Genomic DNA, 57,671 nt, shown 5'->3' on the forward strand with positions numbered 1-57,671 from the left:
TAATCTACTACAGCCCCTAAAATTTTATTCAAAATGCAGTCTTATTACCTTTATTTATCAGATAAAAAGTCTTGTTTCTTTTCTGGATCTTCGTCATTAGTTTAAAGTACTTTGAAAAATGTAGTACCTATTTCTGTTTATAAAAATAGTGAATATCGTGAAGTTAATTTATTCAATGAATTAGACGATATTTTTAATATAACCGCCTTGAATCTGTTGCACTGCACCGAGAATTTCCAGTTCCAATAGATCGGTAAGAATTTGATTGATAGGGCGATTTAATGCAGTCGAAAGTTCATCCGGTGAAATCGCAGTTGCACTGTTTAATTGTTGCATTAATGCTTGATGTTGTGGCGGAATATCAAGTTTGATCATCGCTTTTTTGTTGATGGTCGGCGGCGTGTAACCAGATTTTGCTTGTGGCGATATTGTGATCGTGTTTTGTGCAGTAGCACGATTGCCGGTTGGCGTTGGTGTTTGCGCTGCTATTGCTGGTGTAAACGGCATTAATGATGAAATTTGCGGTGTTAGAATTTCCAACACATCCTGTGCATTTTCAATTAACCACGCTCCCTGTTTAATTAAATAGTGGCAACCTTGGCTTAACGGATTGTCCAACGCACCCGGTACAGCGAACACTTCACGATTCTGTTCCAGTGCCAGCCGAGCGGTGATCAATGAACCACTTTTTTGCGAGGCTTCGATGACGATAGTGCCGAACGAGAGGCCGCTGATAATACGGTTTCGGCGTGGAAAATTTTCGGCAATGGGTGGCGTGTCGGGAAACAGTTCCGACAGCAATGCACCGTTGTTTTCCAGAATCTGTTGTGCCAATTTTTTGTGGCGAGCCGGATAGAGTTGATCCAAGCCGCTGCCCAAAACAGCAACGGTTTTGCCGTGATTATCCAAAGCGGCACGATGACAAATGCCATCAATGCCTAAGGCTAAACCGCTGTTAATGGTGATGCCGCTATGTGCCAGTTCGCCGGCGATGGTTTGGGCGTAATGTTCGCCATAAGGTGAACAATAGCGACTGCCTACCATAGCGATTTGTGGCGAAGAGAGCACATCAATGTTACCTTTTACAAACAGCAATGGTGGTGCGGAGCGAGTTTGTTTCAACAAGAATGGGTAACTGTGATCAAAATAGTGCAGAATATGATTTCCTGCCTGTTGCTGCCAATTTAGAATGGAGTCAATAATTGCTTGTTGCGGCGAGTACCAAGCTTGAATTTGCGCAGTGTTCCAACCGATTTGGCTGAGTGTTTGTCGATCGTAGCTGAGCAGCGTATCTAGTGAGATTTGTTCAAGCAGTTGTTGAATTTTGATAGCACCGAATTGCGGCAGCAGTGCTAAACGTAAAAGTGTGGTTACTGTTTGCATAGCGGAAAACGATTGAAAAAGTCGAAAACAGATTGAAAAAAAGGCACTTTACCCCATTAATAGCCGTTGTCAGTGTTGAGTTTGAAAAAGTGCGAAGCGGATCGCAGATTAAAAATAAATCCGCTTTTTGCGGTAGAATTGGGTGTGTTAATTATTGAAAAAATCAGTAAAATGCAAGGTTTTGAAAAAAGGAAGAGCGTATGGCGATATTAGATGTGTTATGTTTTCCCGATGAGCGTTTAAGAACGGTGGCAGCACCGGTGGAAAAGGTGGACGATGAAATTCGGGAATTTATCGATAATATGTTTGAAACAATGTATGAACAAGAAGGGATTGGTTTAGCGGCAACGCAGGTTAACCGTCATCAACGTATTATCACGATTGATGTTGAGGGCGATAAAAGCAATCAACTTGTTCTGATTAATCCGGAAATTGTCGAGAGTGACGGCGAAACCGGGATTGAAGAGGGCTGTTTATCAGTACCCGGCTTTAGAGGTTTGGTGCCACGTAAAGAGAAAGTTACGGTTAAAGCGTTGGATCGCAACGGTGAGCCGTTTACATTGGAAGCAAGCGATCTGTTGGCAATCTGTATTCAGCACGAAATCGATCATTTAAACGGTGTGATGTTTGTTGATTATCTTTCTCCACTGAAACGCAACCGCATTAAAGATAAGCTGGTGAAATATAAAAAACAGCTGGAACGTGCGCATAAATAACGATAAAAAATCTCGCCTAAGTGCGAGATTTTTTATGCTTCTGTTTTTAAATTTTCTCTAGCTTTTCAAAGACTCATATTCTTTTGTTCAAGTAATATTTATCTATAGAATGCTTTATTAATGGATGATAGATTTATCATCCATTAATTACTGCTGAAAGTGCCAAGTTATTAAGTAAATAGGTTCTGCTAAGTCTATGATATTTTATCGTAGGTTTATTTGTTTAATAATTCTAATGACGCTTTACCTATTGTATTACCTTGATCGGCACTTAGCTTATAATAATATCTAGCTTTTTGGTAATCTTGAGGCACTCCCTTTCCCAATTCGTAAAGTGTTCCTAACGACCATTGAGCGTCACTATTACCTTGATTAGCACTAAGTTCATAATAGTATTTAGCTTTTTGGTAATCTTGAGTCACGCCTAATCCCAAGGCGTAAAGATTACCTAACCGCCATTGAGCCTTACTATTACCTTGATTAGCACTAAGTTCATAATAGTATTTAGCTTTTTGGTAATCTTGAGGCACTCCCAATCCAGAGTGGTAAAGCATTCCTAAGCCCACTTGAGCCATACTATTACCTTGATTAGCACTAAGTTCATAATAGTATTTGGCTTTTTGATAATCTTGAGGCACTCCCTTTCCCAACTCGTAAAGTATTCCTAACCGCCATTGAGCGTCACTATTACCTTGGTTAGCACTAAGTTCATAATAGTATTTAGCTTTTTGGTAATCTTCAGGCACTCCCATTCCCAAGTAGTAAAGTATTCCTAACCGCCATTGAGCGTCACTATTACCTTGATTGGCGCTAAGTTCGTAATAGTATTTGGCTTTTTGATAATCTTGAGGCACTCCCAATCCAAACTGGTAAAGTGTTCCTAACGCCCATTGAGCGTCACTATTACCCTGATTAGCACTAAGTTCATAATAGTATTTAGCTTTTTGGTAATCTTGAGGCACTCCCTTTCCCAAGTTGTAAAGTATTCCTAACCGCCATTGAGCGTCACTATTACCTTGGTTAGCACTAAGTTCATAATAGTATTTAGCTTTTTGATAATCTTGAGGCACTCCCATTCCCAACTCGTAAAGATTACCTAACATCCATTGAGCATCACTATTACCTTGATTAGCACTAAGTTCATAATAGTATTTAGCTTTTTGATAATCTTGAGGCACTCCCTTTCCAAAGTTGTAAAGCATTCCTAACCGCCACTGTACTTCACTGTTATTTGAATTTTCAGCGGCTAAACAAGGTTTTGCTGCTAGTTCTAGTGTATTAAGTGGTTTATTACTATCATAGGAATCTATACAGGTCTTAATATTGTTGTTAAATATATTAGTAGTTAATAGGCCACTTTCATTTAAGTTAATCAACGTGAATAAGGTAAGGTTTATAATGATAAAAGCGTGAGTTGCTATGCGACCATATTTGGGGGGAGTTGTTTTTTCAACAAAAGTATTTAGCCATTTATCATAAAATAGATGAGGTATAGTTTCTTTTTGAATAAAAAAACTAAGAACATAAATTAGAAATGGTAATCCACCATAACCTATAAAGGGGAGTAAAGACAACGTTAAAATAGGCCTGTCACTTTTTTTTTCAATAGCAAGGATAGCAAGTGTGAGTGCCAAGAAAATTCCGGCAAATATAAACAATAATATGGATTTAATTAAAATTCTAAATAGATATTTTTTGAGAGATATTGGTTGGTTATATTTGTTTTTTAGAGTAATACCTAGTAAGAAACCAAAAATACCTTGCTTTTTATAATGATAAAATAATGGTCTAATAAGAAGAATAGGAATACAAGGAAAAAATACTATATATATTAGTGTTTCAGTGTCCTTAATAGCTCCATTATTAATAATAGAGATAAGTGCAGGAATTATTCCTATAAAGTATAACCAAGGATTCAAAAACAGTTCTGCACTGAGAGCAAGAAAACGGTCACGTAAAGTAACGTTATTTATAGCAAATGCTGGATTATAATGAGATGATTCGTTTTTTTGTGAAGATTGTGAAGATGACGTGGCGTTAGCTGGACTATTTTGCATTTTACCGCAGTAGCCACAATAAGTTTGGTCTTCATTGATTTGATGTCCACAATAACGACAATACATAAATAAGCTCCTGTTAGTTAATAAGCATAAAAGAAAAAGAGTATAATATTTTATCGATATTTCTTTTTCAATAATATTACTTAAAGCAATATTGATTACTCCGCCAAGGTATCCGCCAATAAAATTTTGACTTCCGTACCGCCGGTCGGGCGGCGTTGAATGGTTAAAGTCGCATTCAGTTGTGCGGTGCGTTCTTGCATAATATTTAAGCCGTAATGTCCCTCCGGTTCATCCAAAGAAGGAATGCCGATACCATTATCGGCAACGATAATTTCATTTTCGCCGTCTTGATTGGTATGTGCGATCACCTCAATTAAGGTCGCTTGAGAATGTTTAATCGCATTCAGTAACGCTTCGCGCACAACTTGCAACGCGTGTACCAACTGTTGTGCCGTGAAAATTTGTGACGGCAATGAGCATTCCAGTGTAATTTGCGCATCGCTTTGATTGCGTAATGATTCAATCACCTGTTCCAACGCCAATTTGAGGTTGGCTTCCTGAATGGTTAAGCGGAAAGTGGAAAGCAGTTCGCGCAGCTGCACATAACCATCGTTAAGTGCTTGTTCAAAATCGGCGATAATTTTAAAACTCTTCTCTTTGGCTTGCGGATCGCTGCTTTTTAAGGCGTGTTTCAACAATGTGAGCTGAATTTGTAAAAATGCCAACACCTGCGCCAACGAATCGTGCAATTCTCTGGCGATAATTGAGCGTTCTTCCATTAATACCAACTGTTGTTGTTGACGTTGCGTTTGGATAAAGTAAATTGCGCGTCCCAGCATTTGTGCAACACTTTGCATTAGGCGTAAATCGGGACAAGGTAAACCTGCCTGCCAGCGTAAACAGGAAAGGAGTTTGCCGTTGACGCTGATTTTTTGCTCTTGCCACGGATAATTGTCTTCCGCTTTGCCCGATGAGAGATCAAGATGTTCCGCACCGTAAACAATCAGTTCGATATAACGCAAATGTTCGCTGGCACGAATTTCGGCGATCACTTCGGTTAATTGATTGTAATCCAGATCGATGTGGGTAATTTTTTGCGAAGTATGAAACAACATTGAGAGTGTGCGATTTAATTGGCTTAGTTTTTTTGTTTTTTCGCTCACTTTTTCTTCTAAGAACCAGTAAAGTTTCTGTAACTCACTTGCCATTTTGGTGAAAGTTTCAGAAAGCGTGCCGAGTTCGTTCGGTTTGTCCACATCCAACGGAATATGTTTAAAATGTCCGGTTTGCACTTGTGTGCTTGCCTGCACCAATTTTTCGATTGGGTTCAGCACTTCACGCTTCATATACCACAGCATATAAGAACCGATCACCAAAATCGTGATAATGGAGAAGATACTAATCAGTATCGCCATAATAATTTTGCGTTCGGAGAAATGTTGCAATTCGGCGACAAAATCATCCACTTTGGCAACATATTGATCGACTTGGGCTTGATATTGATTAATTTGTTGTTGGCGCACAAAACTGCTCATCTGCTGCCAATTATTGACCACATTTTGATAAGCAGCTTTGACGTTAGCCGGCACAAAGTAGCTGTTTTGTAGATCATTTAAGGTTTTTTCCTGTAAAGTTTGCGTATATTGCTGCAAATTGTGCGCAACTGTATCTTGCTCGTGTTCCATTTGGTAAATCAGGCGATAAGCCTGCATACGCAGTGAACCGGCTAAATTGATCGCTTCCGCATCACTTTGGCTACTGATCAACAGTGCAAATACTAAGGAAATACAAAAACTTGCCAATAAAATAATGCCGATTAAATATTTCGCTACACGGGTTAAAACCGAATATTTCGCCACGTTTTTCTCCAAATTCTTAACAGTAAGGCAGGCATTTTACTCCAGCCGCAATATTGTGGCGATAACCTACCACGGTTTTTGTGAAAAAAGAGATGATCATTGTTTTGATTTATCTCAAGAAAAAAGCAAAAAAACATAATATACCTCATAGCGGTTACTGACTTGCGGTAGTTTATTTCGATAATAATCATTGGTTAATTAATCGTTAGAAAGCTTGCGTCCATTATGCAAAATATAGATTTATCTCGGCGAAAATTCCTTAGCGGCAAGATTCGTGAAGCCACAACGGTAGTCAATAAAAAAACGATTTTACCGCCGTGGGCGGACAGCGAGATATTTTTTCAACAGTGCACTCAATGCGGAGATTGCATTGCGCAGTGTGAAACGCAAGTGTTAATCAAGGATGAACGCGGTTTTCCGCAGGTTTCTTTTCAACAAGCGGAATGCACATTTTGTCAGAAATGTGTTGAAGCCTGTCAACAGCCGATATTTCGACCGACCACAACCGAAGCGTGGCAACATAAAATTTCAATAGCGGATAATTGTTTAACCAATAAACAGGTTGAGTGCCGTAGTTGTCAGGATAGTTGTGAGTGGCGAGCGATTTTTTTTAAACCGATGTTAGGAAAAGTTGCCCAGCCACAATTGGATTTGCAAAGTTGTAATGGTTGTGGTGCTTGTGTAGCGGCTTGTCCGGTGCAGGCAATTTCAATGTTAGTACAGAATCAGATATAGAAAATGACTGAAAATATTTCTATGGAAAATGCCCAAGAGTGGCACGTATGCGGTGTGGTGGTGCAAGGTCGTCCGGAAAAACTGGATCAGATTTCTGCCGCGTTGTTAGCAGTTCCGCATACTGAAATACACGGTTCCGATCCGAAGTTGGGAAAATTAGTGGTAGTAATGCAGTCACATAACCAACGGATTTTATTGGAAAATATGGAGAACGCGCGCAATATTGACGGCGTAATCAATGTTTCTTTGGTCTATCATCAACAGGACTTAGGCGAGTGATTTTTTAGTGGGGAGATGATGATGAATTTAAGTCGACGCGATTTTATGAAAGCCAATGCGGCAACAGCAGCCGCAGCGGCGATCGGTATGACAATTCCTATCAAAAATGTTGAAGCGGCAGATACTTCAATCAGATGGGAAAAAGGGGTATGTCGTTTCTGTGGTACCGGATGCGGCGTATTAGTGGGAACACAAAACGGGCGTGTTGTGGCATCACAAGGCGATCCGGATGCGGAAGTAAACCGTGGTTTAAACTGTATTAAAGGTTACTTCTTGCCGAAAATTATGTACGGAAAAGACCGTTTAACTCAACCAATGTTGAGAATGAAAGACGGTAAATATGCCAAAGATGGTGAATTCCAACCGGTCAGTTGGGATGTTGCTTTTAAAACAATGGCAGAGAAATTTAAAGTAGCGATGGCGAAAAATGGTAAAAACGCTGTCGGTTGTTTCACTTCCGGACAATCTACCATTTGGGAAGGTTACGCTTTAAATAAATTATTTAAAGCCGGTTTGCGCTCCAACAATGTTGACCCGAACGCACGTCACTGTATGGCTTCTGCAGCGGTTGCCTTTATGCGTACTTTCGGTATTGATGAACCTATGGGTTGTTATAACGATATCGAACAGGCGGATGTCATGGTGCTTTGGGGCTCAAATATGGCGGAAATGCACCCTATTTTGTGGTCACGTATTTCCGACCGTCGTTTATCCAATCCGGATTGCAAGATTGCCGTACTTTCTACTTTTGAACATCGCAGTTTTGAATTAGCGGATTATGGTTTGGTATTTACTCCGCAATCTGACTTGGCAATTTTGAACTATATCGCTAACTACATCATTCAAAATAATGCAGTCAATGAAGATTTTGTCAGCAAACACGCCGTTTTCAAAAAAGCAGCGACCGATATCGGTTATGGTTTGCGCCCAACTGATCCGCGTGAAAAAGCAGCGAAAAATCCGGGCAGCGACAAAATGGAAAACTTCACTTTTGAAGAATTCAAAGCATTTGTTTCCGAATATACATTAGAGAAAGCGCACGAACTTAGTGGTGTGGATAAAGGCTTATTGGAAGAATTGGCGAAAATTTATGCCGATCCGAATAAGAAAGTGGTCTCTTTCTGGACAATGGGCTTTAACCAACATACACGTGGCGTGTGGGTAAACCAAATGATGTACAACGTGCATCTGTTAACCGGCAAGATCTCTAAACCGGGTTGTGGGCCGTTCTCGTTAACCGGTCAGCCTTCCGCTTGTGGTACAGCGCGTGAAGTGGGAACTTTCGCTCACCGTTTGCCGGCGGATTTAGTGGTCACCAATCCTAAACATCGTGAACACACAGAACAACTTTGGAAGATTCCGGCTGGTGTTATTTCCGATAAAGTCGGTTATCACGCGGTGCTACAGGATCGTATGCTCAAAGATCGTAAGATGAATGTGCTTTGGGTAATGTGTAATAACAATATGCAGGCTGGGCCGAACATCAATCAGGAGCGTTTGCCTGGTTGGCGTGATCCGGAAAACTTTATTATTGTTTCCGACCCATATCCGACATTAAGTGCGATTTCTGCCGATTTGATGTTGCCAACCTCAATGTGGGTAGAAAAAGAGGGGGCTTACGGTAATGCGGAGCGCCGTACTCAATTCTGGCATCAGATGGTGAAAGGGCCGGGTGAATCTAAATCCGACTTGTGGCAATTAGTAGAATTTTCTAAATATTTCACCACTGATGAAATGTGGCCGGCAGAAATTTTAGAGAAAAATCCTGAGTTTAAAGGTAAAACACTTTATGAAGTGTTGTTTACCAACGGTCAAGTTAATAAATATCCGAACAGCGAAATCGGTGATCATCCGAATGATGAAGCGGAACATTTCGGTTATTACATCCAAAAAGGATTATTTGAAGAGTATGCCTCTTTCGGTCGTGGTCACGGTCACGATTTAGCACCGTTTGATATGTATCATAAAGCGCGCGGTTTACGTTGGCCGGTGGTTGACGGTAAAGAAACATTATGGCGTTACCGTGAAGGCTATGATCCATATGTTAAAGCCGGTGAAGAAGTCAGCTTCTATGGTAAACCGGACAAACGTGCCGTCATTCTTGCTGCACCTTATGAGCCACCTGCAGAAGTGCCGGATCAAGAATACGATCTATGGTTATCAACCGGTCGTGTGCTTGAACATTGGCATACCGGTACGATGACTCGCCGCGTGCCGGAATTGCATCGTGCCTTCCCGACCAACGTGCTTTATATGCACCCGTTGGATGCTAAAGATCGCGGCTTACGTCACGGTGATAAGGCAGTGATTGCATCCCGTCGTGGACAGATGGAAACTATTATTGATACTCGTGGACGCAATAAACCGCCAAGAGGCTTAGTGTTTACTACGTTCTTCGATCAAGGACAATTAACAAACTTGTTGACATTAGATGCGACTGACCCACTTTCTAAAGAAACTGACTTCAAGAAATGTGCGGTTAAAGTCACTAAAATCTAAACAACATTAAGTTTAGTTGGAACGGTAATGAAAAAAGAGCGTGTAATTACTCCGGAACGGCGACGTTTCTTAAAAGATGCCACCAAAACAGTTGGCGGATTGGCAAGTTTAGGCATTTTGCTTGGCTTGCCGCAAAAACAGAGCTTAGCGAAAGACGGCGTAGCGTTGCGTCCGCCGTTTGCGTTGAGTGATGAGAAACAGTTTACCGAAGCCTGTATCCGCTGCGGACAGTGTGTGCAGGCTTGCCCATACGATATGCTTTATTTAGCGTCGTGGGTTTCTGATTTACAGGCAGGAACTCCCTATTTTATTGCGCGTAAAAAACCGTGCGAAATGTGCGAGGATATTCCTTGTGCGAAAGCTTGCCCGAGTGGTGCATTGGATGCGAATGCCGATGATATTAATCAGGCAAGAATGGGGTTGGCGGTGCTGCTTGATCACGAAACCTGCCTTAACTGGCAAGGTTTACGCTGTGATGTTTGTTATCGTGTCTGCCCGTTAATCGATAAAGCGATTACGCTGGAAATGCAACATAACGAACGCACCGGCAAACACGCCTATCTCATTCCGACAGTGCATTCCGATGCCTGTACCGGCTGTGGTAAATGTGAAGAGGCTTGTGTGTTGGAAGAAGCGGCGATCAAAGTGTTGCCGATGCAGTTGGCAAAAGGGGTTCTCGGGCATCATTACCGTTTCGGTTGGCAAGAAAAAGATAAGGCAGGTCATTCGTTGTTTGAAGGCGAAACCATCAGTTTGCCGGTACGACAGCCGGAGGTGAAATAATGGCGAACTCACCAAAAGAGGCAGGAAAAGAGGCTCGACAAAAATTGGGTTGGTGGCACGCCAATCGCTTTTTGTTATTACGTCGTTTAAGCCAATTCAGTATCTTGGCGATGTTTTTGAGCGGACCGTTATTTAATGTTTGGATTTTAAAAGGCAATTACAGCGGCAGTCTGTTGCTGGATACCGTTCCTTTAACCGATCCGTTAATTACGTTGGAGAGTTTAGCCAGTGGTTTTCTACCGAGTTTGACGAGCTTAATCGGCGTTGTCATTGTGATTGCCTTTTATGCGATTGTCGGTAGTAAAGTGTTCTGCGGCTGGTGTTGCCCTTTGAATGTGGTCACCGACAGTGCGGCTTGGTTACGGCGCAAATTGGGCTGGCGACAAACATTAAAGCTTTCACGCAATTTACGTTATTGGCTGTTAGCCTTAATTTTAATTGGCAGTGCAATCAGCGGCACATTATTGTGGGAGTGGCTGAATCCGGTGGCAGCGTTAGGACGCGGCTTAATCTTTGGTTTCGGTGCCGGTATCTGGTTGATTGTGGCTGTATTTGTGTTTGATTTATTAGTGGTGGAACACGGTTGGTGCGGGCATTTATGTCCGATTGGCGCAACTTATGGCGTGATTGGTGCCAAAGGCATTATCCGCGTAAAAGTGATCGATCGGCAGCGTTGTGATAACTGTATGGATTGTTATAACGTCTGTCCTGAACCACAAGTTTTACGTTCACCATTACACGGTAAAAAAGACGAAAGCCAACTTGTGCTTTCCAAAGATTGTATCAGTTGCGGACGTTGTCTTGACGTATGTGCTGAAAATGTTTTTAAGTTTTCGACAAGATTTAATCCTTCTCAGGAGTGAAAAATGGTAAAAAAAATCAAAGTATTCTCTGCCGCCGGTTTGTTGTTGGCGAGCTTATTCTCTGTATCGGTACTTGCTGCAGAAGAAAATCCCAATAATGTTCCTTTAGAAAAAGAGGGTATTCCTATGGCAAATGCGGCAGAAAATGTTGCACCAGCAGTGCATAATGTGCCGAAAGAACAGAATGCACCGGCATTAAATTATGTGAATCAGCCGCCGCTTATTCCACATAGTGTTACCGGTATGCAAGTGACTAAAAATGTGAACCAATGTTTAAATTGCCACAGTGCGGAAAATTCTCGTATTACCGGGGCAACTCGTATCAGCCCGACGCACTTTATGTCGCGTGACGGTGCGATTTCACCGAACGCATCTCCAAGACGTTATTTCTGTTTGCAGTGCCACGTGCCACAAACAGATGCTAAAGCGATTGTGCCTAATGAATTTAAACCGTTGCCGGGTTACGGACAATAAGAGGTAAACTATGACAACAGAAAAAAAACCGAATATTATCAAGCGTTTTTGGAAATGGTTTAGAAGCCCGAGCAAAATTGCAGTCGGTACGTTGTTAGTGGTGGCGTTTATTGCCGGTATCGTTTCTTGGGTCGGATTTAACTATTCACTTGAGCAGACCAACACTGAGGAGTTCTGTGCAAGCTGCCATACCAACGATGTCTATCCGGAATATTTGCATACCGCGCACTATCAAAACCGTAGCGGTGTCAGTGCAAGTTGTCCTGATTGCCACGTTCCGCACGAATTTATTCCGAAAATTGTGCGTAAAATTAAAGCGGCACGTGAGGTTTATGCCTATTATATGGGTTACACCGACACGTTGGAAAAATTTAATCAGCGTCGTGCGCATATGGCAGAACGTGAATGGGAGCGTATGAAAGCCAACAATTCACAGGAATGCCGTAACTGTCATAAATTTGACCGTATGGACTTCTCTCAACAAAAATCAGTGGCTGCCAGAATGCACGAATTGGCGATTAAAGAAAATCGTACTTGTATCGATTGTCACAAAGGTATTGCGCACCAACTTCCTGATATGAAAGGCTTGCCGCCGACATTCAGTAATGTGAAAGAAGAGAATAAATAAGCATTAGGTGCTTGGTGGAAAAAAGGAATGGTGTCGAAATTTCGACACCATTTTTTCGTTTAACACAGAGGAAATGAGTAATCGTATTAAGCAAAAAAGTTTTTAAGTATGTGCAAATCGATGTGTGAAGTTTGCCACTTTTATCAGCCTAGTGCCGTAAAACTCCGTCCTTCATGATAGGGAGGATGCCAATGATAAAAAGGTAAACAAATTTGTCTATTAAAATGATAGATTTTGTTGGAAAGTGCTAAACGACAAAAGCCAAGTCAGTAATGACTTGGCTTAAGTTTAAGATAAATAAGCGCATTATTTAATTAACTGTTTTGCCTCTTCAATTGCTTCTGCAACCCGTTGCGGTGACACGCCGCCTTGGGCGCAACGTTTATTTAAACAGGATTCCAAAGAGAGAATCGCATACACATCTTCGCTGATGACATCGCTGAAACGTCTAAATTCATCGACACGTAACTCTTCCAACGCTTTGGATTTGCTAATCGCATAAACCACTGCTTCACCGACAATATGGTGAGAATCACGGAAAGGAACACCCTTCGCAACTAAATAATCGGCAAGCTCGGTGGCATTTGAGTAGCCTTTCAAGGCGGCGTTACGTGTTTTTTCTTGATGCACTTTGATGTCTTCAAGCACTAATGCCGCCATATCAAGGCAAGCGTGCCAAGTGTCAAGCGCATCAAAAATGCCCTCTTTATCTTCCTGCATATCTTTGTTGTAGGCGAGCGGTAAACCTTTGACCGTTACCAACATTCCATTTAATGCGCCGATAACACGTCCGGCTTTACCACGAATTAATTCGCAAGCATCCGGATTTTTCTTTTGCGGCATTAATGAAGAACCGGAAGTGACGCGATCGGATAATTCAAGGAAATTGGCTTCACCGCTGTTAAAGATAATTAAATCTTCGGCATAACGAGAAAGATGCACCATACTTAACGAGGCGGTTGCCAACAGTTCAATAATATGATCACGATCGGAAACGCTGTCTAAGCTGTTGCGAGTGGCACGTTGAAAACCGAGATCTTTCGCCAGCTGCTCACGATTGACTGCATAAGCGGTTCCTGCCAAAGCGCCTGAACCTAACGGGCAGGTGTCCAAACGGCGATAAGCATCGGCAAGGCGAGAAAAATCACGTTCCAACATTTCAAAATATGCCATACACCAGTGGGCAAAAGTGATTGGTTGAGCGCGTTGTAAATGCGTGTAGCCCGGCATTACCGTATTTTGGTTATTTTCCGCGGTAACAATAAGTTGGCTTTGTAAATGGCGAATAGATTGTTGCAAAGAGGTGATCTCCTGTTTGCACCATAATTTAATATCCAACGCCACCTGATCGTTACGGCTACGACCGGTGTGCAATTTTTTACCGAGATCGCCCACTTTTTCAATCAGCTTACTTTCCACCCAACTATGAATATCTTCCGCATCATCCTGCAGAATCATTTCCGGGTTATTTGCCACCGCCTCTTTCAGTTCAATCAGTGCTGCTTCAACCTGTTTCTGTTCCGCTGCGCTGAAAACATTAACGCTGACCAGTGCTTTCGACCAGCCGATAGAACCTTCGATATCCTGTTGTGCCAACCGATAATCGAAACGTAATGAATCATTAAAATTTTTAAAACGTTGATCCGCCGCTTGTGTAAAACGACCGCCCCAAAGTGCCATAATTTATTCCTCAAAAAAACGAAACCGCCAAAGCCGGCGGCATGCTTTATCATTAAGATCATTAAGTTTTTGTTGCACCGAATTAAGGTGCAATTCTTGTGCCAATACGTTGCCCGGAAAATAAATCTGCTAATTTTTCCGGTTTTTTCCAGTTTGCAATTTCAACGGCTTGATTTAATGCTTGTGCTGCGGTCAGAGCCGCTTTCACTTTGACAATCATACCATCTGTAATCACTTGTTCTGCAATTAATTTTTCGATTTGAGCCGTATTCAGTTCGTCAATCAGATTTTTTTGCTGATCAAGCACACCGTCAACATCCGATAACATCACTAATTCCGCTTGTAACAAAGTTGCAATCGCAGTGGCTGCCTGATCCGCATTGACATTCATTAGCCGACCGTCATCATCAATTGCAATGGAGCTGATAATCGGCAGAAAATCTGCATTCAAAAGCGCATTCAATAATGCAACCTGTTTTGGCTGAACGGTGGCAACGTGCCCCAATTCCGCATCAAGCTGTGTTGCGGTGGTTAAATTGCCATCACCCAAACTTAACCCGACCACATTTAAACCGGCAGTTTTTGCCATTGCGACCAATTTTTTATTGGCAGTTCCCGCCAATGCGCCGGTAATAATATCAATTTGATCCGCCGGTGTAACGCGTAAACCCTGTTTTTTCTGTACCGGCAGATTTAAACGTTGCATCAGTTCGTCAACAATACAACCGCCACCGTGGACGATCACAATTTGTCGCTGTTGTGTGCGTTTAAATTGTGCCAAAGTTGAGATCAGATTTTGCATAGCTTGCGGTGTATCCAGCAATGCACCGCCAACTTTAATAACTAATGGTTTCATTGTGTTAAATTAATCCTAAAGTTAGTTCAAAACCGAAACGAATATTGGCACATTGAACCGCTTGTGCCGCTGCTCCTTTCAATAGATTATCTTCCGCGCCGATAATAATAATATGCTGATCTTTAATCGCAAAAGCGATATCGCAATAAGGGGTGAATTCCACAGCTTTAATGCTTGGAAAACCTTGGTCATAAAGACGCACTAACGGTTTATCGTGATAAGCCTGTTCAAATGCAGATTTAACTCGTTGTGTATCGACATTCGCTTTTAATTTTGCCGTAATTGTCGCCAAAATACCACGTTTAAAGTTGCCCAAATGTGGGGTGAAAATCACTTCTCTGCCTAAATGAGTGGCGATTTCCGGTTGATGGCGATGGGTAAATACGCCGTAAGGATTGAGGCTGACTTCGCAAAAACTGGAGGTGAGGCTGGCTTTGCGACCGGCACCGCTGACACCGCTGACCGCATTGATGATCGGTAATTGTTGTTCATCTAACAAGTCATTTTCAATTAACGGTTTAAGGCAAAGTTGTGAAACGGTCGGATAACAACCGGCAACGGCAACCAAATCGGTTTGTTTAATCTGCTGTTCATTCCATTCCGCCAAACCGTAAACCGCCTTTTCCAATAATTGTGGATATTGGTGTTCAAAGCCGTAAAATTTTTGGTAGAACTCGGCATTATTCACGCGGTAAGCACCGGATAAATCGAACACTTTGCAATCACCGGCTAAAAAGATGGGTGCGAGGCGGTGGCTTACTTCGTGAGCAGTGGCAAGAAAAACACAATCTGCATATTTAGCCAATTCGGTTAAATCTTGCGGTAATGGTTGTAAAGGTAAATCAACAACGCTTTTTAGTTGTGGATAAATCTCGGAAATAGGTTTATCTTTATCCAGACTGTTTTCAGAAACATAGAGTCCACAAAGTTCAAATTGTGGATGTTTGGTAATAATGTTGGCGAGTTCGGCACCTGTATAACCGCTCGCTCCGATGATGAGTGTTTTAAGCATAATAAATAAAATAGTGATTAATTATGCTAATATTTTGCATAATTATTTTATTTGAATCAATGTTTATTTGAGGTAAATATGGCAAATCTTCCCAATTTTCTTTCGTTATATTCACAACTTATTGAAATTCCGACAATTAGCAGCACAGATAATCCTAAACTCGATCATAGTAACCAACCGTTAATTGAGAAATTAGCAAGTTGGTTGCACGATCTTGGTTTTAAAGTCGATATTTTACCAATTGCCGGCTCAAATCATAAATTCAATTTATTGGCAACCTACGGCGAAGGTGCCGGCGGATTGTTGCTGGCAGGGCATAGCGATACGGTGCCGTTTGATGCCGGTCGTTGGCAGTTTGATCCCTTTAAATTAACTGAAAAAGAGGGTCGTTTTTATGGGTTAGGTTCAGCCGATATGAAAGGCTTTTTTGCCTTTATTGTCGACACGTTGCGAGATATGGATTTAAGCAAATTACAGAAGCCGTTGCGGATTTTGGCAACCGCTGATGAAGAAACCACGATGTTGGGGGCAAGAACGTTTGCGCAGCACGCGGAGATTCGTCCGGATTGTGCTATTATCGGTGAGCCAACTTCGTTGCAGCCGGTGCGCGCTCATAAAGGACATTTCGGTGATAGCGTGACAGTAATCGGACGTTCCGGACATTCTAGTGATCCTGAAAAGGGAGTGAATGCGATTGAAATTATGCATCAAGCGACAGCACATTTAATTGAGTTGCGCAATGAGCTGAAAGCGAAGTTTCATAATGATTTTTTTGCGGTGCCGTATCCAACAATGAATTTCGGTTCTATTCACGGAGGTGATGCCGTTAATCGTATTTGTGGTTGTTGTGAACTACAGTTTGATATTCGACCGTTGCCGAATATGGGATTGGAATCATTGGATGAAATGGTGCAGGAAAAATTACAACCGTTGATCGAACAATACGGTGATATGATTCAGATTAAGCACCTTCATGATGGTATTCCGGGTTATGAATGCTCACACAAAGCAGAAATTGTGGCTGTGGTAGAAAAATTATTAGGCAAGCCTTGTGTGTCTGCTAACTATTGTACTGAAGCGCCGTTTATTCAACAGCTTTGTCCAACTTTGGTGTTAGGGCCGGGATCAATCGAACAGGCGCATCAACCAGACGAATTTTTATCGGCGGAATATATTCAACCGACCAAAGCATTATTAGAAAAATTGATTAGGCATTTCTGTGCCTAAGCAATTTGTGATAATAGTTAAGAAAAATAAATTATTGAACTGTTTTGAATTTTTAAGAAGTTTTATTATGTTAGATATTGTCCTTTATGAACCTGAAATCCCACAAAATACGGGAAATATTATTCGTCTTTGTGCTAACTGTGGCTTTCGCTTGCATTTGATTCATCCGCTTGGCTTTCAGTGGGATGACAAGCGTTTACGCCGTTCCGGTTTGGATTATCACGAATACACCACAATTAAACATCATCAAAGTTATGCTGAATTTCTAGAGAGTGAACAACCTAAACGGCTGTTCGCTTTAACCACTAAAGGCGGACCGGCGCACAGCCAAGTGAAGTTCCAGTTGGGAGATTATTTGATGTTCGGGCCGGAAACCAGAGGCATTCCGATGGCTATTTTAAATACAATGCCGATTGAACAGAAAATTCGTATTCCGATGTGTGCCAACAGTCGTAGTATGAATCTTTCCAATTCAGTGGCGGTTACTGTTTATGAGGCTTGGCGACAGCTGGGTTATCAAGGTGCGGTTAATCTTTATCAAGGAGAACTATGAACGCTTTTATTCACGGCGTGTTAGTGACAGGCAGTTTAATTGTCGCTATCGGTGCACAAAATGCGTTTGTGCTGAAACAAGGCTTGCTGAAACAGCATATTTTTGCGGTTGCCTTAATCTGCTTTTTGTGTGATGTGGTGCTGTTTACCCTCGGCGTTTTGGGGTTGGGAACTTTTATCAGTCACAATAATGTTGCTTCCGTGACATTAGCGTTCATTGGAGCCGGTTTTTTGTTGATTTATGGTTTGCGAGCGTGGCGCAGCGCTTATCGTGGCAATGCCGGTTTGCAACTGCAAGCCGGGGAAAATAGTGCGTCTTTAGCCAAAACCATCTTATTAACGTTGAGCGTCACTTTGCTGAATCCGCACGTTTATATTGATACGGTGGTGATTATCGGCGGTATCGGTGGCACATTGGCGTGGCAGGAAAAGATCGCCTTCTTAATTGGCGGACTTTGTGTTTCTGCCACGTGGTTTTTCGGTTTGGCGTACGGCTCAACATTGTTAGCACCGCTCTTTCGAAAAGCGATCACTTGGCGAATTCTTGATTTTGTGATTGGCGTGATTATGCTAATGATTGCTTGGAGCTTATTTCAATATGGAATAACGCTGTTGAGCTAATCCTCGACAATTTGTTGCGATTAGGGCTATAATCGCAACGTTTTTATAGGGCAATGCCTTATAAAATGCCCTATATACTGAATGATTAACTTTTCTTAGAAGGAATAAAACAATGGGTTTAAAAAATGTACCTGCCGGCAAAGAATTACCGGATGATATTTATGTTGTGATTGAAATTCCGGCGAATTCAGATCCGATTAAATACGAAGTTGACAAAGAAACCGGCACATTATTTGTTGACCGTTTTATGGCAACTGCAATGTTCTATCCGGCAAACTATGGTTATATCAACAACACCCTCTCTTTAGATGGTGACCCTGTTGATGTTTTAGTACCAACGCCATATCCGTTACAACCGGGTTCAGTCATTCGTTGCCGTCCGGTCGGCGTGTTAAAAATGACTGACGAATCAGGTCAAGATGCAAAAGTGATTGCCGTGCCACACAGCAAATTAACGAAAGAATATGATCACATCAAAGATGTGAACGATATTCCGGCATTATTGAAAGCACAAATCCAACACTTCTTTGAAAGCTACAAAGCCTTAGAAGCCGGAAAATGGGTGAAAGTAGACGGCTGGGCAGATGCCGCCGCAGCGCGTGAAGAAATCTTAGCTTCGTTTGAGCGTGCTAAAAAATAATCTTGTCATTTAATGCAATTAAGCCGTTATTCTTTTCAGAAATAACGGCTTTTGTTTTTTTATCTGCATTGCGCTTAATTATTATTTTTCCACGCTTCGTGTGCATCAAGAACACGTGCGGAATAAACCATTGCTGCGCCGGTATTCATTGCGATCGCCACGCTTAATGCCGCTGCAATCTCTTCTTGTGTGCAACCGGCTTTAATCGCGGCATCGGTGTGCACATCAATACAACCATCGCAACGAGTGGTTACCGCACAAGCAAGCGAAATCAACTCTTTGGTTTTCAAATCCAACACGTCATCGCCGGCTTTACTGAGCAGTTGATAAGCCTGCATCGTATTCGGTTGTAATTTGCCTAATAAGCCTAAACGATTCATTAATTGAGTGCGTAATTTTTTCCAATCTAACATAAGATGCTCCTTAAAATTCTTCATATTGTTGTCCGATGGGCGCTATTTTGCACGATGTTGATTAGACGATAAAGCTGCTAAAATAGCAAAAAACTATGTTTTCGTCTTATTTTGTGAATATGGACAGTATTGATAAATTTTTGGAACTTTTAGATTTAAAAACAGAAATTGATGTTTTTTGTAGCTTTCGTTCGCCCTATTTAATGCAAGCACCGCAAGCGGAAAAAGGGAAAGCCTGTTTTCATTTGTTGCTGAGCGGTCATTGTCAAATGCGATCGGATAAAAGCGTGCACCGTTTGCAAGCCGGTGATTTCTGTTTATGGACGCAAGGCAGTATGCACCAAATTGGCGATGCGGCGGAATATTCTTCCGTGCAGGTAGAGCAACAAAACGGCATTTTGTATCGGCATAATTGCCAACAAGATCCTTCGTTGCAGATGATTTGTGGGCATTACCGAGCAGGGAATCAAGCTGCTGCTGGTTTGTTATCACTGTTGCCGGAACCGTTGATTGTTTCGTTGAAACAGATTCCGCAGTTGAGTGCGTTGTCCAGCTTAATTTATCAGGAGGCGTTAGCGCGTCATTTGGGCAGTGCCACCGTAATCAAATCAATGTGTGAAATTTTATTGCTGTTTGCGTTGCGTCATCTCTCTTCATTGTCGGAACAGCAGAGTTTAATTCGGCTGTTTTCAGACCCGGCCTTGAGCAAGGCAATTACGCCGATTTTTCACAATTTGGCGGATAATTACACCATTGAGCAGTTAGCACAAAAGGCTTATATGTCGCGCGCCACTTTTGCGCGTCGTTTTCAACAGTTAAGCGGAATGGGTGTGCAAGCCTTTGTTCGTTTGCTGAGAATGTCGATGGCGGCGAAGTTGTTACGGCAGACAAATTTGTCATCAAGCCAAATTATGGCGCAGATCGGTTATCAATCGGAGGCGGCATTTTTTGATGCTTTTAAAGCACAGTTCGGTACAACACCGGCACGTTATCGCAAAAATTTACTGGCAAATGGGTGAAATGTTAAAAAATTGCTATTGATCTTTAATAGAAAAAAAGAAATGATAGTGAGCATTTTACCGAGAGAACAGGGGAAAAAGATGATGTTATCAACCATTTCTAAACGTATTTTAAGCAGCTGTTTTATCTTATTTTTAGTGGCAAGTTGTGCCGATACCCGCACAATGAATCAGAGTGCGGCGAACCAATATCGTCAAGCGATTGCTGCGGAAAAGCAGAAAGGCAATGTTGATACCACCTCAACAACGGCAAAACGTGTGCATCGAGTGTTTAATCGAATGGTGCCTTATGCTCGTCAATACAATAAAACTGGCGTGCCTTTTTCTTGGGAAGTGTCGGTGATTAAATCAAATGAAGTGAATGCGTGGGCAATGCCGGGCGGTAAAATGGTGGTTTATACCGGTTTAGTCAATAAATTAGGTTTAAGCGATGAAGAGATCGCGGTGGTGATAGGACACGAAATGGCGCACGCATTGTTGGAGCACGGTAAAAGCCAAGCAAATCGCCAAACCGCAGTCGGTGTGGTGGCAGCTATTGTTTCTGTTTCATTAGCATATCAGGGAATGGATAGCAGCTTGTCTCAGGATATGGTTGGTACAGTAGCTGATCTTGGGGTAATGAAACCTTTCTCTCGTAGTGCGGAAAGCGAAGCAGATGAGATTGGTTTAATGTTGAGTGCGCAAGCCGGTTATAATCCGCAAGTTGCTCCCGGTTTATGGGATAAAATGCAGCGATTGGGCGGTGGCGGTAATGTGCCAACCATTTTTTCTACTCACCCGAGCGATCAGTCGCGTAAAGCACATTTAGAAAAATTAATGCCGAAAGCAATGGAGTTATATCAGGCATCAAAAAAATAATCTCATATTGAGGAAATTTCTATGCAAAAACAAAAGCTTGCAATTCCCGGCATCTTGATTGGATGTATTGTTTTCGGTTTGGGCAGTTTGATTGTTGCTCACGTTCCGGTGGGCGCTTATGCCATTGCGTTTTGGCGGTTATTGATTGCGGCAATCATCTTTTTTATTTTAGCAAAACTTTTCAAACAACCGTTCCCGAAGTCAAAACAGACAATTCGTTATGGTTTACTGGCAGGTGTATTTTTAGCTTTTGATTTGGGATTGTGGCACGAAAGTGTGTATGCGGTCGGGCCGGGAATTTCCACCTTATTGAACAGTTTGCAGATTTTCTTTCTTGCCGCTATTGGCTTTTTCTATTTCAAAGAGAAACAGTCCGCAGTGCAGTTGTTCAGTTTAGTGTTGGCAGTTATCGGTGTTTATTTGATTACCGGCAGTGAATTTCAGCACAATGATAATGCTTTGTGGGGCTTTGTCAGTGGCGTTGCCTCCAGTTTGTTGTTGGCGTTATCGATGGTTTATATTCGTAAAACGCACGAAGCCGAACCTTGTGCCATTTTCCCTTTAATGTTGTTGGTCAGTGTCGGCGGTATTTTGGCTTTAATTATCCCTTCGTTACTGTTTAATTTTGACAATCTTTATCCGACAACCGCCTTGGATTGGTTTTGGGTTTTTGTGTACGGTGCGGTGATGCAATGTTTTGCGTGGGGAATGATCGCCTATTCAGTGCCGTTGTTATCATTGGCGGTAACCGGTTTGTTGCTGCTTTCTGAACCGATTGCCGCACTGGTGATTGATTATTCCGTGCTGGATAAACCAATCAATCTGATTCAATGGGGTGGCGCAGCAATTACGATGTTCGCCATTTATCTCGGTTCGGTTTCCTCACAACCGAAAAAATCGAAAATTCGTTCGTTGAAAGGACAAAATAAGGGTTGAAATTGTTTTAAATTCAACCCTTTAATGATCGGAAGGCGATTTGTTAGTTGCCTACATATTCAAACACAATAATTGAACCTGGGTTTGCCATTTTGGAAGTTGGTGTGTCATCTAATTGACGACCGTTCCCCATATTGTCAGTTACCACATAAATTTTACGGGTGTCTGGGCTAATCAATGCGTTACGGTAGCGGTTGGCACTGGTGAAATATTTCGCTGTGTCGCCTTGTACGTTGCTCGCATCTTCGTTCATTTTTACTTGATAAATCGCACCGCTCTTATAGGTTGCCAATAGTAATGAGTTGCGGAACTCTGGTATTACGCCATCTTTGGGATAATAAACCGCATTACCTGGGGCGATGGTTGGCCAACAAATATATGATAACTTGCCACAAGTCGCATTGGTGTAGTTGTAGTCGTTATTAACCGTGAAGAAGGTTTTTACAGGATCAACCACAGGCTCTTTATAATCTGTTTCTTTTTGCGTTGGCACGCCTTCAGGAATAATGTTCGGATCGAATTTCACATTTTGGCAGTTTTTTGCCGCCGAATAGTTAGCATAAACATAGGCTAAATCATCTTTAAAGCCTGCAACGTGTGGCCAACCGTAGTTTCCGCCTGCTTCCAATTTGTTTAATTCATCATCACTGGAAGGTCCTTGCTCTGTGCTGTAAAGGTTATTACCTACCCAAACTAAGCCTTGTGGATTACGGTGTCCATAAGTATAAACGTGGCTTTTTACACCTTTAATCACTGGGTTATCATCAGGAATTGAGCCGTCTTTGTTGATACGCAAACTTTTTCCGTTGTAAGCGCTGTAATCGTGGTTTTTCACTTGCTCAGCAGTCGGCAATTTTTGTGAGGTAATTTCATCACAAACGTGCTTGCCTTGGTTATGCCCTAAATCCCCTGTGGTGTAGTAAATTTTGCCATCGGGGCCAAATTTAATGCGTCCGGCATTATGATCCACGCCCGCAATAATGCCATCAAGAACGATTTTTTCCTCGCCCAACTTATTCGCTTTGGCATCATAAGTTAAACGAACAATACGAGCGAATTTTTTATCGCCATCGTTGTAAGTATAAGCGGCATAGGCATAAGGTTCGCCTGCATCAAAGTTAGGATCTAATGCTAATCCTAGCACGCCTTGATGAGGGAATTGCTCATAGGCATTGGCAAAATGATATAACACAGTTTTTTCTCCTGTTTTTGGATCAATGCTCACGATATTTCTGCCTGCACGTTCCGTTAGCCAAAGTTGCTCTTTCGGCCCCCAGATCATCTCCCAACCGCCATCAACATTGTTAGTTAAAACCGTTGCTTCAAAACGTGAACCAAAATCCACTTTGCCATCTTTACTTACCACATCAATTGCACTTACGTTTGTTGCTGTAAGGGCAAATAAGACTCCTGCAAACATTAGTTTTTTCTATTCTTTAAGAAATCCTGGATTATATACAGAAAATATTCTCTTTCAATGTGAGATAATGAAACTAATTGTTTCTTAATTGGAAATAATTGATATGTTTTAAGTGTTATAATTTACAATTTATTGCGTTATTAGTATTGAATAGACAAAAATCATTGAAGAATGAAAACAATACTTTCTTAGTACATATATAAAATATGAAAGTAGAAAAAGGATACAGTGAAGTCCATTTATAGATTTTATCTAATTGAGTAAATCCACTTTTCTGATGAGTTCGGCAACATTTTTTGGATGGGCTTGGGTTAACGCTTTACTTTTACGATGAACCTGATAACTAATCCATAAGTAATTGAAAATAATAAAAAATAGAAGCAACAATAATTGCCACTGGTGCTGATTAATCCAATATTTTACGCTTTGCCATAAATTTTGTTGTTGTGGATGACGGAAAAGATTTCGCAAAATATTATCCGCTTGCTGGTCGGAGTAAGGCGGATTCCATTGCGGTAAATCTGCCGGAACATCGCCGAGTAGAATGGTCATCAGTTTTTTTACTACATTATTCGGTACTTGCTTCATTGCTGCTAACGACCAGTTTGGTAACAGCGGTGTGCTGGAGACACAGCCTAAGTCGTTATTTTGTGGCGCTAATATACGGAAATCTGAGAAATTGACTTTTCCTTCACGTGCTAAATCTTCTAAGATACAAACAGGCACAATGGCAGCATCAACTTTATGCTGTTGCAGCCAGAAAACGGTATTATCAACCGGAAAACCGCTGAAACGGAAAAAAATGTTTTTATCTTCAACTAAACCTTGTTGATATAACACGTTGTAGCCGAGTAAGAAACCACCAAAGGCATTTTCGCCAACCGCACTTAATGTTTTCCCTTTTAAATCAGTGATTTGATAAAAATCACTATCTGTATTAACTAAAATTGCACTGCCAACTTTACCGACATTGGTGTGTTGCTGACGAGGGGATTGTAATGTTGCCAACCAACGGACAGGCTGATCATTGAGATAAAAAAATTGCGATTGATTGGTTAAAATAAAATCAATGTTGTCGGCTTTATCTTGGGAAAGATCGTCAAGTTGCAACGGCACCAACGAAAAATGCTGTTGTGGATAACGTTGATTTAACCAAGTTATCCACGGTTGCCACTGTTGTGATAAAAAAGTTTCTCCGCGCTGTGCCAAAATACCGATTTTCCAATTATCTGCTCCGGCGAAAAAGGGAAAGAGCGACAGCATTATATAAGTCAGTGAAAGCACAATGAATTTCCTCAAAATTGCCTCCTATTTTTTGACTCAGATCAATACCCATACTATTTATGTGGAAAACCACAATAGATACCGATTTTAGGGTAAACCACAATACGATAGAACCAACAATAGCACAAAACGACAATAGTGGGGAAATTATGGATAGTGTTAAACGAACAGCACTTAAATCGCTGACCGCACTCACTTTCGGCGCAAGTTTGATTCCGCTTGAAAGTATTGCGTTTCAGCCACCTAGACGTGGCGGTGATCAACAGCATCGTTATGCGATGATTATTGATTTACGCCGTTGTATCGGTTGTCAATCTTGTACCGTCAGCTGCAATATAGAAAATCAAACACCGATAGGCGAATTTCGTACAACGGTACGTCAATATGAAATTACCGATGGTAAGCAGACAGTAAACAACGTGTTATTACCACGATTATGCAACCATTGCGATAATCCGCCGTGCGTGCCGGTTTGCCCGGTGCAGGCAACTTATCAACAAAAAGACGGCATTGTCGTTATCGATAATGAACGTTGTGTCGGTTGCGCTTATTGCGTTCAAGCTTGCCCTTATGATGCCCGTTTTATCAATGAAGAGACCAAAACAGCGGATAAATGCACGTTTTGTGCGCACCGTTTGGAGGCAGGTTTGTTACCGGCGTGCGTGGAAAGTTGTGTCGGTGGGGCACGTATTATTGGCGATCTTGCCGATCCGAACAGCCAAATCAGAAAACTGTTTGATAGTCATAAAGATCAATTAAAAGTGTTGAAACCGGAAGCAGGAACACAGCCGCACGTTTTCTATTTAGGGCTTGATGATGCGTTTGTAAGCCGTGTACAGGGACAACCTATGCTTTGGCAAGGTAAGGGGGAATAATGATGATTCGCGAAGTTTTAGTTGAACCGCAAGCCATTGCGTGGCTACCTTGGGCAGTAAGTTATTTCTTCTATATCGGCTTGGCATTATGCGCCATTATTGCTGCACTTTGTCTTCGCTTTTTTGTTAAACCCTATCAGCCTAAGTCGGAATTGATAGCGTTGTTAGTCGCATTAAGCTTTGCCATTGTTGCACCGATTGCGCTCACTGCGGATTTACATCAGCCGGGAAGAGTGTGGCATTTCTATGCTTATTTGGCGAATTGGTCGTGGATGGCGTGGGGCTCAATTTTCCTACCCATTTTTATGTTGAGTTTGGTCGGTTATATTCTGTTTTTATTGCGTCAATTACCGCAACGTCCAACACAAAAATGGTTGGCATTGCTTTATGTCGGCAATTTAAATAACGCGCTTTGGTGTTGGATTTTTAGAATTTTAACTATCATCAGCAGTGTCTTAATTCTGCTTTATACTTCAATGGAAGTATATAACGTTGCTGCGCGCCCGTTGTGGCATCAACCTTGGCTCATTCCATTGATTATTTTCAGTGCGTTACCGAGCGCAATTCTGTTGACACATTTTGCGGTTTCTATGATTAACGGTACAAATAATAAAGTGCTAATGAAACCATTAGTGATTGCTTGTTTGCTGTTATTAGCCACAACCGTTGGTGCTATTTATTATCGCTCATCAGAAACTGCCTTGGATTTATCCATTTTGTGGCAAGCTCGTCCGGCGGTTGCATTCACTGCTATTATTTGGGGATTAACTTTATTATTGGCACTGTTCACCACACAGGCAAAAACAATGCAATGTCTGTTATTAATTGCTTCACTTATCTTAACCGCAATGGTTCGTTGGGTGTTGTTACTTGAAGTGCAAACTGTCGCAAAATATAACGCATTAATGAACCCATATCAGTTTAATTGGGGCGTTGACGGCGGATTAGGAATGCTTTCGGTAGCCGGTTTATGGGTGACTGTAAGTGTGATTTTGTGGCAATTATTCGGATTCATTAATAAGGAGCAGCGTAATGGATAATAAACGTCGTAATTTACTTAAAGGTGGTTTGGCTGTTGGTGGTGCTGCTGCTTTTGTAGCCGGTTATTCACCAAAAGTGAAAGAAATTGCTAATGGCGTTTTCACAGGTTCTTCCGGTGAAAAAACCAAACATAACATTCACGGTAATTCACTCGCACCGGAATATAAGGTTGAGAATAATAAAGTGATGCCGAATGCTGATCAAGTTGTGTGTAATACTCAATGTATGGGATGTTGGACACTTTGCGGTTTGCGTGCCAGAGTGGATTTGAAACAAAATAAAGTTATTCGCATCAGTGGTAATCCGTATCATCCGCTTTCTGCCGATGAATATTTAGATTACAACACCTCGTTACAACAAGCAGAATTAAGTGTAGCAGGCGAAAACGGTTTGGAAAATCGTTCCACCGCTTGTGCGCGTGGTGCGGCGTTTATGGAAGGAGTAAACAGCCCTTATCGCATTACGCAACCATTAAAACGTGTGGGTAAACGTGGCGAAGGTAAATGGAAAACCATTAGCTTTGAACAATTAATTGAAGAAGTGGTGAATGGGGGTGATCTGTTTGGTGAAGGTCATATTGATGGCTTAAAAGCAATTCGTGATTTGAAAACTCCAGTAGATGCGGAAAATCCGGATTTTGGCCCGAAAGCGAACCAGCTTTTCGTGACTTTTGCCGGTCCGGAAGGTAGACAGCCGTTATTGCAACGTTTTGCGAATAACAGTTTCGGTACTATTAATTTTGCTTCTCACGGCTCTTATTGCGGTTTGTCCTATCGTGCTGGTTCCGGTGCGGTGATGAATGATTTGGATAAAAATTCACACGCAAAACCGGATTGGGATAATTGTGAATTTATTCTCTTTATGGGAACTTCACCGGCACAGTCAGGCAACCCGTTCAAACGTCAGGCACGTCAATTAGCGAAAAAACGTGCGGGAGATAATTTTGATTATGTGGTGGTTTCGCCTCGATTGGAATTAACGTCAACACACGCTACGCAAAACAATCGTTGGGTGCCGGTTTTACCGGGAGGTGATTTAGCGTTGGCATTGGCAATGCTGCGTTGGATTATTGAAAATGAACGCTTTAATGCAGATTACTTATCATTACCGAGCCAATTTGCAATGCAGCAGGCAGGTGCAGTAAGCTATTGTAATGCCTCTCATTTATTTATCGTTGAACCACAATACCCACGCTTTGGTCAAGCATTGACAGAACAGGATCTATTTGATGTTGCACCGGATGCGGAAGATAAAGTGGTGGAAAATTATGATTTAGTGAAAAATGCGGAAGATGATCAATTTGTTGCCGCTAAATCGTCCGCAAAAGCGCAAATTTGGGTGGATGAAACCGTTATCTTAAAAGATGGCTCTGCTGTGGCAGTGAAGTCTGCCTTGACTCTATTAAAAGAGTCTTGCTTTGAACATACATTGCAAGAGTATGCAGTTTTGTGCGGAGTGCCGGTGGCAACAATCGAAGCTTTGGCAAAAGAATTTACTTCACACGGACATAAAGCGGTTGCCATTACTCACGGCGGCACAATGCAAAGCAATGGTTTTTATACCGCGTGGGCGATTTTATTGCTCAATGTGATGATTGGTAATATGAACAAGAAAGGCGGAATGAGTGTCAGCGGCGGTAAATTCAAAGATTTTGCGCCCGGTCCTCGTTACAATCTAGCGACTTTCCCGGATATGGTGAAACCAAAAGGCACAAATTTAGCGCGCAGTAAACGTGAGTATGAAAAATCAAGTGAGTTTAAACGCAAATCGGCGCAAGGCTCGCCTTATCCTGCACGTGCAGCTTGGTATCCGTTTGTTGGCGGTCAAATGTCGGAAATGATTACCTCCGCCTTGCAAGGTTATCCTTATTCATTAAAAGCGTGGATTAGCCATATGACCAATCCATTATATGGTTTAACTGGTATTCATCATATTGCTGAAGAGAAGTTACGTGATCCGAAAGTGTTGCCGTTATTTATTGCTGTGGACGCTTTTATGAATGAAACCACTGCGTTGGCGGACTATATCGTGCCGGATACACACAACTTTGAAAGCTGGGGCTTTAGTACGCCGTGGGCAGGTGTGCCGACTAAAACCAGCACGGCGCGTTGGCCGGTTATTCAATCCGCAAATGCCAAGAATGCCGATGGTGAAACTATCTGTATGGAAAGTTTTATTATTCACGTTGCTAAGGCAATGGGCTTGCCGGGATTTGGTGAGAATGCCATCAGCGATAATCAGCAGCAGACTTATCCATTAAACTGCAGTGAAGATTATTTCTTACGTGCTGCCGCCAACATCGCTTTTGACGGTAAACAGCCGGTGAATGATGCGACACAGGAAGATCGTTTATTGTCCGGTGTTGAACGCATTATGCCGTTGCTTAATAAAACCTTAAAACCGGAAGAAGTGTTGAAAGCCGCGACCGTTTTCTGTAAAGGCGGACGTTTTGCGCCGTTTAACAGTGCGTGGGACGGTGAAAATATGACAGCAAAATGGAAAGCGTGCTTGCAGGTGTGGAATCCTACGGTGGCAAAAGCGAAAAATCATCAAAACGGTGAGCATTATCACGGTTGCCCGAAATATTTTGCACCACAATTTGCGGATAACAGTACCGTTGAAAGTCGTTATCCGAAAGCAGAATGGCCGTTTTCTTTGATGTCGTTTAAATCGAATTTGATGAGCAGCATTACTGCGCCATTGTTACGCCTTCATAGCATTAAGCCAAGCGGCATTGTGGCAATGAACAGCCAAGATGCGGTTAAATTTAAAATTGCTCACGGTGATTTGGTGGAATTAGCGACACCTGGCGGCAAAGTGAATGTGCAAGTAATGGTTATTGACGGCGTGATGTCGGGTACAATCGCGATTGAACACGGTTATGGACATAAACAACTGGGTGCAACCAGCTATGAAATTGATGGCAAAGTGATTGCCGGCGATGAGCGCATTAAGCAGGGCATTAATATTAATGATCTTGGCTTGATTGATGATACCAAACAGATCGCTTCACCTTGGGTTGATTGGGTTTGTGGTTCAGCGGTGCGACAAGGATTACCAGCAAAAATCACTAAGATTTAATAATTACCCCACATAAACTTGATAGGGTACACTTCGGTGTGCCTTATTTTTGTGAAGGAATTTATTTGACATAAAAGTTTAACAAACTTTATACTTATCGAGAATTAGTCGGGGTGCTTTGAGGCTGAGAAAATACCCGTTAACCTGATTCAGCTAATACTGACGTAGGGAACTAATGCGAAATTTCTTTATATATTTCAATTTGATATTGGAATCTTCTATTTTATTTCTCCTCAGTTAGTCTCTTTATCAATTTCAAGGAAGTGTTTATGCAAATTTATTATTCTCAACAAAAATTTATTAAAAATATGTTATTAAAAACGCTGATTTTTTCTAGTTTATTGGTAATGTTTATGCCAGTTCATCAGGCAAAAGCTGAAGGTCAACTTACTATTTACTGTAGTGTTCAATATCGGGTTTGTGAAAGAATGACACAGATTTTTAGTGAAAAATATAATGTTGATGCGAAATTTGTACGTAACAGTACTGGTTCAACTTTATCTAAAATTAAAGCAGAAAAAACAAAACCACAAGGTGATATTTGGTATGGAGGTACGCTTGAACCACATTTCCAAGCTGCAGATTTAGGGTTACTTTATCCTTATCGTTCCCCCAAGCAGGCAGAAACTATTCCTCAATTGAAATCATTATTGGATAAGCACGGTGAATATACTTCAATTGGCTATATGATTGTGCTAGGAATGGGAGTAAATACGGAAAAATTTAAGCAATTAGGGATTAAAGAGTATCCGAAGTGTTGGAAAGATTTGATTGATCCGAAGTTTAAAGATCAAGTACAAATGCCGGATCCGAGAAGTTCCGGTACGGGTTATACTTTTATTGCAACATTGGTACAGTTATTTGGTGAAGATGAAGCATTCCGTTATTTGAAAGCTTTGCATAAAAATATTTCAAATTATGCTCAAAGTGGAACAGAAAAAACCAATCTTTCGCGAGGTGATGCTGCGGTAACTGTCGGTTTTATTCATGGCTATGAGACTGAAAAAGAAAAAGGCGCACCGGTTAAAGCAATTTTACCTTGTGAAGGGGATAGTTATTCTTTAGGTGGTATCAGTATTATCAAAGGCGCACGTAATTTAAAAAATGCTAAATTATTTATGGATTGGGCATTGAGTGCAGAAGCACAGGAAATACCGTGGCGTAAGGAAAAAATGTATCAAATTCCAACTAATATTTACGCAGAAGCTTCTCCAAATTCAGCTGATCCAAAGAAATTACATTTAATTAATTTTGATTTTGATCGTTTCGGTTCAGATGAAGAAGGTAAACGTTTAACAAAGAAATGGCTTGATGAAGTGAAATTGAAATAGATCACGTTGGAATGGGAACGAGAGATTGAACTCTCGTTCCTTTTTTAATGACATTTAGAAGTAGTAACTTACACCAACCTTCACATTGCGACCGGTTCCTTCCATTAAGTTAAATGCTGATACATAATGTTTATCAAATAGGTTATCAATAGCTAAATCAATACGTATATTTTTTAAACTTCCCGATAGTGTCGAAAAGCTAGCTGTTAAATCCGTTAATGTATAACTTGGATAAGATGTATAACCTTTAGGGACACGATCCTGTTTTGCATAGTAACTGATTCTTGCTCCCAGCTTGAGTGCGTTTGCAAATAAAGCATAATCAATAGCGGCTGAATATTTATCGGCGTTGATGTTTTCTAAATATTCCCCACTATTTTTATTTTTACCGTGTGTTTGACCATAACTGAATGCAAAAGAAAGATTGTCTATGCTGTATTTGCCTTCTATTTCAAACCCACGCAAACGAGCGTCTGCAATATTACGATATTGCGAAAGATTCGGCATAAGATTAAAAGCACTATTCGGATGCGAATAGTAGGTTTCGAGATTAATAAGATTTTTCACATCATTTTGTGTGATTAAATTATTAAAATGAAAATATGCTGAAATTTCTTTATTTTTTGCAATCTCAGGTTTCAAATTAGGATTAGAGACAAATTTATTTGAGGTTGCTCACCACGACTGCTATAGCCAAAATGGTTTCTGGAAGTAAATTTTTCTTGTAATGAAGGAGCTCTGAATGCTTCATTATAACGTGCGGAAAGATCTAACCAATCTGTAGCTTTCCATGTTCCGAATAATTTCCTTGGCTTTTTTCTTTGCTTCGATAATTGTCATAACGAATACTTGGTGATAGTACTAATTTATCATTAAACATTGGAATATAGCTTAATAAATAAGTACCAACTACATCTGATTGAGCATTATAGTTATTAGGGCGGAATAAGCCGGCTTCCGTTTGATTGGTTTGTCTAAATGTCTTTGCTTTATCTTGATAATAATCAACTCCATAGGTTAATGTGATGTAATCAAATGCACTGTTGTTTTGTAGGTTAAAGCCCCAAGTCGAGAATTTTGTTGTGTCATGGAGATCATTATCTATTTGATCTTCTAGCTCTTTTGTGTTGTTGTGATAGTGTAAATCGGGTGTCGATATATTTGGAGTCAGGATTAAGACTATAGTTTAACTGGATGCTGCGATTTGTAATTTTTTGCCCGTCGTCGTTTTAGTGCAATGGCGAAAGTTGAGGAAGTTGTTAAAGATAGTGAAAAATGGATAGTAGGAACACAATTATTACGCCAACGACATGGTGACATTATGTTGGAGTTAATAGAATTTCAAGATTTTTCGCTGTTTCACTTAATTCCGCAACAAGGGTTATTTGTAAAAGGTTTTGAGCAAGCTTTTGAAGTAAAGCCGAATAAGCAAATTGATGTGGTTCACCTCGATCAAGGTCATATTAAGTAGAAAGTAATAAACCGTGCTTGTGTGATAATTTGAAGCAAATACAAGCACTATTTTTCCCTATCATCTACTCCAATCAATAAATATTCCCCCTCTATATCACTTAAACTGCGAAAACCAATATTAAAAATTTGATATGGACGAGGGCGGGTTTTAAGTGCCGTGTAATTAAAATTATCGTGGTGATGACCGTGAAAAATTTTTTTCACCCCCATTTTTTCTGCAAGTTGATTAATAACAGAAAAACCAGAGGGATGAGGTTTTGGCGCTTCGTGACAAATAAGGATATCCGCTGTTTGCTGTTCCAATAATTCAAAATCGGAAGGAAAGATGGAAGTACGATGACGTAACGGTAAACCACCTTGCCAAATTTTTTCTTGTGAACAATATTGGCAATAGTGGATTGGATCAAAAAATAGTGGTTTATTTGGTGGCATCCAGATCTGACCTCGGAAAACACCACCTAACCCGGCAACTTTAACTCCTTCAATTTCTACCACTCGACTGTGTAGATTCCTGCTTTTCCATTCGCTACCCCAAATCGCTTTAAATGCTGCTGGTGTTTTACTATCGTGATTGCCGTGAATAAACCAGAGGTCGCAATAATGTGCTAGTTTATCTAGCTCTCGACAGTCAGTAAGTTGAAGATCACCCAAGATAATCAATGACACAGATTGATTACCCTGAATAAATGGATAAAGATGTTCAAATGAACCGTGGGGATCACCAGCGAATAACAACATTAAGCTCTATTTCTCCTTGTACTCAACGGAATCATAAACTGATTCGTCATTTAAGATGCGTTCCACAATTTGTTTTACCTGAGCATAACGTTCTAAATAGCTAGGAGATTCAATTTCAATATAAGGGACGTTGTATTTTTCCAATAATTTCTTTAATAGCTGTTGAAAACGTTGGCGTTGTTGTTGAGTGCCTAAGCTACGCATACCGTCATCGACCCATTTTGTATTATTATTTAATAAAATAGTAACATCAAAAGGATACTCTTTAATCATTGAATCTAAGAATGGATGTGCTTTACCTTCGTACTGAATACAAAAAGCTTGTGTAGTAATAAAATCAGTATCAATAAAAGCAATTTTATTGGCGTGGCGTAATGCGTAATCGACATAATGTTGATGGCCAAGCGCCATTAGTGGATAGTCTGAATATTGCATAGCCTGTTCATTACCACCCAGCTTTTCAAAAACAAATTCTCTACCATATTCCCAAGCAGAAGTTGTATTGAAAACAGCAGATAACTTATTCACTAGAACAGTCTTACCACTACTTTCTCCACCTAAAATAGCGATAGTTTTGGCAAAGAATGGACGCACTTCTTTTGGGATAAATTTCCAATATTGAAATGGGTGGGTTCGGATTTTTGTTGCGGAAACATTAAAAAATGTGCGTTCCGGATCAACCAATACAACATCTAAATGTAGATATTTTTCGTAAGGGATTTTATCCTGTGGTTCACTAGTAAAAACTACGCTTGGATTAAAATGTTTTTCGTTGAATAAAGCCTTAACGCGATCAGACCAAGCCTGCCATCCGTTTGGATAGGCGGGTATGCCATCTTCGATTAAATTATGAATAAAAATTTGTTTCTGTTGATATTTGAAGATCTGTTGCATCCAACGTAAACGATCCTGCACAGTTGGCATTTTCTTCATTTTACTGTCGTAGTAAAGTTTTAAATCACGCTCTGTGTCACTGCAAACTACAATATGTAATTCATCCACCTTGCTGAAGGCTTCATAAATCATATTAATATGACCGGTATGAACAGGATAAAATTTTCCAAAAATAACACCTACTTGTTTATTAGGGGTATCGGTGATCTGCAAAGCGTGATGAATGGCATTTAATTTTTTTGCACTCGGATTTTGAATTTTACCACCGACGAGTTGATTATAGTACGCGCGAGTTACTTGTGCTTTTTCACATACTTCCGCAACCTTCATTCCCAATTGTTTGCGTTTTTGTTGTAAATAAAGAAAATCAGTCATTTTCTGCACCTTATAAATAGAATATCAGAAAGTTGAAACTCAGCGCTGAAATAATTTATGCGCTACAACAGATTTATTTATTGTTATCTTTTTTAACAGATAATACAAATTATCATTAACAGAGAAAGTTAAGTAATAATTATTATGTTTTATTAAAATGATAAGATTATTTTGGCTCAACATCATTGTGTTGTTGCAGTAAGGCGTCAACTCTAGCCTCTAAAGCTGTTAATTTTTCACGAGTACGCAATAAAACTTGAGTTTGTACATCAAATTCTTCACGTGTTACTACATCAAGTTTAGCTAATTGTGCCTGCAAAACTTGTTTTAATTTTGATTCAACATCACTACCGATATCTTTAATGCCTTGTGGTAAATTGTTCTGAACTTGTTGAATAATCTCTTCTATTTTTTTTGGATTTAACATATGTACCCCACTAAATTTTTCTTGGTTAATTGTAGGGGAAAAAATAGAATTTTACTAGGCAAGTATCTGTTTTTCTTTTATACTTTCTTTCGCATTCTCAGGGCGGGGTGAAATTCCCCACCGGTGGTAAACGAAAGTAAGCCCACGAGCGTTCATATTTTTTATGAAGTCAAGCAGATTTGGTGAAAATCCAAAGCCGACAGTAACAGTCTGGATGGTAGAGAATCGCGGTATTGTTGTAATAAGTGAGTTATGTATTATTTATGTAATTCGCTTTTTAATTACGTTTAAAAACGCATTATTGTAATGTGTCTTACCGTATTTCCCTCAAGCCCTGATTCTAGTAGCGATAATATTACATTAACAAAGGAAATTACTATGAATCAGTCAATTCTTTCTCAATTTGGTAGCCCGGAACAACGTGTACTTAATGCGATTAATGCATTAAAACAAGGAAAAGGGGTGCTAGTATTGGATGATGAAGATCGTGAAAATGAAGGCGATTTGATCTATCCAGCGGAAACTATCACAAAAGAACAAATGGCTAAGTTAATCCGTTATGGTAGCGGCATTGTTTGTCTTTGTATTACCGATGAACTGTGCAAAAAACTTGATTTGCCTCCAATGGTTGAACATAACACGAGTGTTAATCGTACAGCATTTACTGTTACTATTGAAGCCGCACAAGGTGTATCAACGGGGGTGTCTGCACAGGATCGAGTAACAACAGTGAAAGCAGCGGTTGCAGATAATGCAAAACCGAGTGATTTACACCGTCCAGGACATATTTTTCCATTGCGGGCAAATGACAAAGGTGTCTTAGGAAGAAGAGGTCATACAGAAGCTTCTGTTGATTTAGCTGAAATGGCAGGTTTTAAGCGAGCCGGTGTGATTTGTGAAATCACCAATGATGACGGCACAATGGCAAGAGCACCGGAAATTGTTAAATTTGCTTTAGCTCAAGGCTATCCGGTGGTCACTATTGAAGATTTAGTGGCATATAAACTTAGCCATTAATTGGGCAATAGTGAGCTAAAACAGAATAAAGAGTAGAAAGGATACGGCTAGCGTATCCTTTCTTTTTTTGATTATTTTGCCGCAGCTGATTTACGTTTTTCTAAACGCATTACACCAAGATGGGTCATATAACAACAGAAGATACAAGCACATACTGCGAATAAGAGTAAATAGAATCCAGCATCCCAGCCAAAACGTTCTGCAAGAATACCGAATAATGCTGTACCAGAGAAGCTTCCTAGAATGTAGCTTAATAATCCGCGCAATCCTGTTGCAGAACCGGCAGCAAAAGATGGTACTAATTCTATTGTTTGTAAAGAAGATAAGAACATAGGAACATAAATTAGGCAACCAATGATTCCAGCTCCAATAGTAACTGTAAGTAGATCTTGACCGCCCCAATAAGCAAACATCGCTAATCCAACTCCGATTAAAGTAATGATGGCTAAAGGCATACGACGCCCTTTGAAATAGGTGTCAGTTAGCCACCCGGCTAGCAATGTTGACGGTATTGCTGCCCATTCAAAAATTGCAAATGCAGCAGACATCTCACCTTTAGAAAATCCTTTAGTTTCCAATAGGTAGAGTGGTAACCAAGTTAATACGCCAAAGCGGATCATATAGGTGAAAACATCAATAAAAGAAACGAACCAGACATTGATATCTTTTAAAATATAATCTCTTAGAATTTGCCAAGTAGAGAGATTAATATTTTCATCTTTAGTTACTACAAGCTCTTCTTTTTCTGTACCCAAAATTTTACTAGTTGGTGGTAATCCCTCATTGTAAGTTCTACCAGTTCCGAAGAGATAGAAAATTAGTGCGATAAATGTTGCTATAGCCATAGGAACAATAAAATGTGCAGCTTGCCAATGTTCTTGACCTAGCCAAGCGATGCTTATTCCAGCAATAGGTGCAACTAGACCGCCACCAACATTGTGAGAAATATTAAAAATAGCAGTGGTAACGCCACGAGACTTCCTAGGAAACCAGCTGGCTAATACAACATAAGCAGGGCCAGCTCCCATACCTTGGAAAATACCATTTAAAATACATAAAAATAAGAAAATCCAAAATGAAGCACTAAACCCCATTAGTAGATTAACGATTGCCGACATTAATACACCAAAAATCATAAAATGTTTTGGATTTGATTTATCAGCTAATGCAGACATCACACCTTTACTTATGCCATATACAATTAGCATTGTGCCGGAAATAAAACCAATGTCTTTTTTGGTAAAACCAAAATCACTAATAAGTTCCGGAGAAGAGAGTAAAAAATTATTGCGTAGAATGTAATAAGCAACATAACCAATGAAAATGCCAAATAGTGCATGCCATCTTAAACGATTATAACGGTCTTGTATTTCTGCCTCAGGAACAGGTATTCCGGGTTTCGATGTTAAAAATGAAAGCATAAAATTCTCCAATTAATAATAAAAATAAATACATATTTATTTCTACGATAAGAAATCGTAACATATGCTAATATATTGAAATTGAAAGATAAAATTTTATTTTTTGAGTTAAAAATGACTCAAAACAGGAAATTATAGTGTCAATTTTGACTCAAAAATAAAGGAGTATTTTAAATAAATACTGGAGAATAATTTTTTTGAGAAAAAATAAACTCTACTGAATACAGATAATATAAAAAATATTTTAAATTTGTGATTTTGATCACAAATTGTGGAGGAAAAAAATGACATTAAAGAAAAAACTCTCTGTTTTTTTATTCTGCACTTTATTATCTATCACGGTAAATGCAAAGAATTTAGTTATTGCAACTTCATTTTCTCCGGAAGTTGCATCTTATATTTCAGAACAATGGAAAACAGAACCGGAGAATAGTAGTGTTAGGTTCATTAATACGACAGTAATGTCTCTTGAAAAATTATTAATGAATCAGAGTGTTAATGAAGTAGATTTGATTATTAGTTCATCGCCTTTTTTATTTTATCATTTACAAAAACGGAATCTTTTATCAACGTTACCTATAAATTTACGTATTAATAGTAAATATGTTCCTAATGAACTTAGTGAAACTACAGCAGCAGTTGCTTTTTCAGGATATGGAATTTTTTATAACAGAAAATTATTAAAGAAATATAATATTGAGACTCCCTCAGATTGGAGTAGTTTAGAAAATAATAATTATTTTAATGGTATTTTAATGAGTTCTCCCTCCCGTTCTGGTAGTAATCATATTATGTTAGAGATGTTATTACAACAAAAAGGATGGAAACAAGGATGGCAAGATTTTCTTTCTATTGTAGGAAATATATCTGTAATATCATCTCGTAGTTTTAATGTTGTTGATAAAGTAAAAATGGGATTAGCTATAGCTGGTATAAGTATTGATAGTTATGCTAATAATGAACTAAATGATCCTAATGTGGGGTTTGTTTATTTCCCTAACTCTATTGCTTCTCCTACTTTTATTGCCATACATCAGTATAGTAAAAATAAAAAAGAAGCTGAAAAGTTTATTTATACATTATTAGATAATCATAGAAATAAAGTTTTTTCTATACAATATTTTGCTAAATTTCCATTCAAAGTGTATCAACCAAATAATTTTAGATATTCACAACAGAAAAAATTATTAGAACAACAACCTTTAGATTATGAACTTCTATTATTAAGACAAGATCTAATTAGAAGATTATTTGATGTTGCTATTACTTTCAGATTAACACAGCTAAAAGAAGTATGGGCTATGTTAATTTCTAAAGAAAAAGCATTAAATAAAAGGTTATATAAACTTAGAAATAATTTAACGACAATTCCAGTAGATGAAAATCAGGCAATAGATAAAGAGTATTTGTTAAAAATAAATAATGATAAAAACTTTTCTTTATCTCAAGAGAAATTATGGCGAGACTTTTTTCAAACTAAACTTAATGAAACAATATATTTATTGAATGAACTACAATGAAAAGAAAAAATAGTATTATTAAGATATTGAAGTTGGTATTTGCAATTAATCTATTATTAACAATTTTAATTGGTAGTGTAAGTTTGTTTTCTTGGTATAAACAAAGTGAACAGATTAATTATATCTTTGATGATTTATATCCAAAAACAAAAGCAACATTGAGATTAGAAGGAAGTGTTAATTTGTTTGTAGATAATTTAAGGAAATTTATTTCATTAAAAAATAATTTAAATAGACCTATTCTATTAAAACAATTAAATAATCATATTGTTGATATAGAAATAGAGATTTATAATTTATTATATGGTGTAGATAAAGATGTTTTTTTAAAATCTATTTTAGAACTTAAAAAATTAATTATAAAAATAGATGAGAATATTCAAAATGGATTTTTAATTGAGCAAAAAAAGCAAGAAATTATTACAAAAATTCAATGGTTACACGATGATTTTAATAATGAATTAGTCGCTTTGGGGCAAGAATTGAGTTGGCAACAAATGAATGTAATAAAATTAGATAAAATGGAGAAGGAGAGAGTTTCTGTAAATCTACAAAATGAATTACAGGCAATCTCTCAATTGAAAAGTATTGAGGAACAACTAAAATATGAAATAGAGCAATTTATTTATAATATAAATAAGGGAAATGGATTAGATGATTATCTTAGATTAAAAGATATAGTGGAGAGAATAGGAAATAATGAAGACATTTATTTAGAAAAAACGAGTCTTGTTACATTATATCAAACAATTAGAATGCTTATGGAAGTGGTATATTCTGAAGATGAATTGTCTAAATTGGTTGGTATGATTAATCAATATCATATTGCTGTAAAAGAAATTAATACATCACAAAAAAATATAATTTATTCAATAAGTAAAATTACTAATGATGTATTTAATGCAACAAAAAATAAGTTTGATTACTTAAATAATGATTTAAAAGTAAAGATTAAAATTATCGGGATTATTATATCTATATCATTAATTACTTCCATATTGCTTATGGCTTTATTTACCTATTTTTATTTGCATAAAAGTTTAAGTGTTAGATTTAAGAATTTAATTAATGTTGTAGAGTTATTGAATGAAGGTAAGGATGAATTAGATATAAAGTTAGATGGAAAGGATGAGATAACAGAAATCAATTTTCTTTTAAAGAATTATACTAAAGTACTGAAAGAGAAAAATAAAATATCACAGAATTTAAAACAAACACAAAATGAATTAATTCAAACTGCTAAATTAGCAATTGTGGGTAAAACAATGACAACACTAGCGCATGAAATTAATCAGCCCTTAAATGTGTTGTCGATTTATATTTTTAGTTTAAAAAAGCTGATAGAGAAAAGATCATATGAGCATTTTTCCAGTTATGTCAATAAAATTGAAAGTCAGATAAATAGAATTAACAGAATAATTAAAGGGTTAAGACAATTTGCTCGTAATAATACAAATAGTAATATGCAATTATTTGCAATAAAACCTATAGTTTTTGATGCTTGGGAACTCATTGAAATTCAGTATAAACTAAAACAGTCAAAATTAATAATACAGGGTGATGCCAATGTTTTTGTAGATAAAGGTTTATTAGAACAAGTCTTTGTTAATTTATTTTCAAATGCTTTTGAAGCCTGTAATGATATGGTAGAAGTTAAGGTGGAGATATTGAACAAAGATCAAAACATTCAGGTTTTTGTGAGTGACAATGGTATAGGGTGGCCTGAGGAAGATTCAGAAAATTTATTATCTCCTTTCTATACTAATAAAGAAATTGGTCTAGGTCTTGGTTTAACAATTTGTCAAAGAATTATGAAACAGTTTAATGGGAATTTAATATTAGCCTCTAATTTAGCAAGAGGAGCAGTTGTTATTTTAGAATTTAATAATACTATTGGAAAATAGGTATGAGTATAAAAAAAGAAACTATTTTATTGATTGATGATGATTTTGATGTGTTGCAGGCCTATCAAACATTATTAGAGTTAGAAGGCTATAATATTATAGCCACTTCTAATCCGGAATACGCATTAACGTTAATTAATTCTGATTGGTTTGGTATTGTAATTAGCGATATTTATATGCCTCAAATGTCAGGATGGACATTATTAGAAAAAGTTAGAGAAAAAGATAAGGATGTTCCGGTTATCTTAATTACCGGACACGGTGATGTGCCTATGGCAATAGAGGCTGTAAAGAAAGGAGCATTTTATTTTATAGAGAAACCAGTTGATCCTCAGAGTTTATTAAATCAAGTTTCAGAAGCAATTAATTTAAGGAAAAAACAGCTATTAAGTAAAGAATGGCAGATTCAGCAATTAGAAACTCATTTTATTGGCAAGAGTAATTATATAAAGAAACTTAGGTCGCAATTACAACAATTATCAGAAACATCATTGCCTATTTTTATTTATGGTGAAATAGGAACAGGTCGTTCTTTGTCCGCACATTATTTATATGAATTAGCAAAGTCTAAATTTGAAAATGAAATTGTTATTGAGTTAGTTGAATTTTGTGATGTGGATAACTTTAAAAAATATTTTGATGAAAAAGAAAATAAATTTTATATTATAAAAAATATCGAATATTTAACAAGTTTATCCCAAAAATTTTTGTTTCAATTTATAAAAAATAATAATAATTCTAGAGTTGTTGCAATAAGCCAATATTCCATAAAAACATTATTGTCGGAATTTAATATCTTGCCAGAATTATTTTATCATTTCTCTCTAACTCAAATAGAATGTATTCCATTATCACAACGTAAGCCTGATATAGAACCGTTATTCCATCATTATTTGACATTAATCTGTCAGAAATTGAATAAACGTAAACCTATTATTACATCGGAATTAATTAAAAGATTACTTTCTCAACAATGGGTGGGAAATATTAATCAGTTAATCTATACAGCAGAGTTGTATGCTGTTGGAATAACAGCAAATAATGATCATTTAGATTTTTCAAGTTATGAGGAAAATGAAATATCTTTAGATAGTTTAATTGAAGAATATGAAAAGAAAATTATTATAGATACCCTGAATCAATTTCAGGGTAAGGTGAATATCGTTGCTGATTATTTGCAGATACCAAGAAAGAAACTTTATCTTAGAATGAAAAAATATGGCTTAAGCAAGCAAGATTATAAAAGATAAAAACCAAACTAAATCTAGTTTGGTTTTATCGTTATGATCGCTTTAAAATGCTTCTACTAATTGTATTGCAGCACCGATATAGGTTGCAGGTGTGAGTTGTTTTAAACGAGCCTTTTCTTCTTCAGGAATGGCTAAACCATCAATGAATTGTTGCATTGTTTGTTGATCCACACGTTTGCCACGAGTCAATTCTTTTAGTTTTTCGTATGGTTTTTCAATGCCGTAACGGCGCATAACAGTTTGGATCGGTTCTGCTAATACTTCCCAGTTCTGATTGAGTTCAGCCAATAAATGAGCTTCATTCACTTCCAATTTACTGATACCTTTGAGAGTGGATGCGTAAGCGATAGCACAATAACCTAATCCTACGCCGAGGTTGCGTAATACAGTAGAATCGGTAAGGTCACGTTGCCAACGGGAAACCGGCAGTTTTTGTGCCAGATGTGTCATTAATGCATTCGCTATGCCAAGATTTCCTTCTGAATTTTCAAAATCAATTGGGTTGACTTTATGTGGCATAGTTGAAGATCCAATTTCGCCGGCAATAGTTTTTTGTTTGAAGTGGTTTAAGGCGATATAACCCCAAAGATCACGGTTGAAATCAATGATAATCGTGTTGAAACGAACAATACAATCAAAAATTTCGGCGATATAATCGTGCGGTTCGATTTGAGTAGTATACGGGTTCCAGTCAATGCCTAAACTTTGTACAAATTGTTGGCTAAATAAGTGCCAATCTATATTCGGATAGGCAGACAGATGGGCATTATAATTACCGACGGCTCCGTTAATTTTTCCTAAAATTTCTGCTTTTTGCAGTTGTTGGTATTGACGTTGTAAGCGGTATGCCACATTTACCATTTCTTTTCCGACTGTTGTTGGGGATGCTGGTTGTCCGTGAGTACGGGAAAGTAAAGGGATTGTTTTATAGGTTTCGGCTAATTTACTGATTTCATTGATTAATTTTTTCCATTCCGGAAGAATAAATTCTTCTCTGGCAGTTTTTAACATTAGGGCGTGAGAAAGATTGTTAATGTCTTCCGAAGTACAGGCGAAGTGAATAAACTCACTGATTGCAGCGAGTTCAGGTAAGGCTTGGCATTTTTCTTTTAAGAAATATTCAACCGCTTTCACATCGTGATTTGTGGTTGCTTCGATCTCTTTGATGCGTTGTGCATCCTGAACATCAAAATTGGCAATAATATTGTTTAAGTAATCGATTGCTTTTTTTGATAAAAGAGGAACTTCCTGAATTGCTGTCGTTTCAGATAATTTTTGTAACCAACGGACTTCAACAGTTACTCTGAATCGTAATAGACCATATTCGCTAAAGATTGGACGTAGTGTGTCGGTTTTACTTTGGTAACGTCCGTCAAGTGGGGAAAGTGCGGTTAAAGCATTGAATTGCATTGAATCACTCCGTTATTTAAAGGGATGAATAGAGTTGTTGGGCAGCTTGTACCAGCTTCTTCCTGAAAAAGAGCAATTTCCATTTTGAACCACCGAGCTGCCGCCATAATACAGCAGAGCGGATACCGGCCAGTAAACAAGCTCGGATTTTGTTTTGGATATCCGGTTGTTGTAAATAAGTGGGCAACCCTTTTACTTGAATCTTGGCGCCTAAGGGGCTGATAAGATCGGTGTAAATACCTGCTAATACAGCTAACATTGAGTTTTCGGTCAATCCGTCATGGAAAGAGAGCTGAGTTGGTAAATATTTGACTCTTTCAGCAAGCTGCTGCTTGTTAGTGGCATTATCATTAAGTTTATGTTCCAATGCCAACAAACTGAGCCAGTAACGGCTTAATTCAGCATCTAACCGCCCTTGTTGATTATTAAGTTGTTCAAGTAGTGTGGTTAAACCTAACTTCAGGTTTTCCAGTTTACCGCCATAGATATCTAGGATTTCTTTTGGCTGTGTCACTAGTAATGTTTGTAAACTAACCAACAGCTCCTGTTCATTGGTTTGTCCTTGGTGAGCGAGTTGTTGAACTAATTTTGCTGATTGGCAAACGCCTGCCAGTGCAAGTGCTAAATCCGCATAATTGACCATAACAGCGAGAAACCTTTACTCGTTAATTGATAAATATGATGGAAAACAGGAGGCAAAATATATCATTGTTCGTTATTTTTTGAAAGTTATCAATTTGCCTTGATTTGATAAAAATTAAAGGCTGTTACAAGATCAATTGTAACAGCCTTTAGGAATTTGGCTCCTCCTGCTGGACTTGAACCAGCGACATATGGATTAACAGTCCACCGTTCTACCGACTGAACTAAGGAGGAATAGTGGTGCCCAGAGGCGGAATCGAACCACCGACACGGGGATTTTCAATCCCCTGCTCTACCGACTGAGCTATCTGGGCAACGTCTTAGTGGTGCGTATTAAACGTTTTTTTGTGTTTCAAGTCAACCACTATTTTGAAAAAATTTTCTTTTTTTCTCACGTTAGCCGTTTTTCTATGCAAAACGTGCAAAATTAATACGCAACAACGTAGAAATTAGCCGATTTTAACGAATAACTCGATAACTTTTTTGCGCTTTATCCACTTTAATCAGGTAATTTCTCGCTTGTGCTGATGGGTGTTTTGTTGTCAATATTCTATAAACTTGTTCAGGTAATAAGCGATTAATCTTATTAACTGCAACATCTTTATCATCATCAAAAATACGTAACACAGCACCGGCACCACCGTTATAAGCCGAAATTACGGCAAAGCGGCGTGAAGTCGGATCGGTAATGCCCACCAGATATTTATTTTGTAGTAGCCATAAATAAGAAACGCCAGCATCGATATTTTTAAATGGATCGAATAGGTATTTCTTAGAAGGTAGTCCGCTTTTCCCTTTCATTCGGAATACATCACGTCCGGCAGTGTGAGGCACCACCTGCATCAAGCCCATTGCGTTGGCATAACTGATTGCATAAGGGTTGAAACTGGATTCTGTTTGCATAATACCGAGAATAAGGCTTTCATCAATGTTGTAATGACGAGCAGCTTTACGGATAAACGGCAAATATTTTTGCGCACGAATCGCAACGTGGTTGGCAATCATTGGAATCACGACAAATTGCACAATATGTCCGTTGTTTAAACGGCGACTTTGTAGTTTGTTATTAATTAAATAATCAGCAAAATCAGAGGCAACGGCAACATTTGGAATATTGGAACCTTTATGGTCAATAACTTGCCCAAGAAGGAATGGGCGGGAGCTGATAGGTACATCGCCATCAGCAAAAAGGTCGATACCGTTTGCATCTGAACCCATTAATAAAGTATGTACAATGGCATTTTTTAAGCGAGCCAAGCTGGTTTGTGATTCAATGGTAATCACACCTTCATCAAAACTGACGTGGCTACGGGTATAGTATTTGTCAGTATATTTAACGTAATCTTTTCGGCTGGCTACCAATAATTCATTTACTCCCCAAATACGGTCGATATTGTGGGAGAACTGACCGGTTAAGATATCCAATGCACGAGTATCTTTAGCAAAGGCGTCGTCGTAATTAATGCTGTCGCTATCATAAGAAGAACCACAACCGGCTAAAAAAAGTGCCACTGTGGTCATAATAAAATATTGTTTAATCTTCATTTTGGCTTACTTTGAAGGGGGAACATAACCTTCGATATGAACATCTTTACCTTCAAATAAAAAATTTACCATTTCTTTTTCTAGTAATTTGCGATGTTCTGGATTCATCATATTTAGTTTTTTTTCATTTACCAGCATTGTTTGTTTTTTGAGCCATTCTGACCAAGCTTGTTTGCTGATAGAGTTGAAAATACGTTTTCCCAATTCTCCGGGATAGAGTTGGAAATCCAATCCATCGGACTCTTTTTGTAAATATTCACAGAAAACAGTTCTTGCCATAAATATTATTCCTCATTACTTCTTATCATTAAAAATAGCTTTTAACTGTATTAATAAATTTTTCACCGGTGTTGCTAGTCCAATTTTGGCTGGCGAAAAATCGGCTAAATCATACCAATATTCGTTGTTGTTTTGTACTGTTTGACCATATTTTGCTTCCGTTTCCGCAACATTTTTTACTGCTAATGTTGATGTTGAGGTATTTGTTACCACTATCGGGTGAATATCCAAATGGAAATGACTGAAAGTATGGCGAAAGGTGGGCAACCGCTCCAATAATTGCCAATGATGTTGTTGCAATATTTGTTGATATTCCGCTTCAGTTTCCATTTCAGGAAAACAGTATAGACCACCCCATAGACCGTGAGGAGGACGTTGTTGCAGTAAGACTTTTCCCTGTTGGACAAGTAATAAAAAATAACGTTCTCGCACAGGCAAGGTTTTTTTCGGTTTTTTGCCGGGATAATTTGCCCAACTTTGCTCTTTTCCGGCGGTACATTGTTGTTGCAAAGGGCACAAACTGCATTTTGGTTTACTGCGAGTGCAGACCATTGCTCCAATGTCCATCATCGCTTGATTAAATTCAGTAACTTGTGTTTTCGGTGTAACTTCAGCACTTAACTTCCATAATTCTGTTTCTACTGACTTCTCGCCCGGCCAGCCGTCAATCGCAAAACAGCGGGATAAAACCCGTTTGACGTTGCCATCTAAAATAGGAAAAGGAGCATCTAAGCAAGATGAGAGAATAGCACCGGCGGTGCTTAAGCCAATACCGGGGAGAGCCAACACTTGTTCAAATTGTGTTGGGAACTTTCCTTGATGTTGATCGCGAATTTGTTGTGCAGCTTTATGTAAATTTCTAGCACGTGCGTAATAGCCTAAACCAGTCCAAAGGTGTAGAACTTCATCTATTGGTGCATTTGCCAATTCAGTAATGGTTGAGAAATGCTGAATAAATTGTTGAAAATAGGGAATTACTGTAGTGACTTGTGTTTGTTGTAACATAATCTCAGACAGCCAAACACCGTAGAGTGATTTATTCTGTTGCCACGGCAACGTTTTTCGTCCATATTTTTGATACCAGTGCAGTACATTTGATGCAAAAGGCGCTGCGGGCGTTGATTGGGCTTGCCACATTGGTTATACCTCTTCAAAAATTAAGGAGGCGAGTTTAGCACAAGCAAAATAATTAAAACATCACAAAATTGGTAGATTATCAGGTAAAATAGGGCAGTTTTTCTTAATTATCACTTTATGTATTCCCAAAATTTATGCAACAGAATAATTTAAATGATCTTGCGGAACAAAAACGAAAAGCAGTCAATACCGCAGAATTTACGGAAGATGGACGTTATAAACGCAAAGTTCGTAGCTTTGTATTAAGAACTGGTCGCTTAAGTGATGCCCAAAAAAGAGCAATGAATGATAATTGGTCGGAATTTGGTTTAGAACATCAAGCAGATCAGTTTGATTTTAAAAAGATTTTTGATAATGATCAGCCAGTGATTTTGGAAATTGGTTTCGGAATGGGGAGTTCGTTAGTAGAAATGGCGAAACAAAACCCGAATAATAATTACATCGGCATTGAAGTGCATACGCCCGGAATAGGTGCTTGCATCGCTTATGCGCTTGAACAGCAGGTTCGTAATTTGCGAGTGATTTGCCACGATGCTATCGAAATTTTACAGGATAATATTCCGGATCAAAGTTTGTCTGGTTTGCAGCTGTTTTTCCCTGATCCGTGGCATAAAGCTAAACATCATAAACGCCGCATTGTACAACCGCAATTTCTTAAGTTGGTGATGCAAAAATTGAAAACCGGCGGTTTTATTCATATGGCGACCGATTGGGAAAATTATGCGGAGCAGATGTTGGAAGTTTTGCGTCAGGAACAGGGCTTAACCAATACTTCAGCAACAAATGATTTCATTCCGCGTCCGGATTTTCGCCCTTTAACCAAATTTGAACAACGTGGGCATCGGCTTGGTCACGGGGTTTGGGATCTCTATTTTGTTAAGAGATAAATTTTTTAGTTGAATGATTAAAAACCAGTAACTGAGGAGAAAATATGGCGTATCAACGTAATCGCAGACAGCGTAAAAAAATGCACATTGCAGAATTCCAAGAATTGGGATTTTTAGTAAATTGGCAATTTGCAGAAAATACTTCCGTTGAGGAGATTGATCAAACAGTAGATCGCTTTATCAATGAAGTGATTAAACCTAACGGTCTTGCTTACGAAGGCAGCGGCTACTTACATTGGGAAGGCTTGGTTTGTTTGGAAAAAATCGGCAAATGTGATGAGAGCCAACGTGAACTTGTTAAATCTTGGCTGGAAAATAACGGATTGCAACAAGTAGAAGTAAGTGAATTATTTGATATTTGGTGGGATTTCCCGGTTAAAGCTTAATTTTTACTGTTATTTTTTGATTGTGCAACGAGCTACGTTGCACAATTTTTTTACAACTAAACATTATTCACTGAATACCATTCATCCAGCTTCTGAGCCAATTTATCCACACCTAATCGACTTTGTGATGAAAATACCTCAACTTGAATGTCGCCTTGAAATGGTAAAATCGCTTCACGCACCATTCTCACCTGTTTACTGCGTTCACTTTGGCTGACTTTATCCGCTTTGGTTAACAGCAGGAGAATTGGCAAATCGGCACTAACCGCCCATTCAATCATCTGTTGATCGAGATCTTTCAATGGATGACGAATATCCATCAAAATCACCACGCCGCCTAAACATTGGCGTTGTTGCAGATATTCACCTAACGATTTTTGCCATTGCAATTTCACCTTTTCCGGCACGGCGGCGTAGCCATAACCGGGCAAATCAATAATTTTGCAATTTTCACTTACTTCAAAAAGATTGATTAATTGTGTACGTCCGGGGGTTTTTGAGGTTTTGGCTAAATTCTTTTGGTTTGCTAATGTATTTAATGCAGTGGATTTGCCTGCATTGGAGCGCCCTGCAAAGGCAACTTCAACGCCGGCATCGGCTGGAAGTTGTTGAATATTAGCGGCACTCATTACAAAGTGCGTTTTATGGTAATTAAGTTTGAACGTTGTCATTGTCATTATCCTTTTTTAAATCGAATTGTTTCACCTTGCTCACCGTAACGGTTGGCTTGTGCTTGCCCGACAAATACGCCCCATTCCATCAGTAGCATAGCGAATATAAAAATCGGAAACAGTTGCCCTAATAATAATTTCATAAAATCTTGGCTATAAGGCGCAATCAAAAAACAGCCTATCGGCGCTAGGAGAATTGCCAGTGCTTTGGCGGAGCGACCGCGGTCGTGCAAGCGTTTCACGATAATCGCCAGCCAACAGTATGTGATCAATAATAATGGCAATAATGCGAAAATTGCACCGCTTTGCTGCTGAAACAGCAATGAAACCGGCAGTAAATTGGCAACCAATAATAAGAAAGCGGCACAAATACCGCTGCCAATCCAGAACCCCTGTCGATTCAATCTGCCGTTAAATGTGAAAAAAGCTTGGGTAAAATACATAAATTTGCGCTTAAAAAGAGGCTATTTTGAGATTTTGTCGCCATTATACAAGAAAAGAGCCAAAAATGTTAAAAATTGCCGATTACGGTAAAAAAAGAGCCTCTATTTTTATTGAGTAGGAAAATCTTAATTGTGATCAAGTTCACATCATTTTTTACAAGACAAATTTTCAAAATCGTTTTAATATTAGCGCGGTTTTTTGATTTCTATCTTTGAAAATTAACTTAAATGTGAGGAAAAACAAATGGCAAAAATCGTTAAAATTCTTGGCCGTGAAATTATTGATTCTCGTGGTAACCCAACCGTTGAAGCGGAAGTGCATTTAGAAGGCGGTTTCGTTGGTCTTGCAGCTGCTCCATCAGGTGCATCAACAGGTTCACGTGAAGCATTGGAATTGCGTGATGGCGATAAATCACGTTATTTAGGTAAAGGTGTGTTAAAAGCAGTTTCAAACATCAATGATGTTATTGCACCGGCTTTATTAGGTAAAGATGCAACTCAACAAGCTGAAATCGACCAAATTATGATCGATTTGGACGGCACAGAAAACAAATCTAAATTAGGTGCGAATGCGATTCTTGCGGTTTCTCTTGCTAATGCAAAAGCGGCAGCAGCATCTAAAGGTTTACCACTTTATGCGTGGATTGCTGAATTAAACGGTACTCCAGGTCAATATTCAATGCCATTACCAATGATGAACATCATCAATGGTGGTGAACACGCAGATAATAACGTTGATATTCAAGAATTTATGATTCAACCGGTTGGGGCAAAAACTTTACGTGAGGCACTTCGTATCGGTTCTGAAGTGTTCCACAACTTAGCGAAAGTATTAAAAGCGAAAGGTTTAAATACTGCAGTTGGTGATGAAGGTGGTTTCGCACCTAACTTGGCTTCTAATGCGGAAGCATTGGCTTGCATTAAAGAAGCTGTGGAAAAAGCAGGTTATGTATTAGGTAAAGATGTTACTTTAGCAATGGACTGTGCATCATCTGAATTCTATAACAAAGAAACCGGTATGTATGAGATGAAAGGTGAAGGCAAATCATTCACTTCTCAAGAGTTCACACACTACCTTGAAAAACTTTGTGAAGAATACCCAATCAAATCTATCGAAGATGGTCAGGATGAATCAGACTGGGAAGGCTTCAAATACCAAACAGAAGTTCTTGGTGACAAAATCCAACTTGTTGGTGATGACTTATTCGTAACTAACACTAAGATCCTTAAAGAAGGAATCGAAAAAGGTATCGCTAACTCAATCTTGATCAAATTCAACCAAATCGGTTCATTAACTGAAACTTTAAATGCGATTCGTATGGCGAAAGAAGCCGGTTATACCGCAGTAATCTCTCACCGTTCAGGTGAAACCGAAGATGCAACTATTGCAGATTTAGCAGTTGGTACAGCAGCAGGTCAAATCAAAACCGGTTCAATGAGCCGTTCAGACCGTATTGCAAAATACAACCAATTAATCCGTATTGAAGAAGCATTAGGCGATAAGGCACCGTTCTTAGGATTAAAAGCGGTTAAAGGCCAGGCTTAATTTCTGATTCTGAATTATGAATGACGAAACTGCACCCTAAAAGGTGCAGTTTTTTATTGGGATAAGCAGAATAACTGTGGTTAATGATCAGGAAATGCGATAAGTATGAGATTTAAGCAAAAAAACGAAAATCTGCCGTTTCTGATTAAATCTCGTTGACATCAATTCAGCGCGCCATTAATATTAGTAGCGTTTCACATCAATTGTGGGGATATAGCTCAGTTGGGAGAGCGTTTGAATGGCATTCAAAAGGTCGTCGGTTCGATCCCGATTATCTCCACCAATCAAATAATTCAAAGTAATTCATTCTAATTCAAATCAGTATAAAATCCCTTATAAATCAACATTTTTACATCATTATATAGTCTATTATGGTTCATTTTGGTTTATGTTGATTAGCTTTTTTAGTACCTGTTTTAGTACCTAATATGTTATAGTGCCTAATTATTGGGTACTAAAAAGGCGGATTTATGGCAAGAATTATCACTCCTTTAACAAATACACAGGTAGAAAAATCGAAGTATTCCACAACGGCAAATAATGAATTGAATGACGGCGGTGGACTATTCCTTGAACTTTACCCAAGCGGGGCGAAGCGTTGGCGCTTTAGATATAACTCACCGACAACAGGCAAGCGCACAAAGTTTACTATAGGCGAATATCCATCGTTAAGCCTTGCAGAGGCAAGAAATAAACGTGAAGAATACAAATCGTTACTAGCTCAAGAACTAGATCCACAATTACACATTCAGCAAGAAGCAAAAAAACAAGAATTTGCGAAAAATAATACTTTTTTCGCCGTTGCGGAAAAATGGAAAGAGAAGAAAGCAGCCGAGATAGAAGAAAAAACCATAAAAAAATATTGGCGCAGCCTTGAATTGCATATATTCCCTTTTATTGGATCTTATCCAATCAGTCAGATCACGCCTACTTTAATTCTTACACCATTAAAACGAGTTGAAGAGCGTAATACTGTAGATATGGCGCACCGTTTAACTATGTATATCAATGACATCCTTAATTTTGCCGTGAATGCTGGAATTATTGCATTTAATGCGTGCCTGAAAGTAAATAAAAGCCTAAAGAAGCACCGGAAAGAAAATAACCCACACATAGACAGTAAAGAAATTGGCGAGCTAATGCAGGCTATAGCGAAGGCTAGAATTAGCAGACAAACAAGAATAGCGTTATTGTTTAAAACGCTAACTATGACCAGATCAGCAGAAGCAACAGGCGCACAATGGGAAGAAATTGACTTTGATAAAAAACTATGGACTATTCCAGCGGAAAGAATGAAAGCTCGTATACAGCACGTTATACCATTATCATCGCAAACTATAAAACTACTTAGGGAAATTCAGCCAGTTACAGGACATTTAAAATATATTTTTCCAAAACGAGGGGAAAATAACAAACCAATGACACCGGACGCATTGAATACCGCTTTAAATCGAATGGGGTATAAAGGCAAGCAAACAGCGCACGGATTGCGCGGATTGGCTAGAACTTATTTGAGTGAAGAAGGCGTTAGAGAAGAATACGGGGAAATGTGCCTAGCTCATAGAACAGGGAACAATGTTAGTAAAGCATACAATCACGCGAACTATTTAAAGCAACGCATTCCAATTATGCAACAATGGGGCGATTATGTAGAGCAATGTGCAAAGGGAACGGGGCTATTTGATTAATCCAACCCGCAAAAGAAAGCTAGCCTTTGGGCTGGCTTTTTTTATGCTTGAAATAATCCTTTGCAAAATTTCCCCCTAGCTTGCCAATTTATTAGGGACACGGGGGACACTAGGGACACGATATAATATATTTAATAAAATCAATGAATTATATTTATTGTTGTGTCCCTAATGTGTCCCTTTGTGTCCCCTTGTGTCCCCAAGTAAAAAATCTTTAAATTTAAACACGAAAATTAAAATCTGTTTAAATGAACAAAAAACCAGCAATCAAACTTAAATTTTTAACTTTTTTGAGTATTTTTCTGTTTATTTTTTATTCAAAATGATTTCACAAAGTAAAAGTTAAGAGGAACTTTTTACACTTAACTTTAAAAAAAGCGGGGATTTTGCCAACTCGTTCAAACCCCGTTTAAAACTTTCGCAATACGTTTAAGAAATTTTAGCTATGTAAAAAGGGGCGATATAAAAATTTAAACGCCATTAAACGCATTTAAACGCCCTTTAAACACGTTTTTAGCACTATCTAAGATTTTTTTTGCGGAGTTACTCAATGGACTTACTCACAGGCGTTACACGGCCACGTAAAATGAGAAAAATTTTTCTCAAGTTATGTGGATTTTAGCGGCTTGGTGGGTACATTGACAGCCTTTTCAGAGTTTTATAGCCTATAAAAGCCCGAGCAAAATAACGCAAAATAAATCAGCTTATGCTGTGTTAAACGATTTTTCAGGGTTATGATGAACGGGCAAAATGTTCAACCAACATTCAAGGAGAAAAGCAATGAACGAAATGCGAGAAACAGCCCTTTGCAAGCATTACACCGTGAAGGAAATGGCGGAGCTTTTTGGCGTATCACGGGGGAAATTAGACCGCCTAGCCCGACAAGGCAAAATCAAGAAAACCAAGTTTGGCAACAGCACGCTTTACAGTGCTGAAGAAGTGCAACGCTATTTAGCGAGTGCCAACCAATGAAAGGAAAAACAAGCGGAGCTTTTCCAAGCGACCAACAAGGAAAAGCCCCTAGCCATTATTTAACGATACCGAGCGAAACAATGACTAATTCACATTCTAACAAAAAAACGTTGACAAGTGCGGGAAATTTGTCGTATTTTAACACCGCACTTTCAAACAGTGCCGAGCCTCGAAACTCGAACTTATACAAGGCGGATAAATACACGCCTCTTAATGCGTGTTTTTTTATGCGTAGCACAAACACACCCCAAGAACGCCCCGAGCTTCACGAAAGCCCAGAGCGTCTATCTATGGTAACGTGTTATGGGAAAGGTTTCGCCCTTTGCCGTGTTCCTTGTATCGCGGTTTTCGAGCCCGTAACACGTTACCGCCAAAGCCTCGAAACTTTCGCGGTAACCTTGAATAACCAATACAAGGAAATCGCCAAAATGATTTATAAATTTCTATTGCTAGGCAAAAAACGCCTAAAAATCGCCATTTTTGCCAATTCAGAACAAGAAGCCCGCCAACGTTTAAATTTACCCCGCGACAAAGCCGCGTTTATTGCAAGAATTAAGGGGGTACAGTATGTTTAATGATAAAGCGTTGGATTTTACCATTACACAAGGCATAGAGCGTTATTTGTCGCAACTTGCCAACAATCAGCAAAAATTAAATGCATTCTATGGCAACGTATCGCTTGAAGTTGATGAAGAAATTTCAGCATTAAAGCACACTATTGACGTGATTAGAGATTATGGCATTGAGAAAGACGCGGAATTAGGGGCTATTTCATCAATCAAGTTCATCAGCTTAGCAAGCACGCTAAAAAACAGTGTAGAGAAGCTGGAAAAATTGATTTTAATCAAAGAAAAAGCAAGCCAATTACTGGACGAAATCCAAAGCCTCAAGGCTATCGGTGAGGAGGTTGGCAATGAAAACTAAGCTAAAAAATGCCCCATTCTTGAAAGACCAACCCAACGAGCCATTAACTGAAATGCTTATTTTAGCGGGGGCGGAAGCGTGGCAAGCGTGGGGAAAAGAGGGCAAAGGGCAAGGCTGGCATTTACTCACGGAATTAATTAAGGGCGACCATAAGCAAAAGCCCGTGATTTTAGGCGGTGAGCAACTTGAAGAAATCAGCCGTTTACGCTTAGCCCCTGAAAAGCAAAAATTTGTGCGAATTTGCCAATTTGGTGAATTGACGCAATCACAGATCAGTGCCATTTGCTTAAACCTTGCAAAGCATAGCGAGGCGGAAACCGTCTCACTTTGCGACAATATCGGGCAATTGCGGGAAAATTTAAGCGATTATATCGCCCGTTTACGCAACGACGAAGAGGCAAAACAATACGCCGAACAGGTGGCGGAATTGAGCGAAGCACCGCAAGCGGAGAAATCCGCCCCTTTTATTGAGTATCGCACGGGAAAATTAAACGGGCTTTATTATGTCGTGCCAAAACTCGACAGGGACGGCGATGTTATTAGCGAGCGTGCAACTTGGCTTTGTGATGATTTGAAAATTGTTGGGCGTGGTATTAGCAACACGGGGCAATTTTATTACATTTTTCAGTGGAAACACGCTTTTAACCATAAAACAATCACGGAAGCAATGCCAACAGCGGACTTAGGGAAATCACAAGCGTGGGATTATTTCAAGGCTAACGGCTTGCGAATGTCCACCAGCGAGCAAGTAAAAAACTTGGTGGATTATTTCCATATTCAGGGAGAGAGCAAGCCCGAATGGATTATCACCAATAAAACGGGCTGGAATGGTGGGGCGTATTTGTTGCCTAACGGGGAAATTATCGGCGAGCCGAATAAGCCGATTATTTTCACAAATAAAAGTGCAAGTAAAATCGGTTACAGCAAAAAAGGAAGTGCGGACAGCTGGCGGGAAGAAGTAGGGCAACATATTGCGGGAAATGCCTCAATGATGTTAGGTGTGGCAACCGCCCTCGCAAGCCCGTTACTTGCGATTTTAAATGCGGATCCTTTTGGCGTTCACTTGTTCAATCAATCAAGCAAAGGGAAAACAACCACGTTAAATATTGCCAATAGTATTTATGGCAACCCTAAAGAAATTTTATTAACGTGGAATACTACCCCGCACGGCATTAATAACGAGGCAAATTCAAGAAATGATGGCTTTCTTACCCTTGATGAATTAGGGCAAGCCAAAAAATTCTATGAAGTAGAAAACATTGCTTATTCTCTTTTCAACGGGAGCGGACGCATTCAGGGAATGAAGGAGGGAGGAAACCACGAAATTAATCGCTGGAAAATCACCGCACTTTCAACAGGTGAAAAGGATTTAGAAACCTATTTACAAACGAAAGGGATTGCCATTAATGCGGGGCAATTAATACGATTGTTAAACATTCCCATTGCGGAGCCTTGCAACCTTTCAGGCTTTCGCAATGCCAAAGAACACGCCGACCACCTTAATCAAGCAACCTTTGAGCATTATGGCGTAATTGGGCGTGAGTGGTTGAAATACTTAACCGAGCATAGCGATGACGTGCGGGGCGTTTATGATGGATATAATCGGCAATGGTTGCAACGCTTACCCGAAGGGGCAAGCGGGCAAGTACAACGTGTTGCAAGCCGTTTTGCGATTTTAGAAACCGCTTTACAACTCGCCCGAGATTTAACGGGCTGGGGCGAACACGACAATAGCGAAGCCTTGATAAAGTGTTTTAATGATTGGCTGGCGGAATTTGGTATCGAAAACCGGGAAGAACAAAAAATCCCCGAAATGGTTACGGCGTGGATTTTGGAAAATCGGGACAGTCGTTTTATTGAAATTCCCAAAAATTCAGGGGCAAGCATTAGAAATACGGCGGGCTATCGCATTTTGCGTAATCATCTCAGCGGAGATAGAGAGCATTTTTATATTTACCCCAAGGCATTTAATGAAGCCATAGGGGAACACCCCACAAAAATTGCGTGCGATGTGCTAATAAGCAAAGGAATGTTAAAACCCGGTACAGAAAAAGCAAAGCCCTATGTTGTGCGAGTGCCGAAGAATATCGACCAAAGTCGCCCCCGTTCTTACCTTGTTTATTTATTGGAAGAAGAGGATTAAAACGAACAAAAAATAGACAAAGCCCGCTTAAAAACGGGCTTTTTTCTTGTGTCCCTTTAATGTGTCCCCAATTTTAAGCCCTATTTAGGGACACAAAAACAACGCTAACATAATGAAAAATAAGCATTTTATTTTTGTGTCCCCTGTGTCCCCCCCCCCTGTCCCGACTGTTTTACCACCCTCACCCCCCAAAAATAAAATATTCATCTGTGTAATGCCGCCAAAAAATCTTTAAAGTGCTTTAAAAGAATTTTTTATTAAAGCGTTTTAATATTTCCACTATACAAACAAAAGGAGAGAAAAATGTCAGCCCCAATTTATTCAAACGATGCTTATAAAGGATTTCAGAAACATTTTAGTCAAGTTGTAAGCAAGGCAATAAAAAAAGCTCTTACTTCTGGAAGAGAAGAAGAGATAGATAAATTTACAAATGAAGCTCTTAAAGAGTTTTGTGTGTTATATGGCGGGATCTCTGTTTATATTCCTATGCGTAAAGCAGAACGTGATAGCGCTAGATATAGACTTATTGCAGAAGAATTTAACGGCAAAAATCATTTAGAGTTAGCTAATAAATACGGCGTTAGCATTCAATCAATTTACAGCTACATAAAGAAAGCGAGGACCCATAAAAATGCCTAAAGCCATTTTTGAAATCTTCAGAGCGGGCAAGCATAACGGCGTAAATTCCCGCCGCTTATGGAAGCCCGAAGAATTAAAGCAAATTGCCACCAGTTACCACAAAAACGCAAAATCCGCCCCGCTGGTTATCGGACACCCGAGCGACAATCTTCCCCAGTTTGGCGAGGTTAATCGCTTAATTTATTGCAAAGAAGCGTTATTTGCGGAAGCGG

55 protein-coding genes, 3 tRNA genes and 2 riboswitches (1 of these 60 running past the window's edge) are annotated in these 57,671 nt (G+C 39.2%); of the genes, 35 read left to right on the plus strand and 23 right to left on the minus strand.

The window, feature by feature from the left end; genetic code table 11:
* Nucleotides 1-180 precede the first annotated feature (180 nt).
* Nucleotides 181-1,383 (minus strand): DNA-processing protein DprA, encoded by a 1,203-nt coding sequence (dprA, locus tag P375_RS04265; protein WP_039134768.1) that lies wholly within the window; start codon nucleotides 1,381-1,383, stop codon nucleotides 181-183.
* A gap of 200 nt (nucleotides 1,384-1,583) precedes the next feature.
* Between dprA and def the strand changes: the two genes are divergently transcribed.
* Nucleotides 1,584-2,099, plus strand: coding sequence for a peptide deformylase (gene def / locus P375_RS04270; RefSeq protein WP_018345499.1), 516 nt, complete (start codon nucleotides 1,584-1,586; stop codon nucleotides 2,097-2,099).
* 215 nt (nucleotides 2,100-2,314) lie between these two features.
* Here the strand turns inward: def and P375_RS11965 are convergent, their stop codons facing one another.
* Nucleotides 2,315-4,222, minus strand: a complete 1,908-nt coding sequence (locus P375_RS11965) for an SEL1-like repeat protein (RefSeq protein ID WP_052121790.1) — start codon at nucleotides 4,220-4,222, stop codon at nucleotides 2,315-2,317.
* 95 nt (nucleotides 4,223-4,317) lie between these two features.
* Nucleotides 4,318-6,021, minus strand: coding sequence for a nitrate/nitrite two-component system sensor histidine kinase NarQ (narQ, locus tag P375_RS04280; RefSeq protein ID WP_245176418.1), 1,704 nt, complete (start codon nucleotides 6,019-6,021; stop codon nucleotides 4,318-4,320).
* A gap of 225 nt (nucleotides 6,022-6,246) precedes the next feature.
* Between narQ and napF the strand changes: the two genes are divergently transcribed.
* The 7 genes from napF to P375_RS04315 are packed head-to-tail and all read left to right on the plus strand — an operon-like array spanning nucleotide 6,247 to nucleotide 12,282.
* Nucleotides 6,247-6,756 carry a ferredoxin-type protein NapF gene (gene napF / locus P375_RS04285; RefSeq protein ID WP_018345501.1) on the plus strand — a complete coding sequence of 170 codons (510 nt, stop codon included), beginning with the start codon at nucleotides 6,247-6,249 and terminating at the stop codon, nucleotides 6,754-6,756.
* Nucleotides 6,757-6,759: 3 nt separating this feature from the next.
* Complete coding sequence (locus tag P375_RS04290; protein ID WP_013746041.1) at nucleotides 6,760-7,035, plus strand: chaperone NapD; 276 nt, start codon at nucleotides 6,760-6,762, stop codon at nucleotides 7,033-7,035.
* Nucleotides 7,036-7,056: 21 nt separating this feature from the next.
* Nucleotides 7,057-9,534, plus strand: a complete 2,478-nt coding sequence (gene napA / locus P375_RS04295) for a nitrate reductase catalytic subunit NapA (RefSeq protein ID WP_039134776.1) — start codon at nucleotides 7,057-7,059, stop codon at nucleotides 9,532-9,534.
* Nucleotides 9,535-9,561: 27 nt separating this feature from the next.
* Nucleotides 9,562-10,317 (plus strand): ferredoxin-type protein NapG, encoded by a 756-nt coding sequence (napG, locus tag P375_RS04300; protein WP_013746043.1) that lies wholly within the window; start codon nucleotides 9,562-9,564, stop codon nucleotides 10,315-10,317.
* Nucleotides 10,317-11,180 (plus strand): quinol dehydrogenase ferredoxin subunit NapH, encoded by an 864-nt coding sequence (napH, locus tag P375_RS04305; protein ID WP_018345504.1) that lies wholly within the window; start codon nucleotides 10,317-10,319, stop codon nucleotides 11,178-11,180. The genes napG and napH overlap by 1 nt, the downstream gene beginning before the upstream one ends.
* A 3-nt stretch (nucleotides 11,181-11,183) precedes the next feature.
* Nucleotides 11,184-11,654 (plus strand): nitrate reductase cytochrome c-type subunit, encoded by a 471-nt coding sequence (locus tag P375_RS04310; protein WP_039134779.1) that lies wholly within the window; start codon nucleotides 11,184-11,186, stop codon nucleotides 11,652-11,654.
* Between the two features lie 10 nt (nucleotides 11,655-11,664).
* On the plus strand, nucleotides 11,665-12,282 hold the full coding sequence (locus tag P375_RS04315; protein ID WP_039082664.1) for a cytochrome c3 family protein: 618 nt from the start codon (nucleotides 11,665-11,667) through the stop codon (nucleotides 12,280-12,282).
* A 306-nt stretch (nucleotides 12,283-12,588) separates the two neighbouring features.
* On the opposite strand, the gene argH is transcribed toward P375_RS04315, so the two are convergent.
* From argH to argC, 3 genes are all read right to left on the minus strand, one after another.
* A complete protein-coding gene (gene argH / locus P375_RS04320) occupies nucleotides 12,589-13,962 on the minus strand; it encodes an argininosuccinate lyase (protein ID WP_039134782.1) in 1,374 nt (457 codons plus the stop codon).
* Between the two features lie 82 nt (nucleotides 13,963-14,044).
* Nucleotides 14,045-14,818, minus strand: coding sequence for an acetylglutamate kinase (gene argB / locus P375_RS04325; protein ID WP_039134784.1), 774 nt, complete (start codon nucleotides 14,816-14,818; stop codon nucleotides 14,045-14,047).
* A gap of 4 nt (nucleotides 14,819-14,822) precedes the next feature.
* Nucleotides 14,823-15,830 carry an N-acetyl-gamma-glutamyl-phosphate reductase gene (gene argC / locus P375_RS04330; RefSeq protein ID WP_039134787.1) on the minus strand — a complete coding sequence of 336 codons (1,008 nt, stop codon included), beginning with the start codon at nucleotides 15,828-15,830 and terminating at the stop codon, nucleotides 14,823-14,825.
* Between the two features lie 78 nt (nucleotides 15,831-15,908).
* On the opposite strand from argC, the gene argE reads away from it, so the two are divergent.
* The 4 genes from argE to ppa all read left to right on the plus strand — a co-directional run bounded on the left by argE (nucleotide 15,909) and on the right by ppa (nucleotide 18,870).
* A complete protein-coding gene (gene argE / locus P375_RS04335; RefSeq protein ID WP_039134790.1) occupies nucleotides 15,909-17,057 on the plus strand; it encodes an acetylornithine deacetylase in 1,149 nt (382 codons plus the stop codon).
* Between the two features lie 67 nt (nucleotides 17,058-17,124).
* Nucleotides 17,125-17,610 carry a tRNA (uridine(34)/cytosine(34)/5-carboxymethylaminomethyluridine(34)-2'-O)-methyltransferase TrmL gene (trmL, locus tag P375_RS04340; RefSeq protein WP_013746051.1) on the plus strand — a complete coding sequence of 162 codons (486 nt, stop codon included), beginning with the start codon at nucleotides 17,125-17,127 and terminating at the stop codon, nucleotides 17,608-17,610.
* Nucleotides 17,607-18,230 (plus strand): LysE/ArgO family amino acid transporter, encoded by a 624-nt coding sequence (locus P375_RS04345; protein WP_021461615.1) that lies wholly within the window; start codon nucleotides 17,607-17,609, stop codon nucleotides 18,228-18,230. Before trmL ends, P375_RS04345 begins: the two co-directional genes overlap by 4 nt.
* Nucleotides 18,231-18,342: 112 nt before the next feature.
* A complete protein-coding gene (gene ppa, locus P375_RS04350; protein ID WP_021461616.1) occupies nucleotides 18,343-18,870 on the plus strand; it encodes an inorganic diphosphatase in 528 nt (175 codons plus the stop codon).
* A gap of 74 nt (nucleotides 18,871-18,944) precedes the next feature.
* On the opposite strand, the gene P375_RS04355 is transcribed toward ppa, so the two are convergent.
* Nucleotides 18,945-19,283, minus strand: coding sequence for a carboxymuconolactone decarboxylase family protein (locus P375_RS04355; protein WP_013746054.1), 339 nt, complete (start codon nucleotides 19,281-19,283; stop codon nucleotides 18,945-18,947).
* A gap of 119 nt (nucleotides 19,284-19,402) precedes the next feature.
* On the opposite strand from P375_RS04355, the gene P375_RS04360 reads away from it, so the two are divergent.
* The 3 genes from P375_RS04360 to P375_RS04370 all read left to right on the plus strand — a co-directional run bounded on the left by P375_RS04360 (nucleotide 19,403) and on the right by P375_RS04370 (nucleotide 22,096).
* Entirely contained in the window at nucleotides 19,403-20,302 is a 900-nt protein-coding gene (locus tag P375_RS04360) for a cupin domain-containing protein (protein ID WP_245176419.1), read from the plus strand.
* Between the two features lie 84 nt (nucleotides 20,303-20,386).
* The gene (locus tag P375_RS04365) at nucleotides 20,387-21,160 is read left to right on the plus strand and encodes a M48 family metallopeptidase (protein WP_039134857.1); all 774 of its coding nucleotides are present in this window, start codon (nucleotides 20,387-20,389) and stop codon (nucleotides 21,158-21,160) included.
* 21 nt (nucleotides 21,161-21,181) lie between these two features.
* On the plus strand, nucleotides 21,182-22,096 hold the full coding sequence (locus tag P375_RS04370; protein WP_039134794.1) for a DMT family transporter: 915 nt from the start codon (nucleotides 21,182-21,184) through the stop codon (nucleotides 22,094-22,096).
* Between the two features lie 43 nt (nucleotides 22,097-22,139).
* Here the strand turns inward: P375_RS04370 and P375_RS04375 are convergent, their stop codons facing one another.
* Nucleotides 22,140-23,516 carry a glucose/sorbosone family PQQ-dependent dehydrogenase gene (locus P375_RS04375; RefSeq protein ID WP_039134796.1) on the minus strand — a complete coding sequence of 459 codons (1,377 nt, stop codon included), beginning with the start codon at nucleotides 23,514-23,516 and terminating at the stop codon, nucleotides 22,140-22,142.
* A 252-nt stretch (nucleotides 23,517-23,768) separates the two neighbouring features.
* A complete protein-coding gene (locus P375_RS04380) occupies nucleotides 23,769-24,815 on the minus strand; it encodes a phosphate/phosphite/phosphonate ABC transporter substrate-binding protein (protein ID WP_245176420.1) in 1,047 nt (348 codons plus the stop codon).
* 134 nt (nucleotides 24,816-24,949) lie between these two features.
* Here P375_RS04380 and ttrB point away from each other — a divergent pair, with 134 nt between their 5' ends.
* The 4 genes from ttrB to P375_RS04400 all read left to right on the plus strand — a co-directional run bounded on the left by ttrB (nucleotide 24,950) and on the right by P375_RS04400 (nucleotide 31,128).
* Nucleotides 24,950-25,675 carry a tetrathionate reductase subunit TtrB gene (ttrB, locus tag P375_RS04385; RefSeq protein ID WP_013746061.1) on the plus strand — a complete coding sequence of 242 codons (726 nt, stop codon included), beginning with the start codon at nucleotides 24,950-24,952 and terminating at the stop codon, nucleotides 25,673-25,675.
* Nucleotides 25,675-26,715, plus strand: coding sequence for an NrfD/PsrC family molybdoenzyme membrane anchor subunit (nrfD, locus tag P375_RS04390; RefSeq protein WP_039134800.1), 1,041 nt, complete (start codon nucleotides 25,675-25,677; stop codon nucleotides 26,713-26,715). Before ttrB ends, nrfD begins: the two co-directional genes overlap by 1 nt.
* On the plus strand, nucleotides 26,708-29,797 hold the full coding sequence (locus tag P375_RS04395; RefSeq protein WP_039134803.1) for a tetrathionate reductase subunit A: 3,090 nt from the start codon (nucleotides 26,708-26,710) through the stop codon (nucleotides 29,795-29,797). The genes nrfD and P375_RS04395 overlap by 8 nt, the downstream gene beginning before the upstream one ends.
* A gap of 99 nt (nucleotides 29,798-29,896) precedes the next feature.
* Nucleotides 29,897-29,985: riboswitch (TPP riboswitch) on the plus strand.
* Nucleotides 29,986-30,105: 120 nt separating this feature from the next.
* Nucleotides 30,106-31,128 carry an ABC transporter substrate-binding protein gene (locus P375_RS04400; RefSeq protein WP_209434803.1) on the plus strand — a complete coding sequence of 341 codons (1,023 nt, stop codon included), beginning with the start codon at nucleotides 30,106-30,108 and terminating at the stop codon, nucleotides 31,126-31,128.
* Nucleotides 31,129-31,182: 54 nt separating this feature from the next.
* Here the strand turns inward: P375_RS04400 and P375_RS11970 are convergent, their stop codons facing one another.
* Nucleotides 31,183-31,770 carry a TonB-dependent receptor domain-containing protein gene (locus P375_RS11970; protein WP_084598488.1) on the minus strand — a complete coding sequence of 196 codons (588 nt, stop codon included), beginning with the start codon at nucleotides 31,768-31,770 and terminating at the stop codon, nucleotides 31,183-31,185.
* 595 nt (nucleotides 31,771-32,365) lie between these two features.
* Between P375_RS11970 and P375_RS04410 the strand changes: the two genes are divergently transcribed.
* Nucleotides 32,366-32,599: a heme iron utilization protein gene (locus P375_RS04410; RefSeq protein WP_039134806.1), complete on the plus strand. Its 234-nt coding sequence runs from the start codon at nucleotides 32,366-32,368 to the stop codon at nucleotides 32,597-32,599.
* Nucleotides 32,600-32,646: 47 nt separating this feature from the next.
* Here the strand turns inward: P375_RS04410 and P375_RS04415 are convergent, their stop codons facing one another.
* The 3 genes from P375_RS04415 to ubiK form a co-directional block, all read right to left on the minus strand.
* A complete protein-coding gene (locus P375_RS04415; RefSeq protein WP_039134809.1) occupies nucleotides 32,647-33,339 on the minus strand; it encodes a metallophosphoesterase family protein in 693 nt (230 codons plus the stop codon).
* Between the two features lie 6 nt (nucleotides 33,340-33,345).
* Entirely contained in the window at nucleotides 33,346-34,608 is a 1,263-nt protein-coding gene (nadR, locus tag P375_RS04420) for a multifunctional transcriptional regulator/nicotinamide-nucleotide adenylyltransferase/ribosylnicotinamide kinase NadR (protein ID WP_039134812.1), read from the minus strand.
* Between the two features lie 166 nt (nucleotides 34,609-34,774).
* Nucleotides 34,775-35,035, minus strand: coding sequence for a ubiquinone biosynthesis accessory factor UbiK (gene ubiK, locus P375_RS04425; protein WP_039134815.1), 261 nt, complete (start codon nucleotides 35,033-35,035; stop codon nucleotides 34,775-34,777).
* 89 nt (nucleotides 35,036-35,124) lie between these two features.
* Nucleotides 35,125-35,265, plus strand: a riboswitch (FMN riboswitch).
* 148 nt (nucleotides 35,266-35,413) lie between these two features.
* Between ubiK and ribB the strand changes: the two genes are divergently transcribed.
* Entirely contained in the window at nucleotides 35,414-36,052 is a 639-nt protein-coding gene (gene ribB, locus P375_RS04430; protein ID WP_039134818.1) for a 3,4-dihydroxy-2-butanone-4-phosphate synthase, read from the plus strand.
* A 71-nt stretch (nucleotides 36,053-36,123) separates the two neighbouring features.
* On the opposite strand, the gene P375_RS04435 is transcribed toward ribB, so the two are convergent.
* Nucleotides 36,124-37,473, minus strand: a complete 1,350-nt coding sequence (locus P375_RS04435; RefSeq protein ID WP_039134821.1) for an MFS transporter — start codon at nucleotides 37,471-37,473, stop codon at nucleotides 36,124-36,126.
* Between the two features lie 284 nt (nucleotides 37,474-37,757).
* On the opposite strand from P375_RS04435, the gene P375_RS04440 reads away from it, so the two are divergent.
* Genes P375_RS04440 through P375_RS04450 form a run of 3 tightly spaced genes read left to right on the plus strand, consistent with a single transcriptional unit; the run spans nucleotide 37,758 to nucleotide 42,147 of the window.
* Nucleotides 37,758-38,993, plus strand: a complete 1,236-nt coding sequence (locus tag P375_RS04440; RefSeq protein ID WP_052121791.1) for an ABC transporter substrate-binding protein — start codon at nucleotides 37,758-37,760, stop codon at nucleotides 38,991-38,993.
* On the plus strand, nucleotides 38,990-40,897 hold the full coding sequence (locus P375_RS04445; RefSeq protein WP_039134824.1) for an ATP-binding protein: 1,908 nt from the start codon (nucleotides 38,990-38,992) through the stop codon (nucleotides 40,895-40,897). Before P375_RS04440 ends, P375_RS04445 begins: the two co-directional genes overlap by 4 nt.
* Before the next feature lie 2 nt (nucleotides 40,898-40,899).
* Nucleotides 40,900-42,147: a sigma-54-dependent transcriptional regulator gene (locus tag P375_RS04450; RefSeq protein WP_039134827.1), complete on the plus strand. Its 1,248-nt coding sequence runs from the start codon at nucleotides 40,900-40,902 to the stop codon at nucleotides 42,145-42,147.
* Between the two features lie 42 nt (nucleotides 42,148-42,189).
* Here the strand turns inward: P375_RS04450 and purB are convergent, their stop codons facing one another.
* The 7 genes from purB to mutY form a co-directional block, all read right to left on the minus strand.
* Nucleotides 42,190-43,557, minus strand: coding sequence for an adenylosuccinate lyase (gene purB, locus P375_RS04455; protein WP_039134830.1), 1,368 nt, complete (start codon nucleotides 43,555-43,557; stop codon nucleotides 42,190-42,192).
* A gap of 16 nt (nucleotides 43,558-43,573) precedes the next feature.
* Nucleotides 43,574-44,200 (minus strand): high frequency lysogenization protein HflD, encoded by a 627-nt coding sequence (gene hflD, locus P375_RS04460; protein WP_039134832.1) that lies wholly within the window; start codon nucleotides 44,198-44,200, stop codon nucleotides 43,574-43,576.
* Between the two features lie 157 nt (nucleotides 44,201-44,357).
* Nucleotides 44,358-44,433 (minus strand) — tRNA-Asn (locus P375_RS04465).
* Nucleotides 44,434-44,437: 4 nt separating this feature from the next.
* A tRNA-Phe gene (locus tag P375_RS04470) sits at nucleotides 44,438-44,513 on the minus strand.
* A 145-nt stretch (nucleotides 44,514-44,658) separates the two neighbouring features.
* Nucleotides 44,659-45,744 (minus strand): membrane-bound lytic murein transglycosylase MltC, encoded by a 1,086-nt coding sequence (mltC, locus tag P375_RS04475; protein ID WP_084598489.1) that lies wholly within the window; start codon nucleotides 45,742-45,744, stop codon nucleotides 44,659-44,661.
* A 6-nt stretch (nucleotides 45,745-45,750) separates the two neighbouring features.
* Nucleotides 45,751-46,023: an oxidative damage protection protein gene (locus P375_RS04480; protein WP_039134835.1), complete on the minus strand. Its 273-nt coding sequence runs from the start codon at nucleotides 46,021-46,023 to the stop codon at nucleotides 45,751-45,753.
* Between the two features lie 15 nt (nucleotides 46,024-46,038).
* Nucleotides 46,039-47,160, minus strand: a complete 1,122-nt coding sequence (gene mutY, locus P375_RS04485; protein WP_039134837.1) for an A/G-specific adenine glycosylase — start codon at nucleotides 47,158-47,160, stop codon at nucleotides 46,039-46,041.
* 134 nt (nucleotides 47,161-47,294) lie between these two features.
* Here mutY and trmB point away from each other — a divergent pair, with 134 nt between their 5' ends.
* Nucleotides 47,295-48,047 (plus strand): tRNA (guanosine(46)-N7)-methyltransferase TrmB, encoded by a 753-nt coding sequence (trmB, locus tag P375_RS04490; RefSeq protein WP_039134839.1) that lies wholly within the window; start codon nucleotides 47,295-47,297, stop codon nucleotides 48,045-48,047.
* A 44-nt stretch (nucleotides 48,048-48,091) separates the two neighbouring features.
* Nucleotides 48,092-48,433 carry a YggL family protein gene (locus P375_RS04495; protein WP_013746083.1) on the plus strand — a complete coding sequence of 114 codons (342 nt, stop codon included), beginning with the start codon at nucleotides 48,092-48,094 and terminating at the stop codon, nucleotides 48,431-48,433.
* A gap of 56 nt (nucleotides 48,434-48,489) precedes the next feature.
* Here the strand turns inward: P375_RS04495 and yihA are convergent, their stop codons facing one another.
* Nucleotides 48,490-49,104: a ribosome biogenesis GTP-binding protein YihA/YsxC gene (gene yihA / locus P375_RS04500; RefSeq protein WP_039134842.1), complete on the minus strand. Its 615-nt coding sequence runs from the start codon at nucleotides 49,102-49,104 to the stop codon at nucleotides 48,490-48,492.
* Between the two features lie 5 nt (nucleotides 49,105-49,109).
* Entirely contained in the window at nucleotides 49,110-49,547 is a 438-nt protein-coding gene (locus P375_RS04505; RefSeq protein WP_039134843.1) for a DUF805 domain-containing protein, read from the minus strand.
* A 244-nt stretch (nucleotides 49,548-49,791) separates the two neighbouring features.
* Here P375_RS04505 and eno point away from each other — a divergent pair, with 244 nt between their 5' ends.
* The 9 genes from eno to P375_RS04550 form a co-directional block, all read left to right on the plus strand.
* Nucleotides 49,792-51,093 (plus strand): phosphopyruvate hydratase, encoded by a 1,302-nt coding sequence (gene eno, locus P375_RS04510; protein ID WP_039134845.1) that lies wholly within the window; start codon nucleotides 49,792-49,794, stop codon nucleotides 51,091-51,093.
* A 207-nt stretch (nucleotides 51,094-51,300) separates the two neighbouring features.
* A tRNA-Ala gene (locus P375_RS04515) sits at nucleotides 51,301-51,376 on the plus strand.
* A 187-nt stretch (nucleotides 51,377-51,563) separates the two neighbouring features.
* Nucleotides 51,564-52,781, plus strand: a complete 1,218-nt coding sequence (locus P375_RS04520) for a tyrosine-type recombinase/integrase (RefSeq protein WP_021461803.1) — start codon at nucleotides 51,564-51,566, stop codon at nucleotides 52,779-52,781.
* 831 nt (nucleotides 52,782-53,612) lie between these two features.
* Nucleotides 53,613-53,753, plus strand: a complete 141-nt coding sequence (locus P375_RS04525; protein WP_245176421.1) for a helix-turn-helix domain-containing protein — start codon at nucleotides 53,613-53,615, stop codon at nucleotides 53,751-53,753.
* The gene (locus P375_RS04530; RefSeq protein ID WP_052121792.1) at nucleotides 53,750-54,328 is read left to right on the plus strand and encodes an ash family protein; all 579 of its coding nucleotides are present in this window, start codon (nucleotides 53,750-53,752) and stop codon (nucleotides 54,326-54,328) included. Before P375_RS04525 ends, P375_RS04530 begins: the two co-directional genes overlap by 4 nt.
* Complete coding sequence (locus P375_RS04535) at nucleotides 54,321-54,677, plus strand: hypothetical protein (protein ID WP_039134850.1); 357 nt, start codon at nucleotides 54,321-54,323, stop codon at nucleotides 54,675-54,677. The genes P375_RS04530 and P375_RS04535 overlap by 8 nt, the downstream gene beginning before the upstream one ends.
* Nucleotides 54,667-56,820 (plus strand): DUF927 domain-containing protein, encoded by a 2,154-nt coding sequence (locus P375_RS04540; RefSeq protein WP_039134853.1) that lies wholly within the window; start codon nucleotides 54,667-54,669, stop codon nucleotides 56,818-56,820. Before P375_RS04535 ends, P375_RS04540 begins: the two co-directional genes overlap by 11 nt.
* 303 nt (nucleotides 56,821-57,123) lie before the next feature.
* Nucleotides 57,124-57,459 (plus strand): Mor transcription activator family protein, encoded by a 336-nt coding sequence (locus P375_RS11975; protein WP_052121793.1) that lies wholly within the window; start codon nucleotides 57,124-57,126, stop codon nucleotides 57,457-57,459.
* Nucleotides 57,452-57,671 carry the start of a hypothetical protein gene (locus P375_RS04550; protein WP_021462490.1) on the plus strand. 359 nt of this gene lie beyond the right edge of the window, so only the first 220 of its 579 coding nucleotides appear in the window; the start codon lies at nucleotides 57,452-57,454; its stop codon lies beyond the right edge, outside the window. The genes P375_RS11975 and P375_RS04550 overlap by 8 nt, the downstream gene beginning before the upstream one ends.

This window comes from Gallibacterium genomosp. 2 (assembly GCF_000771895.1).
Classification (GTDB): domain Bacteria; phylum Pseudomonadota; class Gammaproteobacteria; order Enterobacterales; family Pasteurellaceae; genus Gallibacterium.

Bases quoted from the DNA above. Each gene is read 5' to 3' on its own strand.
- dprA (WP_039134768.1), bottom strand. From the start codon at position 1,383: ATGCAAACAGTAACCACACTTTTACGTTTAGCACTGCTGCCGCAATTC.
- def (WP_018345499.1), top strand. From the start codon at position 1,584: ATGGCGATATTAGATGTGTTATGTTTTCCCGATGAGCGTTTAAGAACG.
- P375_RS11965 (WP_052121790.1), bottom strand. From the start codon at position 4,222: ATGTATTGTCGTTATTGTGGACATCAAATCAATGAAGACCAAACTTAT.
- napF (WP_018345501.1), top strand. From the start codon at position 6,247: ATGCAAAATATAGATTTATCTCGGCGAAAATTCCTTAGCGGCAAGATT.
- P375_RS04290 (WP_013746041.1), top strand. From the start codon at position 6,760: ATGACTGAAAATATTTCTATGGAAAATGCCCAAGAGTGGCACGTATGC.
- napA (WP_039134776.1), top strand. From the start codon at position 7,057: ATGAATTTAAGTCGACGCGATTTTATGAAAGCCAATGCGGCAACAGCA.
- napG (WP_013746043.1), top strand. From the start codon at position 9,562: ATGAAAAAAGAGCGTGTAATTACTCCGGAACGGCGACGTTTCTTAAAA.
- napH (WP_018345504.1), top strand. From the start codon at position 10,317: ATGGCGAACTCACCAAAAGAGGCAGGAAAAGAGGCTCGACAAAAATTG.
- P375_RS04310 (WP_039134779.1), top strand. From the start codon at position 11,184: ATGGTAAAAAAAATCAAAGTATTCTCTGCCGCCGGTTTGTTGTTGGCG.
- P375_RS04315 (WP_039082664.1), top strand. From the start codon at position 11,665: ATGACAACAGAAAAAAAACCGAATATTATCAAGCGTTTTTGGAAATGG.
- argH (WP_039134782.1), bottom strand. From the start codon at position 13,962: ATGGCACTTTGGGGCGGTCGTTTTACACAAGCGGCGGATCAACGTTTT.
- argB (WP_039134784.1), bottom strand. From the start codon at position 14,818: ATGAAACCATTAGTTATTAAAGTTGGCGGTGCATTGCTGGATACACCG.
- argC (WP_039134787.1), bottom strand. From the start codon at position 15,830: ATGCTTAAAACACTCATCATCGGAGCGAGCGGTTATACAGGTGCCGAA.
- argE (WP_039134790.1), top strand. From the start codon at position 15,909: ATGGCAAATCTTCCCAATTTTCTTTCGTTATATTCACAACTTATTGAA.
- trmL (WP_013746051.1), top strand. From the start codon at position 17,125: ATGTTAGATATTGTCCTTTATGAACCTGAAATCCCACAAAATACGGGA.
- P375_RS04345 (WP_021461615.1), top strand. From the start codon at position 17,607: ATGAACGCTTTTATTCACGGCGTGTTAGTGACAGGCAGTTTAATTGTC.
- ppa (WP_021461616.1), top strand. From the start codon at position 18,343: ATGGGTTTAAAAAATGTACCTGCCGGCAAAGAATTACCGGATGATATT.
- P375_RS04355 (WP_013746054.1), bottom strand. From the start codon at position 19,283: ATGTTAGATTGGAAAAAATTACGCACTCAATTAATGAATCGTTTAGGC.
- P375_RS04360 (WP_245176419.1), top strand. From the start codon at position 19,403: ATGGACAGTATTGATAAATTTTTGGAACTTTTAGATTTAAAAACAGAA.
- P375_RS04365 (WP_039134857.1), top strand. From the start codon at position 20,387: ATGTTATCAACCATTTCTAAACGTATTTTAAGCAGCTGTTTTATCTTA.
- P375_RS04370 (WP_039134794.1), top strand. From the start codon at position 21,182: ATGCAAAAACAAAAGCTTGCAATTCCCGGCATCTTGATTGGATGTATT.
- P375_RS04375 (WP_039134796.1), bottom strand. From the start codon at position 23,516: ATGTTTGCAGGAGTCTTATTTGCCCTTACAGCAACAAACGTAAGTGCA.
- ttrB (WP_013746061.1), top strand. From the start codon at position 24,950: ATGGATAGTGTTAAACGAACAGCACTTAAATCGCTGACCGCACTCACT.
- nrfD (WP_039134800.1), top strand. From the start codon at position 25,675: ATGATGATTCGCGAAGTTTTAGTTGAACCGCAAGCCATTGCGTGGCTA.
- P375_RS04395 (WP_039134803.1), top strand. From the start codon at position 26,708: ATGGATAATAAACGTCGTAATTTACTTAAAGGTGGTTTGGCTGTTGGT.
- P375_RS04400 (WP_209434803.1), top strand. From the start codon at position 30,106: ATGTTATTAAAAACGCTGATTTTTTCTAGTTTATTGGTAATGTTTATG.
- P375_RS04410 (WP_039134806.1), top strand. From the start codon at position 32,366: ATGGCGAAAGTTGAGGAAGTTGTTAAAGATAGTGAAAAATGGATAGTA.
- P375_RS04415 (WP_039134809.1), bottom strand. From the start codon at position 33,339: ATGTTGTTATTCGCTGGTGATCCCCACGGTTCATTTGAACATCTTTAT.
- nadR (WP_039134812.1), bottom strand. From the start codon at position 34,608: ATGACTGATTTTCTTTATTTACAACAAAAACGCAAACAATTGGGAATG.
- ubiK (WP_039134815.1), bottom strand. From the start codon at position 35,035: ATGTTAAATCCAAAAAAAATAGAAGAGATTATTCAACAAGTTCAGAAC.
- ribB (WP_039134818.1), top strand. From the start codon at position 35,414: ATGAATCAGTCAATTCTTTCTCAATTTGGTAGCCCGGAACAACGTGTA.
- P375_RS04435 (WP_039134821.1), bottom strand. From the start codon at position 37,473: ATGCTTTCATTTTTAACATCGAAACCCGGAATACCTGTTCCTGAGGCA.
- P375_RS04440 (WP_052121791.1), top strand. From the start codon at position 37,758: ATGACATTAAAGAAAAAACTCTCTGTTTTTTTATTCTGCACTTTATTA.
- P375_RS04445 (WP_039134824.1), top strand. From the start codon at position 38,990: ATGAAAAGAAAAAATAGTATTATTAAGATATTGAAGTTGGTATTTGCA.
- P375_RS04450 (WP_039134827.1), top strand. From the start codon at position 40,900: ATGAGTATAAAAAAAGAAACTATTTTATTGATTGATGATGATTTTGAT.
- purB (WP_039134830.1), bottom strand. From the start codon at position 43,557: ATGCAATTCAATGCTTTAACCGCACTTTCCCCACTTGACGGACGTTAC.
- hflD (WP_039134832.1), bottom strand. From the start codon at position 44,200: ATGGTCAATTATGCGGATTTAGCACTTGCACTGGCAGGCGTTTGCCAA.
- mltC (WP_084598489.1), bottom strand. From the start codon at position 45,744: ATGAAGATTAAACAATATTTTATTATGACCACAGTGGCACTTTTTTTA.
- P375_RS04480 (WP_039134835.1), bottom strand. From the start codon at position 46,023: ATGGCAAGAACTGTTTTCTGTGAATATTTACAAAAAGAGTCCGATGGA.
- mutY (WP_039134837.1), bottom strand. From the start codon at position 47,160: ATGTGGCAAGCCCAATCAACGCCCGCAGCGCCTTTTGCATCAAATGTA.
- trmB (WP_039134839.1), top strand. From the start codon at position 47,295: ATGCAACAGAATAATTTAAATGATCTTGCGGAACAAAAACGAAAAGCA.
- P375_RS04495 (WP_013746083.1), top strand. From the start codon at position 48,092: ATGGCGTATCAACGTAATCGCAGACAGCGTAAAAAAATGCACATTGCA.
- yihA (WP_039134842.1), bottom strand. From the start codon at position 49,104: ATGACAACGTTCAAACTTAATTACCATAAAACGCACTTTGTAATGAGT.
- P375_RS04505 (WP_039134843.1), bottom strand. From the start codon at position 49,547: ATGTATTTTACCCAAGCTTTTTTCACATTTAACGGCAGATTGAATCGA.
- eno (WP_039134845.1), top strand. From the start codon at position 49,792: ATGGCAAAAATCGTTAAAATTCTTGGCCGTGAAATTATTGATTCTCGT.
- P375_RS04520 (WP_021461803.1), top strand. From the start codon at position 51,564: ATGGCAAGAATTATCACTCCTTTAACAAATACACAGGTAGAAAAATCG.
- P375_RS04525 (WP_245176421.1), top strand. From the start codon at position 53,613: ATGGCGGAGCTTTTTGGCGTATCACGGGGGAAATTAGACCGCCTAGCC.
- P375_RS04530 (WP_052121792.1), top strand. From the start codon at position 53,750: ATGAAAGGAAAAACAAGCGGAGCTTTTCCAAGCGACCAACAAGGAAAA.
- P375_RS04535 (WP_039134850.1), top strand. From the start codon at position 54,321: ATGTTTAATGATAAAGCGTTGGATTTTACCATTACACAAGGCATAGAG.
- P375_RS04540 (WP_039134853.1), top strand. From the start codon at position 54,667: ATGAAAACTAAGCTAAAAAATGCCCCATTCTTGAAAGACCAACCCAAC.
- P375_RS11975 (WP_052121793.1), top strand. From the start codon at position 57,124: ATGTCAGCCCCAATTTATTCAAACGATGCTTATAAAGGATTTCAGAAA.